The sequence below is a fragment of the Luteolibacter arcticus genome (genome assembly GCF_025950235.1).
Classification (GTDB): Bacteria; Verrucomicrobiota; Verrucomicrobiia; order Verrucomicrobiales; family Akkermansiaceae; genus Haloferula; species Haloferula arctica.
The window spans coordinates 114,381-172,051 of sequence record NZ_JAPDDT010000001.1 but is presented as its reverse complement, the minus strand read 5'-3'; the positions used below and the strand labels follow the sequence as shown (position 1 = coordinate 172,051).

47 protein-coding genes and 1 tRNA gene (2 of these 48 cut by a window edge) are annotated in these 57,671 nt (G+C 63.0%); 25 read left to right on the top strand and 23 right to left on the bottom strand.

What is annotated here, in order from left to right:
* Both OKA05_RS00685 and OKA05_RS00680 read right to left on the bottom strand, forming a co-directional pair.
* A protein-coding gene (locus OKA05_RS00685) for a cadherin domain-containing protein (protein WP_264485157.1) crosses the window boundary here: on the bottom strand, positions 1–4,937 show its 5' portion. Its footprint begins 436 nt before the window's first position; only the first 4,937 of its 5,373 coding nucleotides appear in the window; it begins with the start codon at positions 4,935–4,937; its stop codon lies beyond the left edge, outside the window.
* Between the two features lie 232 nt (positions 4,938–5,169).
* Positions 5,170–13,944 (bottom strand): Calx-beta domain-containing protein, encoded by an 8,775-nt coding sequence (locus tag OKA05_RS00680; protein ID WP_264485156.1) that lies wholly within the window; start codon positions 13,942–13,944, stop codon positions 5,170–5,172.
* Between the two features lie 355 nt (positions 13,945–14,299).
* Here OKA05_RS00680 and OKA05_RS00675 point away from each other — a divergent pair, with 355 nt between their 5' ends.
* Both OKA05_RS00675 and OKA05_RS00670 read left to right on the top strand, forming a co-directional pair.
* Positions 14,300–16,264, top strand: coding sequence for a sialate O-acetylesterase (locus OKA05_RS00675; protein WP_264485155.1), 1,965 nt, complete (start codon positions 14,300–14,302; stop codon positions 16,262–16,264).
* A 74-nt stretch (positions 16,265–16,338) separates the two neighbouring features.
* Complete coding sequence (locus OKA05_RS00670) at positions 16,339–16,767, top strand: DUF6678 family protein (RefSeq protein WP_319800633.1); 429 nt, start codon at positions 16,339–16,341, stop codon at positions 16,765–16,767.
* 26 nt (positions 16,768–16,793) lie between these two features.
* Here OKA05_RS00670 and OKA05_RS00665 read toward each other — a convergent pair whose 3' ends face one another.
* The 3 genes from OKA05_RS00665 to OKA05_RS00655 form a co-directional block, all read right to left on the bottom strand.
* Complete coding sequence (locus tag OKA05_RS00665) at positions 16,794–17,180, bottom strand: hypothetical protein (protein ID WP_264485153.1); 387 nt, start codon at positions 17,178–17,180, stop codon at positions 16,794–16,796.
* Between the two features lie 211 nt (positions 17,181–17,391).
* Positions 17,392–18,093 (bottom strand): ice-binding family protein, encoded by a 702-nt coding sequence (locus OKA05_RS00660; protein WP_264485152.1) that lies wholly within the window; start codon positions 18,091–18,093, stop codon positions 17,392–17,394.
* A 208-nt stretch (positions 18,094–18,301) separates the two neighbouring features.
* A complete protein-coding gene (locus OKA05_RS00655; protein WP_264485151.1) occupies positions 18,302–18,700 on the bottom strand; it encodes a hypothetical protein in 399 nt (132 codons plus the stop codon).
* Positions 18,701–18,839: 139 nt separating this feature from the next.
* Here OKA05_RS00655 and OKA05_RS00650 point away from each other — a divergent pair, with 139 nt between their 5' ends.
* From OKA05_RS00650 to OKA05_RS00620, 7 genes are all read left to right on the top strand, one after another.
* Positions 18,840–19,442, top strand: coding sequence for a hypothetical protein (locus OKA05_RS00650; RefSeq protein WP_264485150.1), 603 nt, complete (start codon positions 18,840–18,842; stop codon positions 19,440–19,442).
* Positions 19,443–19,561: 119 nt separating this feature from the next.
* Positions 19,562–19,768: a hypothetical protein gene (locus OKA05_RS00645; protein ID WP_264485149.1), complete on the top strand. Its 207-nt coding sequence runs from the start codon at positions 19,562–19,564 to the stop codon at positions 19,766–19,768.
* Positions 19,765–20,058, top strand: a complete 294-nt coding sequence (locus tag OKA05_RS00640) for a HigA family addiction module antitoxin (RefSeq protein WP_264485148.1) — start codon at positions 19,765–19,767, stop codon at positions 20,056–20,058. Before OKA05_RS00645 ends, OKA05_RS00640 begins: the two co-directional genes overlap by 4 nt.
* A 122-nt stretch (positions 20,059–20,180) precedes the next feature.
* Positions 20,181–20,648, top strand: a complete 468-nt coding sequence (locus OKA05_RS00635; RefSeq protein WP_264485147.1) for a hypothetical protein — start codon at positions 20,181–20,183, stop codon at positions 20,646–20,648.
* 76 nt (positions 20,649–20,724) lie between these two features.
* Positions 20,725–21,174 (top strand): T6SS immunity protein Tdi1 domain-containing protein, encoded by a 450-nt coding sequence (locus tag OKA05_RS00630; RefSeq protein ID WP_264485146.1) that lies wholly within the window; start codon positions 20,725–20,727, stop codon positions 21,172–21,174.
* 27 nt (positions 21,175–21,201) lie between these two features.
* Complete coding sequence (locus OKA05_RS00625) at positions 21,202–21,615, top strand: hypothetical protein (protein WP_264485145.1); 414 nt, start codon at positions 21,202–21,204, stop codon at positions 21,613–21,615.
* A 10-nt stretch (positions 21,616–21,625) separates the two neighbouring features.
* Entirely contained in the window at positions 21,626–22,093 is a 468-nt protein-coding gene (locus OKA05_RS00620) for a hypothetical protein (protein WP_264485144.1), read from the top strand.
* Between the two features lie 4 nt (positions 22,094–22,097).
* Here OKA05_RS00620 and OKA05_RS00615 read toward each other — a convergent pair whose 3' ends face one another.
* The 3 genes from OKA05_RS00615 to OKA05_RS00605 all read right to left on the bottom strand — a co-directional run bounded on the left by OKA05_RS00615 (position 22,098) and on the right by OKA05_RS00605 (position 24,169).
* On the bottom strand, positions 22,098–22,427 hold the full coding sequence (locus OKA05_RS00615) for a hypothetical protein (RefSeq protein ID WP_264485143.1): 330 nt from the start codon (positions 22,425–22,427) through the stop codon (positions 22,098–22,100).
* 78 nt (positions 22,428–22,505) lie between these two features.
* Positions 22,506–23,666: a PQQ-dependent sugar dehydrogenase gene (locus tag OKA05_RS00610; RefSeq protein WP_264485142.1), complete on the bottom strand. Its 1,161-nt coding sequence runs from the start codon at positions 23,664–23,666 to the stop codon at positions 22,506–22,508.
* Positions 23,667–23,788: 122 nt separating this feature from the next.
* A complete protein-coding gene (locus OKA05_RS00605; protein WP_264485141.1) occupies positions 23,789–24,169 on the bottom strand; it encodes a hypothetical protein in 381 nt (126 codons plus the stop codon).
* 227 nt (positions 24,170–24,396) lie between these two features.
* On the opposite strand from OKA05_RS00605, the gene OKA05_RS00600 reads away from it, so the two are divergent.
* Positions 24,397–25,182 carry a tRNA threonylcarbamoyladenosine dehydratase gene (locus OKA05_RS00600; protein ID WP_264485140.1) on the top strand — a complete coding sequence of 262 codons (786 nt, stop codon included), beginning with the start codon at positions 24,397–24,399 and terminating at the stop codon, positions 25,180–25,182.
* Between the two features lie 23 nt (positions 25,183–25,205).
* Here OKA05_RS00600 and OKA05_RS00595 read toward each other — a convergent pair whose 3' ends face one another.
* The 3 genes from OKA05_RS00595 to OKA05_RS00585 all read right to left on the bottom strand — a co-directional run bounded on the left by OKA05_RS00595 (position 25,206) and on the right by OKA05_RS00585 (position 28,036).
* Positions 25,206–25,760 (bottom strand): hypothetical protein, encoded by a 555-nt coding sequence (locus tag OKA05_RS00595; protein WP_264485139.1) that lies wholly within the window; start codon positions 25,758–25,760, stop codon positions 25,206–25,208.
* Between the two features lie 342 nt (positions 25,761–26,102).
* Positions 26,103–27,122, bottom strand: coding sequence for an ABC transporter permease (locus OKA05_RS00590; protein ID WP_264485138.1), 1,020 nt, complete (start codon positions 27,120–27,122; stop codon positions 26,103–26,105).
* Positions 27,119–28,036 (bottom strand): ABC transporter ATP-binding protein, encoded by a 918-nt coding sequence (locus OKA05_RS00585; RefSeq protein ID WP_264485137.1) that lies wholly within the window; start codon positions 28,034–28,036, stop codon positions 27,119–27,121. The genes OKA05_RS00590 and OKA05_RS00585 overlap by 4 nt, the downstream gene beginning before the upstream one ends.
* Positions 28,037–28,085: 49 nt before the next feature.
* Between OKA05_RS00585 and OKA05_RS00580 the strand changes: the two genes are divergently transcribed.
* The 3 genes from OKA05_RS00580 to OKA05_RS00570 all read left to right on the top strand — a co-directional run bounded on the left by OKA05_RS00580 (position 28,086) and on the right by OKA05_RS00570 (position 29,902).
* A complete protein-coding gene (locus OKA05_RS00580) occupies positions 28,086–28,475 on the top strand; it encodes a hypothetical protein (RefSeq protein ID WP_264485136.1) in 390 nt (129 codons plus the stop codon).
* A 119-nt stretch (positions 28,476–28,594) separates the two neighbouring features.
* On the top strand, positions 28,595–29,239 hold the full coding sequence (locus tag OKA05_RS00575; protein ID WP_264485135.1) for a L,D-transpeptidase: 645 nt from the start codon (positions 28,595–28,597) through the stop codon (positions 29,237–29,239).
* A gap of 42 nt (positions 29,240–29,281) precedes the next feature.
* Positions 29,282–29,902: a matrixin family metalloprotease gene (locus OKA05_RS00570; protein ID WP_264485134.1), complete on the top strand. Its 621-nt coding sequence runs from the start codon at positions 29,282–29,284 to the stop codon at positions 29,900–29,902.
* 193 nt (positions 29,903–30,095) lie between these two features.
* Here the strand turns inward: OKA05_RS00570 and OKA05_RS00565 are convergent, their stop codons facing one another.
* The 4 genes from OKA05_RS00565 to OKA05_RS00550 all read right to left on the bottom strand — a co-directional run bounded on the left by OKA05_RS00565 (position 30,096) and on the right by OKA05_RS00550 (position 34,562).
* Positions 30,096–30,866 carry a 3-keto-disaccharide hydrolase gene (locus OKA05_RS00565; RefSeq protein ID WP_264485133.1) on the bottom strand — a complete coding sequence of 257 codons (771 nt, stop codon included), beginning with the start codon at positions 30,864–30,866 and terminating at the stop codon, positions 30,096–30,098.
* 103 nt (positions 30,867–30,969) lie between these two features.
* Positions 30,970–32,538 (bottom strand): aldehyde dehydrogenase (NADP(+)), encoded by a 1,569-nt coding sequence (locus OKA05_RS00560; protein ID WP_264485132.1) that lies wholly within the window; start codon positions 32,536–32,538, stop codon positions 30,970–30,972.
* Positions 32,539–32,676: 138 nt separating this feature from the next.
* Positions 32,677–33,582: a dihydrodipicolinate synthase family protein gene (locus tag OKA05_RS00555; protein WP_264485131.1), complete on the bottom strand. Its 906-nt coding sequence runs from the start codon at positions 33,580–33,582 to the stop codon at positions 32,677–32,679.
* A gap of 23 nt (positions 33,583–33,605) precedes the next feature.
* Complete coding sequence (locus OKA05_RS00550) at positions 33,606–34,562, bottom strand: proline racemase family protein (RefSeq protein WP_264485130.1); 957 nt, start codon at positions 34,560–34,562, stop codon at positions 33,606–33,608.
* 94 nt (positions 34,563–34,656) lie between these two features.
* Between OKA05_RS00550 and OKA05_RS00545 the strand changes: the two genes are divergently transcribed.
* Complete coding sequence (locus OKA05_RS00545; RefSeq protein WP_264485129.1) at positions 34,657–35,406, top strand: AraC family transcriptional regulator; 750 nt, start codon at positions 34,657–34,659, stop codon at positions 35,404–35,406.
* 502 nt (positions 35,407–35,908) lie between these two features.
* Here the strand turns inward: OKA05_RS00545 and OKA05_RS00540 are convergent.
* Positions 35,909–36,325: a secondary thiamine-phosphate synthase enzyme YjbQ gene (locus OKA05_RS00540; protein WP_264485128.1), complete on the bottom strand. Its 417-nt coding sequence runs from the start codon at positions 36,323–36,325 to the stop codon at positions 35,909–35,911.
* 81 nt (positions 36,326–36,406) lie between these two features.
* Between OKA05_RS00540 and OKA05_RS00535 the strand changes: the two genes are divergently transcribed.
* The 3 genes from OKA05_RS00535 (at position 36,407) to OKA05_RS00525 (ending at position 38,534) form a co-directional block, all read left to right on the top strand.
* The gene (locus OKA05_RS00535) at positions 36,407–37,522 is read left to right on the top strand and encodes a lactonase family protein (RefSeq protein ID WP_264485127.1); all 1,116 of its coding nucleotides are present in this window, start codon (positions 36,407–36,409) and stop codon (positions 37,520–37,522) included.
* A 79-nt stretch (positions 37,523–37,601) separates the two neighbouring features.
* Positions 37,602–37,674, top strand: a tRNA-Lys gene (locus tag OKA05_RS00530).
* A 344-nt stretch (positions 37,675–38,018) separates the two neighbouring features.
* Entirely contained in the window at positions 38,019–38,534 is a 516-nt protein-coding gene (locus tag OKA05_RS00525; RefSeq protein ID WP_264485126.1) for a hypothetical protein, read from the top strand.
* A gap of 703 nt (positions 38,535–39,237) precedes the next feature.
* Here OKA05_RS00525 and OKA05_RS00520 read toward each other — a convergent pair.
* Positions 39,238–39,798: a hypothetical protein gene (locus OKA05_RS00520; RefSeq protein WP_264485125.1), complete on the bottom strand. Its 561-nt coding sequence runs from the start codon at positions 39,796–39,798 to the stop codon at positions 39,238–39,240.
* 466 nt (positions 39,799–40,264) lie between these two features.
* On the opposite strand from OKA05_RS00520, the gene OKA05_RS00515 reads away from it, so the two are divergent.
* Complete coding sequence (locus tag OKA05_RS00515) at positions 40,265–40,924, top strand: SOS response-associated peptidase family protein (protein ID WP_264485124.1); 660 nt, start codon at positions 40,265–40,267, stop codon at positions 40,922–40,924.
* A gap of 118 nt (positions 40,925–41,042) precedes the next feature.
* Here the strand turns inward: OKA05_RS00515 and OKA05_RS00510 are convergent, their stop codons facing one another.
* From OKA05_RS00510 to OKA05_RS00495, 4 genes are all read right to left on the bottom strand, one after another.
* Positions 41,043–41,432 carry a hypothetical protein gene (locus OKA05_RS00510; protein WP_264485123.1) on the bottom strand — a complete coding sequence of 130 codons (390 nt, stop codon included), beginning with the start codon at positions 41,430–41,432 and terminating at the stop codon, positions 41,043–41,045.
* Between the two features lie 456 nt (positions 41,433–41,888).
* Positions 41,889–42,746 (bottom strand): helix-turn-helix transcriptional regulator, encoded by an 858-nt coding sequence (locus tag OKA05_RS00505; protein ID WP_264485122.1) that lies wholly within the window; start codon positions 42,744–42,746, stop codon positions 41,889–41,891.
* A gap of 203 nt (positions 42,747–42,949) precedes the next feature.
* Positions 42,950–43,612 (bottom strand): hypothetical protein, encoded by a 663-nt coding sequence (locus OKA05_RS00500; protein ID WP_264485121.1) that lies wholly within the window; start codon positions 43,610–43,612, stop codon positions 42,950–42,952.
* A gap of 229 nt (positions 43,613–43,841) precedes the next feature.
* On the bottom strand, positions 43,842–44,090 hold the full coding sequence (locus OKA05_RS00495; protein WP_264485120.1) for a hypothetical protein: 249 nt from the start codon (positions 44,088–44,090) through the stop codon (positions 43,842–43,844).
* A gap of 340 nt (positions 44,091–44,430) precedes the next feature.
* Between OKA05_RS00495 and OKA05_RS00490 the strand changes: the two genes are divergently transcribed.
* The 7 genes from OKA05_RS00490 (at position 44,431) to OKA05_RS00460 (ending at position 55,265) form a co-directional block, all read left to right on the top strand.
* Positions 44,431–45,036, top strand: a complete 606-nt coding sequence (locus OKA05_RS00490; protein WP_264485119.1) for a hypothetical protein — start codon at positions 44,431–44,433, stop codon at positions 45,034–45,036.
* Between the two features lie 181 nt (positions 45,037–45,217).
* Complete coding sequence (locus OKA05_RS00485) at positions 45,218–46,159, top strand: FkbM family methyltransferase (protein WP_264485118.1); 942 nt, start codon at positions 45,218–45,220, stop codon at positions 46,157–46,159.
* Positions 46,156–47,013 carry a hypothetical protein gene (locus tag OKA05_RS00480; protein WP_264485117.1) on the top strand — a complete coding sequence of 286 codons (858 nt, stop codon included), beginning with the start codon at positions 46,156–46,158 and terminating at the stop codon, positions 47,011–47,013. Before OKA05_RS00485 ends, OKA05_RS00480 begins: the two co-directional genes overlap by 4 nt.
* 166 nt (positions 47,014–47,179) lie before the next feature.
* Positions 47,180–48,808 (top strand): MBOAT family O-acyltransferase, encoded by a 1,629-nt coding sequence (locus tag OKA05_RS00475; RefSeq protein ID WP_264485116.1) that lies wholly within the window; start codon positions 47,180–47,182, stop codon positions 48,806–48,808.
* A gap of 3 nt (positions 48,809–48,811) precedes the next feature.
* Complete coding sequence (locus tag OKA05_RS00470; protein ID WP_264485115.1) at positions 48,812–50,011, top strand: hypothetical protein; 1,200 nt, start codon at positions 48,812–48,814, stop codon at positions 50,009–50,011.
* Complete coding sequence (locus OKA05_RS00465; RefSeq protein WP_264485114.1) at positions 50,008–50,871, top strand: alpha-1,2-fucosyltransferase; 864 nt, start codon at positions 50,008–50,010, stop codon at positions 50,869–50,871. The genes OKA05_RS00470 and OKA05_RS00465 overlap by 4 nt, the downstream gene beginning before the upstream one ends.
* Before the next feature lie 458 nt (positions 50,872–51,329).
* Positions 51,330–55,265 (top strand): CBM96 family carbohydrate-binding protein, encoded by a 3,936-nt coding sequence (locus OKA05_RS00460; RefSeq protein WP_264485113.1) that lies wholly within the window; start codon positions 51,330–51,332, stop codon positions 55,263–55,265.
* Here the strand turns inward: OKA05_RS00460 and OKA05_RS00455 are convergent.
* Together OKA05_RS00455 and OKA05_RS00450 are read right to left on the bottom strand one after the other, a co-directional pair.
* Positions 55,262–55,867, bottom strand: coding sequence for a hypothetical protein (locus tag OKA05_RS00455; protein ID WP_264485112.1), 606 nt, complete (start codon positions 55,865–55,867; stop codon positions 55,262–55,264). The two genes, OKA05_RS00460 and OKA05_RS00455, sit on opposite strands and share 4 nt — an antisense overlap.
* A 164-nt stretch (positions 55,868–56,031) precedes the next feature.
* Positions 56,032–57,671, bottom strand: the 3' portion of a protein-coding gene (locus OKA05_RS00450; RefSeq protein ID WP_264485111.1) for a thrombospondin type 3 repeat-containing protein. Its footprint extends 679 nt past the window's final position; the window shows 1,640 of its 2,319 coding nt (coding positions 680–2,319); its start codon lies off the right edge, out of view; the stop codon is at positions 56,032–56,034.

The following is a 57,671-nucleotide window of genomic DNA, read 5'->3' as shown; positions in this document are numbered from 1 at the left end:
CTCCGCCCCGTCAAAGAACCACTGCCCGAAACCGTCAGCAATTCGCCGGCCGCCCCACTGCTACCGGCGAGGCCATTGCCAATCGTCTGCTCCTCCCACGGCAGAGGCAAAGCCGCAATGATGTCGATGACCAGCGCTGCCTCATCGAACAGCCCGCCGGAATCGGTGGCCCTGACGATGCAGTGATGCGTGCCCGAGCTCCCCTCGGGAGGCGTTCCGGAAACCGACCCATCCGGCGCAACCGCCAGCCACGGCGGCCCATCGACGAGCGAATACGTCGGGGTCTCCCCAACGTCGGGATCAAAGGCATTCCCGAAGATGCTGAATGCGGCGTAGGCGATCTCCTCGGTACCATGGGGTGCCACGATGGGATCGATCGTGAAGACCGGCGCGTCATTCACGTTCTCCACCGTGATGGAAGACGAGGCCTCGGCCACGACTCCCGATCCATCGACCACGCCCACCACAAAGGGATGTGTCCCCACGTCGGCATTGGCCGGCGTGCCTGTGAGACTGCCATCGGCGCCGATGAGAAGCCACTCCGGCCCGGACACCTTGGAGAAGGTGAGGCTATCTCCCGCATCAGGATCGGACGCGAATGCAGCGACGCTGGCGATGTAGGCTTCATCCTGGGTTGCCGGTGGCACCGAGAGTTCCCCGATCACGGGCGGATCGTTGGTGTTCTGGACGAACAACGTCACGGTCGCCTCGGCGGAGGCCTCTTCCAGATCGGTCACGAGGACCACCAGGACGTTCTCCCCCGTGTCACCGTTCGTGGGCGTGCCGGAAAGCGTGCCATCGGGTGCGACCTCGAGCCAAGCCGGGCCGGTGACCATCGAGAAGACGAGCGAATCATCCGCATCCGGGTCGCTTGCGAAAGAGGCCAAGGTGGCGAGATACGGCAGATCCTCGGTGGCAGGATCAGCGGCCAGCATGGGAGCCACGAAAGCCGGAGGGTCGTTGGTATTGGCGACCGTGATCGTCAGCGAGGCATCATCGGACAAGCCCTCGGGATCCGCCACGCGGACGATGAAGTCGTTCACTCCGACATCGTCATTCCCGGGGGTGCCGCCGAGCGAGCCATCGGGCCCCACCACCAGCCACTCCGGACCATCGACGAGCGTGAATGTCAGCGCGTCCCCTACATCGGGATCGGAGGCAGTGAGACTGCCGGAGAAGGCCAGATCCTCGGTGCCCGCCATGAGGATCGAGTCAGCGACGAAGGACGGCGGCTGGTTGTTGCTGATGACGGTGATCTCGACGGCCATGTCGCCTACCTTCAGCGGATAGACACCGCCGATGCCACGGTCCTGGGCCGATACCGTGACGATCTTCACGCCCGGTCCCATCGCGACGGAATCGGCCACCGTGATGACTCCCGAGTCGGCATCGATGGCGAACGCTCCAGGCGCGGTGCTGGCGGTGATGGCGTAGAGCGGCACGTCCCCTTCCGGATCCGTGGCCGCGATGCTTCCGACCACGGTGCCCACCGGTGTCCCTTCCGGCACGCTGAATGAAGGCGGCACGCCTGCGAAAACCGGAGCCTCATTGAGATCGTAGGGCTCCAGCGCCGAGGCCGGAATGATGGAGATGGTAGTCATGCCCGGCCCCGTCCAGCCGACCTGCAAGTGATCCGCGCCGGAGTTCTCCTTGTGGAGCGCCTCGATGTAATATGACTGGCCTTCGATTAGCTCGACGGACTCCGAGCTCTGCGAGGGAAACTTGGTCCATTCGCCAGGGTTGGTGTGGCCGGTGACCGAGGCGATCTCCGTGGCACCCGCTGCCTCCGGCCCGCTGCCCAGGAGCAGCCGCGAGTCATCGTCCGACGAGAGGTAGAAGGTGTAGCTACCCGTAACCGGCGCGGTGACCACGGCGCGAATGCGCGAGCCATAGGCATCGGCGAGATTCGTGCCCGCGTCGAAGCCGGACAAGGTGCGGACGTAGGTAGGCCGGTAGGGGTAGTTGAGATTGCCGGTGAGGAAAGTGAGATTGCCCCCGGCGAGGCCCGTCCACACCTGTTGGAAGAGATTCGTGGAAGCAAACTCGCCCGGCGATAGCACCGCGATCACGATGGTGCCGGTGCCCGTTTGCTGGGGCTCCCCGTCATCGGTCACGGCCACCGTGAGGATGTGAATGGGTTGCTCCCAGGCATCCAGCAGGTTCGCCACGGCCACCCGGAGTGTGCCGGTCACAGGATCAATGGCAAAGATCCCGGCTTCATTTCCCGCCACGATAGTGAAGCCGCCATGGCTGTCCTCTTCATTGACATCGGTCACCGAGACCGTGCCGATCTCCTGCCCTGCGAACGCGTCCTGATGGAGCGGGAACGAGGCGGAGGAAATCTCCGGCTCATAATTCTGCTCATGGGGCGCCACATAGAGCCCGCGAAGAAGTTGCTTCGGAATCCCGGGGCCCGACCACGCTACCGAGACATGGTCTTCTCCCGCGCCATCCTTATGACGGGCCTCGAGGTAGTAGGCCTGACCGGCGATGAGGGTCACAGGCGAAGACCACTGGGTGCCACTGTCCGGCCATGAATACGGATCGGTGGACAAGGAAACGTAGGCGATGGTGCTGGCGTTCGCCGGGTTTGCATTCGTGCTGAGCCGGAGCTGGCTCGCGTCATCGGCGGCAATCCAGAAGCGGTAGCTGCCGCTCACCGGCGGAATCACGTAGCCGCGCAGCGTGCTGCCGAAACTGTCGCCATGAGCGCGACCGTCGAAGTCCTCCAGAAGCTCCTCGCTGTCGGGGCGATTTGGAAACCTCGCATTCGCCGTGAGATTGCTCACCGAGCTGCCACTGATGCCTTCATAGTAGGTGCGCATCACGCCGCCAGGGTTGTAGCCCTCGGCGATATCGATGACAGTCACCATCACCGTGGCCGTGGAGGAAAGCGCGGGTGCGCCTTGGTCGGTCACTTGCACGGTGAGCGGGACGGTGACATCCGCACTCAACTCGATATCGCCCGCCACGCGCAGCTCGCCGGTGCCAGGATCGATCTCGAACCAGCCGTCGTCATTGCCGCCCACGATGCTGAACGACGGGAACTGAAAGTGATCCGGATCGTACGCCGCCAGGATCGACAGCTTCGTGCCGAGCCGGGTGTGTTCCAGCATCGTCAGGGAGGCATCGGGCATCACCGGCGGCTCATTCAAATCGGTCACGGTCACCACCACCCGAATCGTCTCGGTCAGCGCGGCATTGAGCGTGTCGGTGATGGTGATGAAGAGCTCGAGATCCGCGGGATCATCCCAGCGGCTGGACAGCGCTTCGAAATCGGGAACGGAGACGAGGAAGATCTCGCCGGTCAGCGGGTTGACCGTAAAGGCCCCGTCGTGATTGCCACCGCTGGAAATGCTCCACATCAGAGGCGAAAGCCCATGGTCCTCCCGCGGCAGGACGGTGCCCACCGGGATTCCCTCCGCGGCGTTCTCCGCAATCGCAAAGCGCTCCGGCTTCACCCCACCTGCCACGTTGCCGCTGATGAGATAAGTCCCGAGCGAGCCGTAGTCGGTGTAGCCATCGAGCTCGGGATCGCCCCGTCCGGTCCCGCGGATCTTGAGCACGTACTCCCCGGCAGCCAGCGTTTCGGAAATCGACGCGGTGAGCGCCGTGTCCGGATTCGACGTGGCTACGATGGTTCCCGTAATTGCCTCCACCAGCTCCGCGTGGATGTCGAGGTTCGCCCCCGAGGAGGCCGGGGTCAGACCCAGCGTCACCCCCCCGCCGGTGGTGACAAAACGGAAGGCATCCATATCGCCGGTACTCCCGATGATGCCCTCGCCGGACACGCTGTCATTTGCCGCGATCTCCAGGTGACGCGCGGTGGCAAGCGTCTCGCCGGCATCGTCGGCACGGTAGTCCACGTCGTTGTTGGAAACGATGGTGGTCAGGTCATCCTCGAAGTTGTTGGCATTGTGATACTCGCCCTGCGACCACTGGGTGAGGTTCTCGTAGTAGCCCACGCCCATGATCGGAGCCCAGCCGACCATGCCATCGCCATGCCCGGCGTAGTAGCCTTCGTTGGGAGTGGTCCGGCCGTCGTGGCTGAGGCTCAGCGCGTGCCCCACCTCGTGCGAGATCACCTCCGCGGAGGTCTTGCCGGAGCTGTAGAAGGCCCAGCAGACGGTGTCGCCCGGCCAGTTGTAGGATCCGATGTAGGCCACCCCGCCGGCCGTAGGCGCGGCGATGTTGGTCGGTGAGACCACCACGTGCTGGCGGCGGCCCTGCGGTGCGGCATCGAAGACACCCCGGTCGGTGGTGATGTTCAGGTTGAAGCCCTCGAAATCCTCCACCACCCGCTTCCAAACCTCGAAGATCTGGGAGTTGTTCGCGGTTGACGCAGCGGCATCGAAATTCCCCCACCCCGCGAATGGACCCGCCTCGCCATCGAAGTCGAGATAGATGACTCCCGTCGCGCCGGGCATGCTCTGCAACGGAGTGATGGTCTGATAGGGCGGGATCGGAATATTGGTCGGATGCGTCTGCGGCGCTTCCTCCGGCGCGGCTGCCGGGGCAGCCGCGTAGTTCACGCAGACAATCCGGTCCTCATGGGTCTCAACCAGCAATGGCGCCCCCCCAGCCCCGAGCGGCTCGACCTTCCAACCGACCGGCGAGCCATCGAAAAGAATGTGCCCGACGAGTTCGCCGGCCACGCCCTCGAAGGACGCGCGCTGGAAAAAATATCGGCCCGCCCGGGGAGCCGAGAGCGTCCCTTGAATAAGGTAAACACCGTTGGTATCTCGACGGATTAGGGCAATGTCTCCCACCGCTTCATCACTGTCCGGCAGGTCCAGCCTGAAGCGCTCCCCATCCACGGCGCGATCGAGAACGTCAGCAGGAAGCCGGGCCGAGCGCGCTTCGCGGCCGTGCGGCAAAATCGGCGGAGCTGCCTTTCGTCCGGCGGCCCTGACCGGAACCGCAGCGATGGTCGACATAACTGCGGTTTTCGCTCCCGCAGGCCATGCTTCTTCAGGCCGGGGATCTTTCCACAATAGAAAGATCGTCAGCAGACAAAGTAGCAGGGAAGCCGCCAGGGAGGGGCTGCGCATCATGGGTGAGGGGTGAACCGGGTTGTCCCGTGGGCACACTATGAGGGATCCCCCCTTGTCTCGGCAAGGAGGGACTTTTTACTCATCAACGGCTTACACCCCGCAGCCGCGCCCTCTATCACGGAGTCACGCTGACATTGCTAAATTGCGAGGTGTTCAGCCCGCCGCTGGTGCCGCTGGCCACCACCAGGCCGACGTAGCAATTCGCCGGGAGACTCGCACTGACGCTCCCGACTTGGGTCCACGAGCTGCCATTGCTGCTCTTGTAGGCGGTGATGGTGTTGCCCACGCGGACCAGCCGCACCCAGGTACTCGGCACCGTACTCGTGCTGCTGCTGGTGGTCGACGTATTGCCATTGTTGCTGGTGCGGCGGACCCAGCGGTAGTCGTTGTCGTCGGTCATGCCCATGAAGACATGCCGGGAATTCGACGCGAGGGTGTCGCGGATCATCACGCCGACGCGTGACGAGGTTCCGGTGGCCTGCAGCGCATTGATACGGGCGGTGATCTCGCCGTCGCCGCTGAGCGTCTGCCAGACGAAGCGGAAGGCGTCGTTGCGACTGCCGAGGAAGCTATTGCCGAGGGCACCCGCGCCGGAGACGGTATAGATCCCGGCCGAATGGCTGGACGAGCCGGCGGCGATGCCCGAGCCGACATCGCTTTCATCCCATGGCAAGGGCAGCGACGGTCCGACGATGTCGATCGTCAGTGTGGCCTCGTCGTAGGCTCCCAGGACATCCGTGGCGCGCACGATGAAGACATTGCTGCCCGCGGTGCCCGCCGGCGGTGTGCCGGAAAGTGCGCCACTGGCCGCCACCGTGAGCCATCCCGGACCCGAGAACTTCGAGTAGGTGACCGAATCCCCTGCATCCCCATCGACGGCAGCTCCAGCCAAGCTGGTGCCCGCATAGGCGACCTGCTCGGCACCCGCTTCCCGCGTGATCGGGTCGAGGGTGAGGACCGGCGCGTCGTTGACATTCGCCACGCTGATATTGAGCGCCGCTTCGTCATATGCCCCTGCCCCATCGGTCACACGGACGGTGAAGGCATTCGCACCCACCTCCGCATTTGACGGAGTTCCAGACAGCGCGCCATTGGCGGTCACCGTGAGCCAGGACGGACCGGACACCTTCGAGAATGTCAGCGTGTCGCTGGTATCGATGTCATTGGCCGTTGCCGATAGACTGCCGGCATAGGCTTGGTCTTCCGTGGCCGCGGCTCCAGCGATCGGGTCGGCCGTGAAGCCCGGCGCATCGTTCACATTGGCCACGGCGATATTGAGCACGGCATCATCGGTCAGGCCGCCGTCGGTAACGCGGACCGTGAAGCTATTCGCTCCGACGTCGTCGTTGCCAGGAGTGCCTCCGAGCGTTCCGTTAGAAGCGACCGTGAGCCAGGCAGGACCGCTGACCTTGGAGTAGCTCAGCGTGTCACCGGCATCCACGTCGCTCGCGGTACCGGAGAGGCTGCCGGAATAGGCGGCGTCCTCGGTGGCGTTGCTGCCTGCTATCGGATCGGCGGCGAAGACCGGCGCGTCGTTGGTGTTCGTCACGGCGATCGACAAGGCCGCATCGTCTGCAAGCCCCGCACCGTCCTCCACGCGGATGGTGAAGCTGTTCGGACCGACGTCGCCGTTGCCCGGAGTGCCGGAGAGCGTGCCATCGGCGGCAACGCTCAGCCATGCCGGGCCGGTGACCTTTGAAAAGGTGAGCGTCTCGCCGGAATCCGGATTGGCAACATCTCCGGAGAGACTGCCGGCGTAAGCACCGTCCTCGGCAGCGTCGGACTTTACCACGGGATCGGCCGTGAATATCGGGGCGCGATTCGGCGACAGCGTGTCGAGTTCGCCCGGCGAGAGTGCGCGCTCGTAGATGCGCACATCGTCTATCATGCCGGTGAAGCGCTTGTTGCTGTCGCGATGGTCGTAGCCGATGGACACCGAGCGCGAGAGCAGGGCCTGGATCGTGCCGCTACCGGAGGCGGACTCCACGCCATCGATGAAGATCTTCCCGCTCGTTCCGTCGCGCAGGGCAACGACGTGATGCCATTGGCCGTCGTTCACGGCGGCGGTCGTGGTCAGGTTGAACTGATAGACATCGTTGTTATAGACGAAGAAGTTCACCGTGCCGTTGGCGTTCACGTTGACCATGTATTCGCCCAGATGACCGGAGGCACCGGGATCGCGCTGCTGGATCACCGTGCCGACTGGCGAGCCCGGAGTCACTTTCACCCATGCGGCCAGCGAGAAATTGCCGCTGCCAAGCACCGCCGCGGAAGTGCCGACGAACACGCCGTCATCCACGCCGTCGAAGGACAGCGCATTGCCAAATGTGCCGCTGCTCCACGCCGCACCGCTTACGGTGCCGTCTTGCAGGCGTCCGGTTGTGTCGTCGGCATTGGTGCCGCTGCTTTCATCGAGCTTCCACCACGCGCGGAGGTTCGCATAGAGCGACGATGGCTGCGAAGCAGAGGAATTCGGATTGGTGCCCAGCGCCAGCTCGAGCCCGGTGGTGAAGCCATCGCCATCCGGATCACCGGCGGGATCGACATCCGCGACCGCGATCGTCACCCCGGAGGACGTCACACCGCCCCCGGTGTAAGTCGCCTTCGCGGTCAGCACATGATTGCCGGCGACCGCGCTCGACCACGTCACGCTGTACGGCGGGTTGTTGTCGGAGCCGATCAAGGTGGCACCGCGATAGAACTCGACGGTGCTCACGGCCAGCGAACCACCGGCAACCGCGGCATCAAGGGTAACCGCGTCGCCCGAGTCGAACTCCGCGCCATTCGCCGGCGAAGTAAGCGCGATGCTCGGCGGTACCGGCGGGTTCTCGAAGTTCACGCCGGCGACATTCGGGAACATCACGCCCGCCGGAATGGCCTGGCGGCTGATGCCCGGGCCTTGCCACGCGACGGACACATGGTCGCCGCCGCCCCCTTCCTTGTGATGCGCTTCGAGCCAGTAGACCTTGCCCGCCACCAGAGGGATCACCGCTGACTTCTGCACGGCCTGCGAATCCCACGCCTGGAAGTTCGTCCAACCATCGACGCTAGCGATCTCGGTCTTGTTAGAATGCGAGCCGTTGCTGCTGAGATAGAGGCGGCAATCGTCGTCACCGGCGATCCAGAAGGTGTAGTCGCCGGTGGTTGCGGGCTTGAGATAGCCGGTGAGGCGGCGCGAGTAGTTGTCGGCCACGTTCTGACCAGTGGTGAAATTGGCCAGCGTGCCGGTAAAGGCCGGGGTGCCGGTCCAGTCCTCGCTGTCGTAAGCGGAGCCGCCGTTCCAGCGTTGCTCCACCACCTTGTTGGCCGGGGCATTGCAGATCACGTTGACCACGCCATCACCGGACGAACCGGCATTGTCGAAGGCGCGCACCACGAGTTGGACCCCGCCGGGATTCGGCAAGGCGGCGGGAGTGACCAGTGACACCTGGCCGGAGGCATTGATGGCGAAGGCATTTCCCGTGTTGCCCGCGACGATGGCCCAGCCGGTGATGCTGCGGCCGGAAGCCGGGGTCGCAGTGGAAGTGCCGATCACCGTGCCGGAACTCATTGCCGAAGTGGCGGTGGCGAAGAGCGCCTCCACCGTAGGCACATCCGTATCGCGCAAGGTGATGACATGCGTCGAGGGCGAGGTGAGCTGCGCTCCCGAGGGATTTGAGAGCGAAACCACGATCGCTTCTGGCGACTCGCCGATCGCATCGGCCAGGATCGAAAGCGGCAGCGTTTTCACCTGCTCGCCCGCCGCGAAGGTCAGCGTGCCGGGAGCCAGCGTATAGTCGCTTCCCGCGGTAGCGGTCCCGCCGACCGTGTAATTTACGGTGACCGGCGTACTTCCCGCGGGACGATCCAGCAGGACCATCAGCAAGGGCTCGCTGCCGTCGGCTTCACTGCGGGTCGTCGCCGCCGAGGCCAGCCGGACAAACCGCGGAGCAGTGCTCTGCGGAGTCGCCAGCGTGATCGGGGTGCGGGTGAAATTCGGACCCTGCCACGCCACCGAGACGTGGTCGCCTCCCCCACCCTCCTGGTGCTGAACTTCCATGTAATACGATTGGCCGGCGGTCAGAGTGATGTTCGCGGAAGCCTGCGAGGCATTGGCGTCCCATGCCTGGAAGTTGGTGTAGCCGGAAACGCTGGCGATCTGCGCCTTCTGCGCCGCCGATGAGGTGGTGCTCAGGTAGAGCCGCGACGCATCGTCCGACGCGATCCAGAACTTGTAGGTGCCACTCACCGGCGCGACGATCTGGCCGACCAGCCGGCGCGAGTAGCTGTCGGCTACATCTTGGCCCGGCGTGAAGGAGTAGAGCACGCCGGCATAGTTCGGCGTGTTGGTGCTCCACGACTGGTTGGTGTAAACCGTGCCGCCGCTCCAGCGCTCCTCGAGCACGAGGGCCGACGGCGCATCGTCGAAGATCAGCAGCGATTGCTTCGCCGTGCCGGACGAGAGAGAGGCGAAACGCGGCGCGCGCAATTCCAGCGTGGCAGTCTCCACCGGCTCCATCACCCCGTCGTTCTTGATGCGGATGCGGAGGTTCTGCGAGGTCACGCCGGGCGCGAAGGTCAGCGTGCCACCGGGGATCGGGACATTGCCGGGCGTGACGAATGCCCAGTCAACATCATCTCCCTCGGCGCTGCCGCCATTCGCGGTGTAGTCCACGGTCACGGTGTCGGTGGAGGCCGCGGAAAGCGTCACCGGGATGTTGCGGTATTCGCCACCGGCATCAGCCTCACTCACGGTCACCGTGGCGGCTTGGAAACCGACGCTGATCGCGGGGCTTTCGCTATCGGCGATCAGATAGGTTGCGGACGCCGGGCGATCCGGGCCGTAGCCGGTGCCGGGCAGCACGGTCAAGGTCACCGTCTCGGTGCCTTCCACAGCGGCGTCATCGGTCGGCGTGAGCAGCAGGTCCATGCCGGTCGCGCCATCGGGAATGATCACCGTGCCAGGCAGGCTGGCGTAGTCGGTGCCATTGGTCGCGGTGCCGGAGACGGCGTAGTTCACGGTCAGAGCCCCGGTCGTGCCGGTGCGGGAGAAGTAGAACTGGCCGGTGGCCCCGGACTCGGCCGGCGATTGATTCGCGGTCGAGACCATCACCCGATCTCCGCCGCTGTCATTGTCGCGGATGATCGCCTCGGCCGAAGCACTGTTGTAGATCTTGTAGGCCGCATTCGGCGTGATCGTGACGACGACGGTCTCGGTGGATTCCGCCGTCGTGTCGTTGGTCACCGGGATGCTGACAGTGACATCGTTCGTGCCCGTCGCGGGGATCGAAACGCTGCCGGACAGCGCGGTGAAATCGCTGCCGGAAGTCGCGGTGCCGCTGACGGTGTAGTTCACCGTAACATTGCCCCCGCCGCTGCCAACCGCACGGAAGACCACCGTCGGATTCGAGCCGCCCTCGGCACCCACCGTGCCGGCGCGCAGGCTGATCACTGGGACGTCGGCATTGTCGGCAATCGTCACCGTGCCCTGGAAGGCCGAGCCGAGGCTGTAGCCATTGTTAAAGGTCGTCACCGCGAGCACGACGCTTTCCGCCGGTTCGCCAAGGTCATCGTTGTAGGGAGCAATCACCACCGGCGCGCTGGTCGCACCGGCGGGGATGATCACCTCGCCATTCAGCGCGCCGTAGTCAGTGCCGTGCAGCGCAGTACCATGAACCCCGTAGTAAACCTTCAGCGCCGCCGCAGTGCTACCGGTGCGGTGGATGAGGAAGAGACCCGAGTCCGGACCGGCTTCCGACGCCGATGCATCCGGCAGACTGACCGTGACCACCGGCGTGTCGTCATCGCTGAGCGTGACGGTCGCCGTCTGCAATCCGCCGTCGCGAACGTAGGCGGCGCTGGTGTTGACCGTGGCGATCACCGTCTCAGGAATCTCGATCGCGCTGTCATTAAGCGGGCTCACCGCGAGGGTGTAGCTCGCTTGACCCGACGGGATCGTGACCGTCGCGGGCAAGGTGGTGACGTCGGCCCCATTGGTGGCCGTGCCAGTCCAAGCGACGGAAACATTCAACGCCGCAGCCGTGGAGCCGGTGCGGGTGAAGGTGAAGCTGCCAGCATCAGCGGAGGCCTCGGTGGCATAGGGATCGTTCGATACGACGGCGACCTGCGGCAAGGTGGTGTCGTTGTCGCCGACCGTCATCACCATGGAATTCCCGGCGTTCGAGAGATACTCGCCGGTCGATGCAAGCTGGAGCGTGATCGTCTCCGGCCCTTCCTGGGCGGTGTCATTGACCGCCGCCACGGCGACCGCGAGCGATGCCTGACCGGCCGGAATCGTGAAAGTACGATAGCTGCCATCAGTCGCATGATCCGGCGTGAAGGTGTAGTCGGTGGTCTTCGCCGCAGTGCCGCCCGTTGGCGAGACGCGGACGATCAGATCGGCGCTGGTGTCGCCGGTGCGAGTCAGCGTGAAGGTGCCATTTGCCCCGCCTTCGACCGGGTCGGCGGTCTTGGCCAGCGTGACAAAGGTCGAGTTCCCCGCGGTCCAGTTGGCGGTGTTGGTCCCTGCGACAACACCGAGCGGATTGGTGAAGGAAGGCGTGAAGGTGTAGCCATTCAAGGTGGCCGTCAGCGTGTTCGCACCGGTGTTGAGGCCCGACAGCGAGTAGTTCCCGCTCGCATCCGTGAAGGCGTATTTCGTTCCATTGGAGACGCGTACCCCTTGCAGCGCCTGGGCATTCCATGTCACCGCACCGGTCACCGTCTGCTTGCCGTGGCTGCCCACGTTGATCACCATATGACGGCGCGCGGTGCCGCCCTTGAGGTCGGAGACGGTCAGCATCGCGGTCACTTGCGCGGCCGTCGCGAAGGTGCGGGTCACCACCGCGCTGTTAGACGCCGTGGCACCGTCATCGAAGTCCCAGTGATACGCGAGCGCGTCGCCATCCGCATCGGCTGCAGTCGCGGTGAAGGTCACACTGCCACCGGCGGCGATGGTGGTGGCGCTGGCATTGAGAGCAAGCGTCGGGGCATTGTTGCCGGGGAATGGCCCGCGGAAATAGGCGACATCCAGCGAAGGCGGCGAGCTCGCGTTCTTCCCGAGCACCGTGAAGTGCATGTCCGCCTCGAGGTCGGAGTAGGTGCGGCCGATCGCAATCCCGCCATCGCCCTTCCCACCCGCACTGCCCGGCGTGGTATCGAGCAAGTGGCCGGCATTGCTGCCCATGCCGCTGTAGAGAACGAGTGCCGAGTCCGCGAGCAACCCGCCGCGTGCCGGGTGGAACTCGATGTTATACTGGCGGATGCTGTCCTTCGCCACCGTGAGCGCATAGCGCTTCCCTTCCTCAAGCTGCGGCTGATCGTAAGCGTGGATGCGATAGACGCCATTGGTCTTCGGCGTGTGCACATACTCGGCCGGCAGCCAGCCAAGCGCGCGCTTGCTGATGGTATTGTAATGCGCGCTGAAGCCGCCGCCGCCACCCATCACGTCGAAGGAGTTGCCATACTCTTGATTGCTGCCGTTCCCGTAGGCGGTGCCGTCGGTGGTGGTCCAGTAGTTCGCGTGGTTGCGTCCGAGCGAGTGGCCGCACTCGTGGTTGAGCACGTCCATGCCGCCCCAGGTGATCCAGACGCTGGAGCCACCGCCCCATGAGATGCCTTCTAGGCGTGGCCCGCCATTGATGCGGACGATGGTGCAGTCGTATTGGTTCGAGTCGTAGCCCAGCTTACGGGCTTCACTGCGCGACTCGTTATGAATCAGGCCGAGGCCATCCACCTCGCTGTCCTTCGCCTTGTACCACGCCATCGTGTGCGGCAGCGTGACCAGCGAGGTGACCGTGGTGGTCGTGGTCATCTTGCCGTAAGAGTTTTCCAAGAAGTAGCGCGCGGTATTCCGCATGTCGCTGTGGGCCTCTTCCTCGGTATTCGGTGCTGAGATCTGCTCCGGGTAGGTAACGCGGATGTAGAGGCAGCGGAGATTGCCGATCGCCCGTGATGAGGTGCCGGGGAAGTTATCGACGAAGAAGCCCGCGCCGCCGGGGCCACTCGCCTGGATCCACGTGCGAAACTCCTCTTCCAACACCGTGACGTGGGAGCCATTGCACAGCGTGATGACGCGACCGGCGACTTCCACCGTCGGCGTTTCATCGGTCACCGCCTCGCCCGTAGATACCGCCTCGGTGGTCTCGCCGGAAACCGGGCAGGTTTCCTCGACCACGGTGCCGGCCGGAATGCGCTCGCCCAATTCCAGAGGCCGCACGGCATTCTCCGCGATCGCCATCTCGCGATCGACCGCCACGCCTTGCAGCGGGACGTCCTTCCGCGAGGTGACGTGCTCGAGCTGGCCGAAGACCCGCGCCTTGTAGCTCACACCACCGGTCTCGAAATAACGCACCGTGAGCTGGTCGCCCCGCAGTTCCATGCCGTCGGCCGGCCGGCCCTGATAGACATTGAGAGTGCCCGCGGAGGATACCGGGCTTTCCAACTGCGCCACGATCTCCTGCGGCAAATCCTGCCGCACCACGCGCGGCACCGCCTTCTCCAAGGCCAGCCGCGGGTCCGACGCAATGAGCGCCTTGAACTCGGGACGACGCCCGGCCGCGAGTTGCGCGCCTTCCTTCGCCATCGCCGCACGCTCGTCCGGGGTCGCGGTCTTCCAGCGCGCCACCCAGCCGTCGAAGGCCTCGATCTTCGCGAAGTCCGGCTCCGGCGGAGTCTCCCGCGCCCAGGCACCGAAGTCCGGCGAAACCTCGCCCGCCGTTTCCTCGACCGGCGAACCGGCTTCCGGAGTGGCAGCGGCGACGGTGGAGGCGGAAGCGTCCTTGGCCGGACGACTTGGGGCGCTTTGAGAAACCGGCACCGCAATCGGCGGTGCGGAGTTCGGCCACAACGTGATGGCCGTGATGATGCCGAGCGACGCAGCGCTGAGCAGAAGGATCTGACGGGTTTTCATGGGCTGGGTTTTCGAGACGGGACAAATCACGAGTCGTCGCAAGCGACCGTCAGGTGGATGATGGGACGGACGGTTTCGCCATGGGCGGCTCACTAACAGCGGGTAAGCTCACCTTCGGCACCACAAACGCGCAAAATGGAAGCTCTTCGTGTATCAATCACTAAAGAGCGGTCCAAAGTCACAAGGTCAATACATGAGTTCCGAATTCGTCACTTATTGTGCTATAAAACAATTCTTCACTCCACATTCGATTGATTGGGAAAACTTTGCCTTCCGCCCGGCTCAAACCAATCCGCACTGGTAGAATCCCGCTCTGCCCCGCGTAATCGCTCGCATGCCTTCTGCGAGTCGAATCTTGTCCCTGGCCCTCGCCCTTGCCGCACTGCCTGCTGCCGCCGAGGTGCGGCTGCCCCGGATTTTCACCGATGGAGCCGTGTTGCAGCGCGACCGCGCCGTGCCCGTCTGGGGCCGTGCCGAGCCGGGCAAGAAGGTCATCGTGAAATTCGCCGGCCAGGAGAAGTCGGTGCAAGCCGCAGGCGATGGCAAGTGGCGCGTCGATCTGGATGCGATGCCCGCCTCCGCCGAGGGCCGCGTTCTCGAAGCCGCCGAAGAAGGCGGCCACAAGGTGGAATTGAAGGACGTGCTGGTCGGCGAGGTCTGGCTGGCTTCCGGCCAATCGAACATGGAGTGGAGCATCGGTGCCTCCCGCCAGGAGGACCAGGACGCCGCGAAGACAGGCCCGGTTCCCCTGCTCCGCTTGATCACGGTGCCGAAGAAGCTCTCGCCCTATCGCCTCGATGATTTCGAGGGCAGTTGGAAACCAGCCACGCCGGAGACGGCCATGCCCTTCTCCGCGGTCGCCTATTTCTTCGGCCGCAAGCTGACCGAGGAACTCGGCATCCCCGTCGGCATGATCCACTCGTCGTGGGGTGGCTCACGCATCGAACCATGGCTGGCGGACGAGGGATTCGAGGGCATCGAGGACCTGCGCGAGATGCGCGAATTCCGCGACGCCCGCACCCCCGGCTCCCCGAAGTATGATGAGCTCATGCGCCGCCACCTCGCCTCCACCCGCGGCTGGGTGGATGCCGCCGAGCGCGCGCTCCAGGCCCACCAGCCGCTGCCCGGCCAGCCATCCGCCCCCCCCGTGCTGCCGGTCGGCCACGGTCAGGCGATCGGCACCTATCAGGCAATGATTCATCCGCTGGTCCCTTACGGCCTGCGCGGCTTCCTCTGGTATCAGGGCGAGTCGAATGTCGGCGAGGGCATGCTCTACACCCTGAAAATGCAGGCCCTCATCCAAGGCTGGCGGAAGCAATTCGCCGCCCCGGAAGCCCCCTTCCTCTACGTCCAGCTCGCGCCTAACAACTACGGCGACCAACGCGAAGGCGCGCTGCAGGCGATCTGGGCCGCCCAGCGCGATGCCCTCAAGATCCCGCGCACCGGCATGGCCGTCATCATGGACATCGGCAATCCCGCCGACATCCACCCGCGCAACAAGTCCGAGGTCGGCCGCCGCCTCGCGCTGTGGGCCATGGCCGATACCTATGGCAAGGCGGGCGTGGTGAAATCCGGCCCGCTTTACGAAGGCTTCAAGGCGGAGGGTGACGCCGTCCGCATCCGCTTCCAGCACACCGGTGGCGGCCTCGCCACCCGCGATGGCAAGCCACCGAGCCACTTCGAAGTCGCCGGGCCGGATTGGAACTTCCAACCCGCCACCGCCGAGATCGCCGGCAATGAGATCGTGCTGAAGTCCGACAAGATCGCGCAGCCGGTGATGGCCCGCTACGGCTGGTATCAAAAGGCCGAGCCGAACCTGATGAACAAGGAAGGCCTGCCTGCCGCCTCCTTCCACACCCACTGGCCAGATGACCCGGTGCTCGGCCGCAACGTCGCCTTCCAAAAATCCTTCACCTCCAGCGACCCTAACAAAAACGGCTGGAATGCCGGCCTGACCGACGGCAACTGGCAAGGTGCCGCCGGCTCCTGCTTCGCCACCGGCGATGCCCCGGCCTTCCCGAAACACGTCACGCTCGACCTCGGCCGCAGCCGCGACATCCAGGCCGTGCGCTTCGGCGTGCCCGACTACGGCGCCACCAAGACGGTCGTCATTTCTGTCAGCCCCGACGGCAAGGAATTCCAGGAAGTCGGCAAGCATGAGTTCGCCGGCAAGACCCGCTCCGGCACCGAGCTCCGCTTCGACAAGCGCCCCGTCCGCTTCGTCCGCGCCACCTTCCCCGACCACCACGAGAAGCAGGACCAATTCAGCGAGAACCACGGCTTCCTCACCGAGCTGGAAGCATACGGGTCGGCGCAGTGACTTGACCCCGGTGCGGGCTTCTTCCGCAAGAAGCCCCGGCCGGGTCAGGAAGATATTCACCCGCAGCTCGTCAGATGCGACCCGCCGTTCTCCAAGCGCTTGAGGAACGGGGCCTCACCTCCGTCATGAACGCCACCAAGTGGCGTGAACTACGGGATGCCGTCGCCCGCGAACTGCCGTTTGCCCCGGCCTTTCAGAGGAAGGATGTGCTTTCAAGCGATGCCTATCCCCAGACCTTCGATCAGGACGTGAGGTATGGTGGCGACTGGCCCGCAGGCACCGATCTGAGCTCGGAGATCGAATGGATTTGCGTCAGGCCGCGGAGACTCATTCATCGTGGGAACCTAGTCGCCCCTGCCATCGAGGATATCGAAGAGCAGTTCCTCGCGCTCCTGGGTCGCCTGCAGATCCCGTTCGCGCGCGATTCAGAAACGATCACGATCTACGGCTACTCCGCGAATCCCGGCGCTCTAACAACGCATCGCCAGGCTCCCGGGGAATAGTCCAAGGGCAGCATCCCCCGCCCCTGTCATCCATTGGCATTTCCCAGCGTCTCGCCCCACGAATCCACGCCGTCCGGAAGCAAGATCAGCTCCTCGTTCCGCTCGCACCACGCGATGACATCCAGCGCGAGCCGGTCCAGCTCCTCATAGCCGAAGCGGCCTTCGTCCGCTCCCGTCTGCCCTGCCTCGCGGATCGCATCGAGATCCTTCCGGATCCGCTCCGCCTCGCGTCCCGCACTATCGGGAAGGTAGGCCTTCAGGACATCCACCATCTCCTCGTACGCGTCGCTCCAATTCATCCACCCGTCGCGGGTCGCCTGTGATCGCAGGCTGTGATACCCATCGACCACCGCATACTGCAGCGAAGCCGGGCCATCAATCTCATCCGCGAACTTCTCGTAGAGCTCCTTCAATCGCGGCCCGGGTGGGAGTGGAGGTTGCTTTCCGAACATTTGGGCACGCCTAGCACCCGGAGCCTCGAAGGGGAAACTCCAATCCACCAATGGGGACCGCCTGCGGGCGACCACTGGGAGCGCGGAAATCATTCCGCCTCGCAAGACCGGCGATCAATCCCCGCCTCGAAGCATTTCCTCAAAGCGGGCCGCCGCGTCTGGCGTGAAATCCCTACGCCACGCGGCGACGGCGGCGACCGAGGAATGCCGCCATTGCCACGGCGATGAGCGCGCTGGAAGAGGACTCGGGAATGGTCACGATATTCGTGCCAAGGGTCACCGCGCCACCGAGCGCAATCACGCTACCGAGCACACTGGCCCCGGTGGTGAGCGTGACGCTATCTCCGGCAATGATATTCCCCGCGAAGGTGGTGCCGGTGCCCAGCGTCGCCGACTCTTCCATCCGGAAGAACACGCCGAGCAGGGCGTCCGCCCCGTTCGTTGGCAGAATCGAGGACCCACTGGCGGTGGTCAGCGAGGAGCCGACGAGGAAGATGAACTCCGGGGATGCCTGGCCTAGGCCATCCAGGGTCAGGGTGCCGGTGAGTTGGGCGGAAGACGAGAATCGGTAGACGCCGGGAGTCAGGGTTCTATTGCCCAGGTCCTGCCCCGTGAGATCGGTCGCGGTGGCGATCAGGCCCATCTCATCGTAGGCGTCCTGCGCATCCACTATGGCCTCGATCGAGAGGGCGTCATTGGAATGCAGGGTGCCGCCGATTTGCGTGGCGAACTGGAAGCCAGTGATGGAGGTGCCGGGTGCGACGCCGACCTGGCCGGTCACGACGGAAGCTCCCGCGTTGGTCACGGTAGCACTGGCAAGCGCCGCGAAGCTGTGGGCGGAACCCAGCGAGATCGTGGCCGCATCGGCTCGCATCGGGACTGATGCGAGCGGGAGTAGCGCCAGGAGAAGGCGCTTTTCCCAAACATTTCTTTTAGGCATGCTTTCATGAATGATAAATAATCATCAATGGTCAATGATTTATATTATTTATTTTTAAATATAAGTCCAGAAGATCGACCAGAACCCCTCCAGTTAAATGCCCGAGGCAGGGTTCATCCCAGCTGCCAGGTAGCTCCCCGCATCACCCCTTCTTCGCAGGCGCTTCTCCCTTCGGCTTCCTCGTCCGCAATGTCATCAATCCGGACTCGGGATCGAAGGACGCCACCGGAAGCTCGAACACCTTGCGTGTGGACTTGGGACGCCCATCCGTCAGCCAGTAAACCATCTTTGTCACTTTCCGGGTGCGGGAGTCGAAGTGGACGATCATGACCCCGTTATCGACCTCATCGACCGACCAGAAGCGGAAATCTTCACCCGCCACCGGCATCACGGCGAGTTGAGTGGCCTCATAACCGGCCTTCGTCATCGCCTTCTCCACCTCCTCGATCGGCTGCCCTTTTTCAATCACCCCGGCAGTTGCAGGTAATGCCAGCCAGCACAGCGCACAGACGACTACGAGACGCAGGAAGAGGACATTCATGCCTTACTTGAATGCGGAAGTGGCGTGCTGCCAAGCGATTCCCTTCGCCCTCCCCGTTCACCCCGAACCTCCGATCTGTCTTGAGAATGCCCGGCTTCCCAGGTAGAGATGATGGCGCAGATTGCACGTGCGGCATGCCATGAAGACCTCCGCCACCGCAGCACCAGCCCCATATCTCGCGATGTCACTCGTCCTGCTGGTGGCTGTCCCGATGGTCAGCGCGTGGTCGTTCGGGATATCTGCCACGATCTTCAAGGCTTACTCGGCGATCCCGCTATCGTTGGTGGTGGGAGCCGTGGCGACGGGCATCGTGGGGGCTTTCATGCTCATGAGCCGCCTGATCCGGACCGACACGGGGCAGCGGGTCGCGCAGATCTTCACGGCCTGCCTCGTGTTGCCCATGTTTGCCACCGTCTTCGGAGGGATCTACGTGTGGGCGGCGGATCGCCTGTTCCGCGGACGGGATCCCGGGATGACAGCCACCCTCGGCGCGGGTCTCGGTCTTACCGTTTTCGGCTTCGGGCTTGCGACCGGCATGGAGGCGCTCCATATGACTCTGGTTTTCGCAGGGTCCTTGGCCGGCTTGATCGCGGTCAGGCTCGCCATGCGCCAGCAGCCCATCGGCTTCATAGGCTTCGGAGCGCTTCATTTCCTGTGCTTCTTCGCAGCCATGGCCGTTGCCTCGATCGAAGACGAGCAGCGACATCGCCCCTTCGCTCCCAACATCGCATCAGGAAAATGACGAGGTTCTTCCGAACGTTCCTATTGCTGGTTCCACTACTAGCCGGGTGTCACAAACGGACTGCGGCCCATTGGCACTTCAAGTTCAATGGAGTCGAAGTCGAACTGCCAGACAGAGGAATGGGCGAGTACAATGCCACCCCTGCCCAGCTCGACTACAAGTGGGAGGGCAAGGCGCTGAGAATCCGGGATCTCGGCGACGGAACCCTTTCGGTCACCACTCCGGCTGTGAGCGATCGGGTTGTTAGCAAATCACTCGTTCTAGCAATTGATTCAGATGGAAACCTTTCGACCCGGCCCATCACTGCTACCAAGGAACAGCCATGAAACCCTTGCCGCCCACTCACCCTGGCGAAGTCCTACGCGAGGATTTCCTCATCCCGCTCGGGATCTCTGAATACCGGGTTGCCAAGGACATCGGCGTGCCCCCGCGACGGATCAATGAGATTGTGAAGGGCAAGCGGGCGATCACGGTCGATACGGCGCTGCGCCTGGAACGCTACTTCCGGTGGCCGGCCGAGGTCTGGCTGAACCTTCAAGCTCACCACGACCAGCAGCTTGCCAAGGAGGCCCTGAAGTCCGAACTCGCCGGCATCCAGCCTTGCCCGGGCTTGTGAGGTATCCGTATCCACGTCTGCTGGCAGCACGGGTTCCGTCTTGAAATGCCATGGCCGCATCGTCACGGTGGGCAGGCTAGATTCAGGCTAGCCCCGGAGAGGATCCGAGCCGCCAAGCGCCCATGAACGAGTCAACCGATCGAGTCTACACCATGCCGAGTTTCTACGATGGCCCGCGGGAGGGCATCGCCGACTTCCTTGGCCGTCCTCATTTGTATCGCTCGCTCTGGACGGATATCGATCGCTCGCAGCCCGGAATCTTCGAGTTGATTCCCATCGACGAGCAGACCTTGGCGCTGGCTTTGGAGGACTGGGAGATCTGGCTGCGTTGGGAGCGAGCGTATCTTGCCGGAGAGACTTCACAGGACACGCATCCGGCACTGCCGGCGGACAAGGCCCGGGACGAGGAACTTAAGTTACTGTTAGAGCCACGATTCGCGGTGGAATCCCTGACTGCCACCACCGCTACCGCTGACTTCGACTGGCCATCAGCCGACAGCCCCGATCCGGGTACGCCTTGCGGGGTGCGATGGACGGTCGTGAACCGGCCCGCGGAACGCATCACCGTGGAATACAAAACTCCCGGATGAAACCCCGCCTGCGCAACGCTTTGGCTCGACGCCTTGCCCCACCGATCCCTACCCTTCGAAACGTTCTCCGGCTAAAATGCAATTCGACGAGCCAAAGGTGATCGAGGCGCTCAGCCAGGAGTGGGGATGGATTCTCCCCGAGATCCGCACGGTGATGGCCGTGAGCACGATGGGAAATGTTTTCCTGGCTGACAGCCAACAGAGCTACTGGCGGATTTGCCCGGAAGAACTGTCCGCCGCGATTGTTGCCCGCACACCTTCCGAGTTGGAATCGGTGTTCGCCGATCCAGAGTCCAAGGCGGATTGGCAGATGTGGGGACTGGTATCCGAGTTGCTCGCGCTCTACGGCGAACCGGAGGTCGGGGAATGCTTTGGCCTGGTGATCCCCGCCTTGCTGGGAGGTGATTATGCTGCCGGCAATATCCGCCGACGCTGCCTCTACGAGTATCTCGGCTTCACCGGTGATCTTGCGCAGCAGACGAAAGACCTGAAGGATGGCGAAACGATCAAGTTAGAGATCGTCTAGCCTGCGACCACCATCACAGAGATGAACATGAAACACCGAGCGCTGTACCTGAGCCTGATGCTTGCCGCGATGAGCAGCAGCGTCTTCGCCCAAGCGTGGTTACCAAAGGAGGCGGAAGTCTGCTACCGCTCGCAGTATGCAGATGGGTTCCTCCCTGACGCGGCGTATTGCCTGAAGCTCAAGGTCACGGAGAAGCAGTTCAAGGAGATCGTGGCCAAGGTGGGAGCGACCCTGCACACGGAGAAGCGCCCCTACACCGACGACAAGGTTTGGTTGAGCTGGGGGCCAGAGACCGGCCCGGATCTCAAGCCCGTGAAAGGCAAGGAACGCTGGAACCCATCGCGGGATCTCGCGGCCACCTACGTCCGGCAGGAGAAGCACACCTGGGAATTTCTCAAGTATGAGGGCGGGTTTCTTTACTACAAGTCACTGACTCATTAAGCCGTCAGAAATGAAGGGTTTCCCGCTACTACTGGCTGCATGCCTTGGCACGCTCTGCTGCAGCGAGCGCGCTCCCATTACCGCAGGGGACGCACCTGCCCAAGCCCTCGCGAGGAGGATTGGAGAGAAGGAAGTGGTCGCGTTCCAGTCCTGGAATGGGAAGCGCCAGGGTGGAGACTCCGACTCCATCCTGCATTTCCGCAAGGACTCGAAGGTCGAGCTGGAGGACCAAGGATTCGATCTCCAAACTTTCGAGGGCACCTACGCCGTGGGACCGGGAGGAAAAGTCACGCTCCAACTCAAGGGCTATCACTCAAGCTGGCCTCCGATGCTCCTTCGGGGTGATGGCGGCGATCTCTTGCTCTACCGCGAAGATGGAATGACCACGTGGCCAATCGAAACCTCGAACCCGCACCCGGAAGCCTCGGTCGATGGCTTCTGGCCATTCCGCGCACCCCGGAAAGAAGCGGCCGAATAGACGCCTACTCCCACTCCGCCTCGAGGCCGCTCCCCATCGCTTGGATGTCCTTATGCATCTCTCGATCTGTGTCGTGGTTCGACTTCTCCAGCTCCTCCCTGAGCTTGGGATTCGAGCGGAGGAGCTTGTGCATCCTCCCGATGAACATCGACCGGGAAGAGCCGTCCGAGCGGGAGTAGAGGTCCCTTGATTCAAGGAGGATCACTTCCTCGTCCTTCGATCCCAGCTCGGAAAAGAAGCTGCGGACATCCTGCTCGCTGGCGATCCCGGGCAGCTTCTTGCAGGCGCTGCCAAGGCACAACAGGACCAGCAAGTAGGAAAGATGGAGCCTCATGTGAGCGCCCACCTTACCCGCGGGAAGCCCGCTTCGGGAAGCACTTCTCGAAGCGATTCAGCTCCTGACGCAGCCCGGTCACTTACGAGATGCCGAGGAATCCGGCACCACGCGGCTGAGCTTGTGGTTGTTGCCCTTGGACTCGGAGTAGTAGGACTGCGTGAAGTAGAGCGCGCCATCCGGGCCGAAGGCGGTATGGACCGTGGCGTGGTCGGCAAGGAAGGGGCGCGCTTCATCGGCCGGGATGGCGGCCATCGCGGCGAGGTCCTTGCCGGCGAGCTTCCAGCGCATCAGGTCCTTCGTGAACCAGTTCTGCGCATAGAGCACCGGGCCATCCGGCGCGAAGGGACCTTTCGGCGCGACGGCTATGGAGGTGAGGCAGGGCCTACTGGTGAAGAGGACGCTGGTGTGCGAGTCCTCCGGCTTGATCAGGCCCTTGTCGCCGTGCTTGCCCCAGCCGGCATCGGCACCGCGCTCGACACGGGCGATGCGGTCGGTGCCATCGCCATTCTCTGAGACATAGACCGCCTCGGGCGGGCGGCCGGGGACGAAGGCGAAGCGGAAGGGATTGCGGAAACCCTTCGCCCAAACCCGCGAGCGGATCGAGTTCACATCGCCATCGTAAAAGGGGTTGTCGCGTAAGCCCTTGCCGGTCGAGCTGTCCAGGCGCAGCAGCTTGCCATTGTAGTAACCCAGGTCGGGGGCGAGCTCGCGCTTGGCATCGTCGCCAAGCACCAGGTAGATCGCCTTCGGGTCGGCCGGGTGGAAGTGGATGTCGCCCGCCTTGTGATTCGTGAACAGCCGCGGCAGCCCGTCTAACAGCACCAGCTCCTGACCGGACACCGCGGCCTTGAAATCCTTGTCCGCAGTGAGCCGGACGAGCCGTTGCTCCGCCGCGGCGGTGTAGAAGACGTAGAGGTAGCGGTTCTTCGCGAAGCCGGGGTCGAGGGCGATGCCGAGCAGGCCGCTCTCGCCTTCCGGATTCACCTGGTCGCGGAAGTCGGCGAAGACCTCGGGCTTGCCGAACTCCCCCTTGCCCTTCGGCGGGAAGACCAGCACGCGGCCCCACTTCTCGCAGACGAACATCCGGCCCTCGCTGTCGAAATCGAGCGCCGTCATCCCGTTGCCGGAATGGAGCTCCTCATACTTGAAGCCCGGGAGCGTAGGCTTCTTGGCATCCCCCGCGCGGGCGGGCAGGGGCAAGGCGAGCAGGGCAAGCAGGAGCAGAGGGCTTTTCATCGGGCGCTGGATTTCCCGGAGAGAACGATGGCCCGGGAGCCAATTTTGCATTAATTTGCACTAATGGATTTCCGCCCTGCCGGCAATCCTTTCCAAAGTTCCCCCACTCTGATGGAGAGCCGCTACTTTATCACCACCTCGCCGCGCTCCTCACTGAAGATATAGATCACGTCCACGCCGCGCTCCTCGCGTTTCTCCCAGCAGTGCCAGCCGTATTCGTCATTCCAGTGGAAGTCGTAGGTGCGGACGCGGCGGACCCGCTTGCCGTCTTCCGCCACCGGGTGGATCGCCATCACGCGGCGGACGTGCTTTTCCTCCAGCCCGCCGGTGACCTTCGAGCCCTCGGTGATGAGCACTACCTCGATCCGCTCCTGGTAGTCCTCGATCAAAAGATTGATCAGCTTGAGGGCGGCTTGCTTGGACAGGTCATGGGTCGGTTCACCCGCCCAGCACACTCCGGCTACCAGCACGGCAGCCCCGACAATCGAACGCAGGGAGTTCATCGCGGGTGGGACTTGCGGACCGCGCGGTCTATTCACGGGATTTTGATTCAGTCCCCACAATTTGTGTGATTACCGCCTTCTCTTCGCTCTGCGTCCCTCCGCGACCTCTGCGCCTCCGCGGTGAACTCCATCCACGGCCATGATCAAACCGTGGCCGTGCGCCGCATTGTCGTCCCCTCCCGCACTCGGCATTTGCACGCTCGATTCCCTGCGGCTAGGACGCGGTGGTGAGCGACGCGTATCTCGACCGCTTCTCCGGCATCGGCCGGCTCTACGGGCTGGCCGGCTTGGAGAAATTCCGCCGCGCCCATGTGGCGGTGGTCGGCATCGGCGGCGTCGGCTGCTGGGCCGCGGAGTGCCTCGCGCGGTCGGGCATCGGCAAGCTCACCTTGATCGATGCCGATGACCTGTGCGTGACCAATACCAACCGCCAGATCCACGCGCTGGACGGCACCTACGGAAAGCCGAAGGTCGGCGTGATGGCGCAGCGGCTGCGGGCAATCCAGCCGGAGATCCAGGTGACCGAGCGGCAGGAGTTTCTTTCCGACCGAAATGTGGATGACTTCCTCGACGCCGGCTTCGACGCGGTGATCGATGCGATCGATGCGGTGCGCGCGAAGTGCGTGCTGCTCGCCAAGTGCCGCGAGCGCCAAGTGCCGGTCATCGCCTGCGGGGGCGCCGGCGGCCGCCGCGATCCCTCGCTGATCCGCGTGGCCGACCTCGCCCGCACTCGCGATGATTCGCTGATGATGGCCGTGCGCAAGCGTCTGCGCGATGAGCATGGCTTCCCGAAAGCCAAGGCCGGCGAAAAGATCCGCAAGTTCCACATCGAGGCTGTCTATTCCGAGGAGCCACCGCTCTTCCCCACCTGCGACGGCGGCGTGAGCCATGAGCGGCCGGAGGACCTGCCCGGCGGCCTGCGCTGCGATGCGGGCTATGGCACCGCCACCCAGGTCACCGCCGTCTTCGGCATGATCGCCGCGGGCCGGGTGCTGGAGAAGCTGGCCGAGTGACCGTCGACGAATTGGCAGCCGGTTCAGCGCGGCCGCACGAAGAAGAAGGCGTAGGCAACCACGCCCGCGAAGATCAGCACTACCGCGAGAAGCAGATACCAGAACCAGCGGGACGTGCGGTAGCGGATGTCCGGTGTCAGGATCACGATGTCGCGGTATTCCGCCGACAGCACCATGGAGCCCTTCGGGGTGAAGAGCAGGTAGAGGATGTAGACGCCGACGAGGGTGCCGACTGGGATGGAGACCATCGCCACGGCCGCCACGATCGCCGCAGGAATCCGCGCCCATCCCTGCAGCCGCCGCAGACCGATGCCCGAGATCACCTGGAGAGTGCCAAGCCCCACCGAAAACAGCAGGTTCGTGGCGGGCGATGTCCCCAGCGAGCGAGCCGCGACGACTTCCAGCCCGAGGAAGGCGAATGCCCCCAGAAGCATGACCCCACCCAGGATGCTGAGAAAGCCCACCGCCTTCAGCGAGGCCTCGTGCTTGATGTGCCGCTCGCGGATCTCCCGGATGTCGGACGGCAGCGGAGCCGCCACCTCGCTCACCGCGGGGGTTTGATAGGGGTTGTCGGACATTAGCGAAGCTGAATGAAGCCGTCGCGCTTCACGGCGAGTCGATCACATGGGATTCTTCTCCTCAAGCCTCGCCCCACCGAGCCCTATCGATGGGTCCCGGGCTCCTTCAAACTCCGTCCGCTTCGCTCATTTCGTTGCTCCCCATCCGTTCATGCCCTGTGGCGACGACAAATGCACCCCGATGCTTCCTCGCCGCAGGGCTGCTGGCATCGGGCGGCAGCAGGGCTGCGCGCCGTCCGGTTCTCCGACCACCGGTGCGGAGGTGAATGAGAGGCGGAGCCTTCAGATGCGTTCCATGGCTTTTCTTGGCACTTGGAACTTCCTCACTTGGAACTTCTCCTCTCAATAGTCCCTCCTCACGAAGATCCACCCCGCGAGGCTGAGGAAGACGAGCTCGAAGGCCGCCGAGGTGCCGAAGACGTACCAGGCGGAGTGGCGGTCTTCCATGCGGCGCATCGCACCCGTCATCGTCGGGTCCGGCATCTGGCCGGTGAGCAGCATGTCGAAGGTCACGCCGGAGAGCAGCGAGTCGCGCTCGGGGAAGCGGATCAGGCGCTTGAGATAGAGCGTGCAGTCGCGCGTCTTCGGCAGGAAGGAGGCGAAGGACTTGGCCGTCCGGTGGGCGGTAATCATGCCCGGACTTGCTTCGACTTTCTCGCCGGAGGTGACCTCGCCGGTCTGGTAGTCCACCTTCATCCCGACCTCGGGAATCAGGTAAGCGCTTTTGTAAAGGAAGCTCTCCGTCCACTGCCCGAGCAGGCTGATGCCCCATACCACGCCCGCGGCAAGCAATGCGGCGAGCGTGGACTTCGACCACACGCCGATCCACACCGCCACGACATAGACCAGACTGAAGACAAAGGTGACCACCGGCACCGCCCAGAAGAGCGTGAAATTCCACTCGCCGAGCCGCAGGCCGAGCGAGAGGAACACGATCAGGGTGAACAGCCCCACCTGCATCGCCACGAACAACAGCCCGCCGAGGTACTTCAGCAGGAACAAGCGGATGCGTCCGACCGGCTTCGACACCGAGAGGCCGATCGATCCCTCCGCGAGGAACTCGGGGAAGATATTCGCCGTGGAAAGCAGCGCGAGGGCGACCGCGAACCACGCCAGCCAGAAGCGCGCGATGATGTCGGTGAAGAGCATCGTGTAAAAGGCCGCCGCCTCGGGCTTGCCTGCCTTCAGTATCTCGTTGTCGATCTGCTTCCAGCCGAAGCCCACCGACATGCCCTTGTCATTGAATCCGATCGAGGCGTAGAGCAGCGCCACCAGCATCGAGATTCCGAGCGCCACCCAGAAGAGCCGGCGGGCGCGCAGCAATCGGAACGAATCCCACAGAATCGCAAGTGCCGCTCTCATGCCGCCCCCTTTCCAGCCTGGACGGCCTGCAAGAAGATATCTTCCAGCGAGAACTTCGCCTCGCGGATTTCGCGGATCGCCACCCCCGCCCCGCGCAGCAGATCGATGATCGGCTGCACCGGCACGGCGTCATCCGACTGGATGGCGATCAGGTCGCCCTTCACCTCGAAGCCTTCGCGTTCGAGCCCCTCGCGGATCTGGGGCGGCACGGGACCGACCGTGCGGACTTCATAGCGTCGGCCGCGGCGGGTCAGTTGTGCCACGGTGCCGGTCTCGATCACACGGCCCTTGGACAGGATCGCGACCTGGTCGGCAACTTGCTCGACCTCGGCGAGCAGGTGGCTATTGACGAAAACCGTGCGGCCTTCGTCGCGCATGCCTTCGATCATCTTGCGGATCTCGATGCGGCCTTCGGGATCGACGCCATCGGTCGGCTCGTCGAGGAAGACGATGTCGGGCTCATTGACCAGGGCCTGGGCGAGGCCGACGCGCTGGCGCATGCCCTTCGAGTAGGTGCCGAGCTTCTTGTCGCCCCACTCCGCCATGCCAACTCGTTCTAACAATCGAGTGGTGCGCTCCCGGGTCGTGCTCTTCGGCACCCCGGCGAGTCCGGCGGAGTAGCCGATGACCTCGCGGCCGGTGAGGTATTCGGGAAAGCGTGCGTGCTCCGGCAGGTAGCCGATGCGGCGGAGGGTCTTGCGATGGCCGATCGGCTCGCCGAGCATGCGCCCGCGGCACTCGCTGGGGCGGACGATGGTGAGCAGCGACTTCACCAGCGTGCTCTTGCCCGCGCCATTCGGGCCGAGCAGTCCGAAGACGCTGCCCCGCGGCACTTCCAGCGACACGCCGCCGAGGGCCTCAAAGCCCCCGTAGCGCTTCCGCAGGTATTCGATCTCCACCGCAGGTCCATCCATGGTGCCGGGAGTTGATCGACGGCACGGATCTTTGCCAAGTGGGAAACCCGTGCCGCTTTTCAACGCCAAAATAGGAGATTCCCCTTCGCGGCTCGGAGAGTTAAGACCTTCGCCGGGAATGAATGTAATCGGCACCTTCCTTCAGGTTGGAATATTGTGGTTTCTCATCACCCTGTTCACTCGCTCGGAAAACTCGTCGCACAGCCTCAATGAGACCTGGATCGTCGTGATCGGGATGCTGATCGTGAGCTTTCTTTCCGGCCTCCTGCTAGGCGGCATTTTGGGTCCGTTCACGGCAATCATCGACATTGCGGCCCTGTATCTCCTGGTGGACAAGGTCTGTGGAACCAGCCGAAAGGTGACCATCAAGATCTGCGCGTGGTATTTGGGCATCTCGTTGCTGTTCAGCCTCTTTTTCATGATGCTTTCACGCGGGTGAGCTCGGCGTGGCGCACAAACCAGTGGGAAACCCGCCCATCGCACGGTGCAGCGCCGCCGGCTGAAAAGTCTCGCCCCGCCGCAAGACATCGGATGATCTCCCGCCAGCGTTCATCCGCCATGCGACACCTCGTCCTTTTGCTCGCCCTCCTCTGCCTCCCCTCCTGTTCCCTCTTCCACAGCGCCCCGCCACCGAAGGCGACGCATGTGATGTATGAGTGGGACGACGACAAGGGCCCCGGTGAGATCTCGGTGGAAATCGACCTTTCCTCGCAGATCGCCACCTACCAGCGCGGCAGCCGGACCATCGGCTGGTCCTTCGTCTCGACCGGCAAGGAAGGACACTCGACCTCACCGGGAAACTACAAGGTGAGCGAGATGATGGAAGTGAAGCTCTCCAATCTCTACGGCTGGATCACCGATCCTGCGGGCAATGTCAGCAATGGCGACGCCCAACCGACGACGCCAATCCCGGAGGGGCACACCTATCATCCCGCGCCCATGCATCACTGGATGCGGCTGACATGGTCCGGCGTCGGCATGCATGCGGGCGAAATCCCCCGCCCCGGCGATGCGGCGTCGCACGGTTGCATCCGTCTTCCCAGGGACTTCGTGCCGAAGCTCTATGAGGTGGCCAAGGTCGGCACGCCGGTGAAGATCCTTAAAACGGGTGCGCCCAAGGCCAAGCTGCCCAAGGCCCCGGACGCCGATCCGGATACGATTTCAGTCCCGGGCTCGCCAGCAATCGGCATCGGGCGAGACTAGGCGGGGACTTGCGGTGAGCAGTGGAGAGGGCATGGTGGGCTCATGATGATCCTCCGCCGGGCGCTGCTGCTGCTTCTCGCTTTCGCCAAGCTGGCTGTCGCCGAGGAGGAGAAGCCCGCGATGATCGCCCTGCAACCGCTGGGTCCCGTGAAGGCGGAGCGGATCGCCGTCGTGAAGCGCGGGCTGGAAGAGGCCTTCGGGGTGAAGGTGGCTCTGTTAGAGAACCGTCCCCTTCCCAAGTCAGCCTGGTATGCCCCGCGCAGCCGCTACCGCGCGGATGACCTGTTGGAGCACTTGAAGGAGATCGTGCCCGCAAAGCATCCGGTGGTGATCGGCATCACCGAAAAGGACATCTCCACCACCAAGGACGAGCACGTGGACTGGGGCATCTTCGGTCTAGGCGAATTGGACGGGCGCTCGTGCATCGTCTCCACCTTCCGCCTCGGTGCCCGCGGCGCGGATGAAGCGAAGCTCCGCGACCGCTTGCGGAAAGTAGCCATCCACGAGATCGGCCACGTCACCGGCCTGCCGCATTGCCCGCAGGCCACCTGCGTGATGCAAGACGCCGAGGCCAGCATCGAGACCGTGGACCGCGAAACCGGCATCTTCTGCGAGCCCTGCAAGGCCGCGAGCCTGAAGTGGCTGCAAGACAAGTCGAAGTAAGGGGATGGATGGCGATGGCGAATGGAAGATGGTGGTCTGCTGGGAGCGCCGGTCTTCAGACCGGCTCGAATGGTCCTTCGCTGCGCGCTCAATCTCCGCCACCTATACCCGGAGGCACTTTGATATCTGTCTGCTCTTGGAGCCCATTCGGCCGGTCCGAAGACCGGCGCTCCCGGCCCACCCAACTCCACCATCACTCCTCCAGCGACTTCAGCTCAATATTCCGGAACCACACGCCCTGCCCCTCCGCCTGAAGCGCGAGGTGGCCATAGGAAAGCATCATCGGAGCACCCGCCTTCAAGAGCGGCTCGGCGGGCGAAATCCGGCAGGCGGGGTCGAGCTGCGGCTTCTGGTAGCGCAGCACTTCCTTGCCATTCACGCGGTGGATGACCTCGTCGTTGCCGTGGACCTCGACCTCGATCTTCACCCACTCGTCCGCGGGGAAGGTCGGCGAAGTGGACTCGACGATGTGCTGCACCACCTTCTTGCCCTCGAGTTCGAGGTGGGTGCCGGGCGTGCAAACGTTGCCGGTCGGGCGCTTGCCCTTGCCCTCGTCGGCCAGGAATTGGAACTCCATGCTGACCGGGAAGCTCTGCTTGAGCCCCATGCTCTGCGGCGGCTGGGAATGGATCATCACGCCACTGTTGAGGTTCACGTAGCCCGGAGCGTCGGCCATCATCTTGCCCTCGAAGCGGTATTCCATCCGCAGGATGTAGCGTGAGTAGGCGAGGTTCGAGTACAGGTGGCCATACTGGTTGTCGAACTTGCCGTACTTGTCATAGCTCACCTTGAGGATGCCATCCTCGACGCGAAAGGTATCGTGCGGGTTTGCGCCAAGCGCATGGCCGGAAACCTTCGGCGTCCAGCCATCGAGATCCTTGCCATTGAACAACGAAACCCAGGGATGCTCGGCGGCGCGGAGCGACGGGAGCAGGGCGAGAACGGCAAGGACGAGTGCTTTCATCGTGGACACGATGGTGCCTGCTCATCCTGAGCTGGCAATACCGCGCGCGTGAAATCACCTCCCCCATGTGGGTGAGCATCCCCGGCTACCGGCGTCTTACCCGTCAAACAAACTGCCCGTCGACAAGGCGACGGATCCCCCGCGGGTTCACCTCCTGCAGCTCGGCAGGCAGGCAGGCATCGGGAAATCCTTGCCACGCGACAGCCCGTGTGAAGCGGTGGATGGCCATGGTGCCCACCGAAGTACTACGCCCATCGGAGGTCGCCGGGAAGGGACCGCCGTGGACCATGCTGTGGCACACTTCCACACCGGTGGGAAAGCTGTTGAAGATCAGGCGACCGGCCCGCGATTCCAAGGCCGCCACCAGCGAGGCATTTGCGGCGAGTTCCTCGCTCGTGCCGTGGACGGTGGCCGTAAGCTGGCCCTCCAGCTCCGGAATGGCTGCCTCGATTTCCTCCAGCGAACCGCGGACGATCAAGGTCCCCGGGCCGAACATTTCGCTTCGCAAGACATCCGCCTCCAGGAAGCGGCGCAGCGAAACGCTGAAGACCGCTGCCGCACCCTGACCGTCACCGGCGGTCGCACGGGCAATCGTCTGGACGCCCTCGGTTGACGAGATCGCTTCGACGGTGTCGGCGTAGGCCTGGCAGATCGCAGGGCTAAGCATCGTGCCCGGCGTGGCCGCGGTGACCAGTTCGCGGAGACGTTCGATGAAGCCGAACCCCTTGCCCTCTGGCAAGAAGACCAGCCCCGGATTCGTGCAAAACTGGCCGACGCCGAGCGTGAGCGACCCGAAGAAAGCCTCGGCGAGTGCCACTTCACTACGCTCAAGCGCGCCCGGCAGAATGACCACCGGATTGACCGAGCTCATTTCCGCATACACGGGAATCGGTTGCTCGCGATTGGCCGCGGCAGCCATGAGGGAGGTGCCTCCACTACGCGAACCGGTGAAGCCGACCGCTTGGATAACGGGATGCTGCACCACGCTGATTCCCACGGTGCGACCTCCGCCGTAGAGCAGCGAGAACACACCCTCGGGCATGTTCGTCGCGAGGGCGGCTCGCATCACGGCACTACCGACCAGCTCTGCCACACCGGGATGCGATTGATGAGCGATCACCACCGCCGGGCAACCGGCAGCGAGGGCAGCGGCGGTGTCGCCACCGGCCACCGAGAAGGCGAGCGGGAAATTGCTGGCACAGAAGACCGCCACGGGACCGAGCGCGCGGTGCATCGAGCGGAGGTCAGGCTTCGGCACCGGCTGTCGTTCGGGCTGGGCGTGCTCGATGCGGGCATCGACCCACGAGCCTTCTTCCACCAGCGCCGCGAACATCCGGAGCTGGCCGGTGGTGCGGGCCGTCTCGCCACGCAGCCGGGCCTCCGGCAGGCCGGTCTCCTGCGGCCCGCGCACGGCGATGTCTTCGGCGATCTTTTCGATCTCCTCCGCGATCGCACGCAGGAAGGCCCCGCGCTGCGCCCCGGGCAGCGTCGAGTAGGCGGGAAACGCCAGCCCGGCGAGCTCCACGGCACGGTTCACTTCATCGGCCGTCGCCGCGAGATACGCAGGCTCCAGCTTTCCGCCGCTGGCGGGATGGATGGCTTGGCCGCAGACGTCGCTGCCGCTGCCGCGGGAAAAACCGATGATGGAGGTGCCGAGAAGCTGGGTGGTCATGGTAGAGACAAACAAGATGAGGAGGGTTGACCTGAGGTCAACCCAGTGTGGACGAAACGTCTGCATGCCCGCTGACGGCGGGAAAATAAGGAGTGTCGACATTCTGTCGACACGGCGTGGACAGAATGTCCAAGCTCCTTATACCACCGGCGCAGTCGCAAGGGCCTTTTCGATGATCGCGGTGGCCTCGGCGAGCTCCTTGCCCTCGAGTTCCAGACGCGGTGCGCGGACGCGGTTGTTGCCGAACTTCCCGCCGCTGGCGAGGGTCTGCTGGAGCTTGATGAGCTGCACGAACTTCACAACCGTGTCCATGCGCAGCATCGGCAGCATCCACGTGTAGATCGGCATGGCCTCCTCGATGCGGCCGGTGGTGGCGAAATCCCACAGCTTCACATTGTGCTTCGGGAAAGCGCCGCCCACGCCGGTGATCCAAAAGGTCGCGCCCATCGCGGCACCTTCCACCGCGCAATCATCCACGCCCACGCCGAGCGCGAGGCGGTCGCCGCAGACTTCGCGGATGCCCGCGATGCGGCGGGCATCGGTGGAGGACTCCTTCACCGACTCCACGTTCGGCAGCTCATCGGCGAGCTCCTTGATGTGCAGCGGGGTGAAGTCGGTCTTGTACGCGACCGGGTTGTTATAGATGATGCAGGGCAGTTCGGTGGCGGAGATGACCGCCTTCATGTGCGCCTTCATCTCGCGCCAATCCGAGGCGTACAGATAAGGCGGCAGCACCATCAGGCCGCGGCAGCCATTGTCCTTTGCAGCCTTGGCGATATCGACGGCTTCCTTGGTCGAGAGCGAGGCGACGCCCGGGATGATCGGCGTGCCCGGCAGCGCATCCACGTAGGTCTTCTGCAGCGCCAACTTCTCCTCAAAGGACAGCGTGGCACCCTCGCCCAGCGAGCCGTGGACGACGATGGCGGTGCAGCCTCCCTCGACGAGCCACTTGCCATGGTCCGCCATGAGCGCGTGGTCGATGCTGTAGTCTGCGTTGAATTGCGTGAGGGTGGCGGGCATGACGCCCTTCCAAGTGATGCTCATGTCGGTGCGGTGGTAGTAGTTTGTTAGAGGGATGTCGGGATGCCGTTGCGGAAAGGATCGGCGGGATCGAAGTGATAGACGGACTCGCCGGTGATCCAGGCGCGCCCCGTCACACGCGGCAACACCTTGCCATCGGGGAGTTCTTCCACGGTGCCGGTGAATACGGTATCGAGAATGCCGGCCTGCCGCCAGATCACGCCGGGCTGGAGCTTCCCCGCCGCATGCAGGCAGGCGAGCTTCGCGCTGGTGCCGGTGCCGCAGGGCGAGCGGTCATACGCCTTGCCCGGGCATAGGACGAAATTGCGGCTGTCCGAACTCGCCGGATCGGTCGGCGGCCCGAAGCTCTCGATGTGGTCGATCTCCATGCCGTCGTCGCCGGTGATGCCATGCTTCCCCAGCGCCTGGCGGACGGCCCACGTGAAATTTGTTAGGGCATCGAGGTTCGCGAACTCCACCGCCGGGCCCTGCCCATCGATCAGGAAGAACCAATTCCCGCCCCACGCGATGTCGCCGCGCACGGTTCCCCACCCCGGCACTTCCACCGGGACCTCGGCGGCCATCCGGTAGCTCGGGACATTCGCCACGGTCACCGAGCCATCCTCATGCACCCGCGCGACCACGACCCCAACAGGCGTATCGATGCGATGGTCTCCCGCGCCGATCTTCCCCATGTGCACCAGCGTCGCAGCGAGTCCCACGGTGCCGTGGATGCACATGTTCAGGGTCGAGACGTTGTTGAAAAAGATCACGCCGCAGCAGCAATCCGGCTCGGAGGGCTCGCACAGCAGCGCGCCGACCATCGCATCGTGGCCGCGCGGCTCATTGCACACCGCAGAGCGCAGCCAATCGTGCTCCGTGGAAAAACGGGTCGCCTTCTCCCGCATCGTGCCGGGCCCGAGATCGGGCACACCTTCCACGACCACACGTGTGGGTTCGCCTTCGGTGTGGGAATCGATGACTCGGACTCGGGGATCGCTCATGGGTTGATGGATTTTTAGCATCAGGGTCTAGGCGAAAGGGCTAGCGACTGCCTCCGAATCCGTATAGCAACACCAGCGTATTCTTCTATCCAAGATGACGCCGGCCGCCCGACTCCGCAGGACCTTTTTCGACTCTCTCGACGGGATGCCGCCGGTGGACAGTCTTTTCGACGCTGTCCCGGACATCGTGTTCTTCGTGAAGGACGCCTTCGGCCGCTACATGGCGGTGAACCAGACTCTGGCCACCCGCTGCGGCCTGCCGGACAAGGAATCGGCCATCGGTCTAACGGCCGAGGAGCTTTTCCCGCCGCCGCTCGGCGAGGGCTTCGTCCTCCAGGACCGCGAGATCCTCAAGACCGGCCTCGGCATCCGCGATCACCTGGAGCTGCACCTCTACCCCGGCGGCCGCCGCGGCTGGTGCCTCACTTTCAAGGAAGCGGTGAAGGCGAAGGACGGCCGCATCATTGGCGTCTGCGGGATCTCCCGCGACATGCACGGCCCGCAGGACCGGCAGGAGGACTTCGCCGCCATGTCGAAGGCGATCGACCACATCCACAAGCACTTCGATGAGCCGCTGCGCCTGCCCCAGCTTTCCGAGATGGCGGGTCTGTCCATCTATCAGTTCGACCAACGCATCCGCGCGCTCTTCCACGTCACCGCCGGCCAGTATCTCGTGAAGGTCCGCATCGATGCCGCCTGTGAACGGCTCTCGACCACGAATGAGGTCATCGCCCAGATCGCCCTCTCCTGCGGCTACTCGGACCAGTCCGCATTTTCCCGGCAGTTCAAGCAGGCGGTGGGCATCAGCCCGCTGGCATACCGGAAGAAGATGCAGGGGCAGTAGTTGTGGGAATCTGGCATTGGGGAGCGGCGGTGTGAGCGGGCGGACTTGCTCCCCGGGAGCGCCGGTCTTCAGACCGGCCCGAATGGTCCTTCGCTGCGGCTCTAAAAACCGCGCCCGCGAACCACTCGACCTCGCGGGCCGTATGCCACCCTACGCCAAGGCTTCGGAGGCCAGGAAATCCCGCGCTCCCCAGCAAGCCGTCGCGACGCCTCCGCGGCTCTTCATTCGTTATCGGGCCCGCCGCAGTGGTCGGAGACCCGGACTGCGCGCAGCCCTGCTGCCGCCCGATGCCAGCAGCCCTGCTGCGGGGAAGCACCCGGCTGCATCCGTCGTCACCCACAAGGCGTAGGAGGAGAACAACGAAACAAGCGAAACAGACGAAACCACAACCATCACCCAACAACTCAACAACCCAACAACCCAATCACCCAAATCACCTCAATTACCCCAATTACCCCAATCACCCCAATTACCCCAATTACCCCAATTACCCCAATTTCAATCACCCCACCACCCCCACCACGATCTCCCTCCGATGCGCCGCCCGCCGGTGCTCGAAGAGAAAAATCCCCTGCCACGTCCCAAGCACCATCCGCCCGCCCATGATCGGGATCACTTCACTCGTCCGGGTCAGCGCCATGCGAATGTGGCTCGGCATATCATCCGGCCCCTCATCCGTGTGCACGAACCACGGCGTATCCTCCGGCACCAGCCGCTCGAAGAATTCCTCCAAGTCCCGCCGCGCACTCGGGTCGGTATTCTCCATGATCACCAGGCTCGCCGAGGTATGCCGCACGAAGACCGTCACCGTGCCCGTCTCGATCCCGCTGCGTTGGACGATGCCCGCGACCTCCGCCGTGATCTGATACGTCCCCTTGCCGCGGGTGCGGATTTCGAAGGCTTCGGCGTGCGCGGGCATGGCCGGGATATGCCGCGATGACCCGCTTCGCGCAACGATTGTGATCGAATTCCCGCCTCTGCCGGGTAGGAGAACGCGATGATGAAATCCAGCTTCGCCCTCCTCGCCGTCAGCGCGCTCGCCCATGCCGCCCCCTTGCCCATCGCCATCGGCACGAATACCGGCGGCAGCGGGAAAAGCGAGGGCATCTACCTGTCCTCCTTCGACCCCGCGACCGGCGAATTCGGCGAGGTGAAGCTCGGCGCGAAATACCAAGGCCCCGGCTTCCTCACCCTGCACCCCACTCTGCCGCTGCTCTACTCGGTCGGCCGCGCCGAGGCCATGCCGAAGGGCAGCCTGGCCGTCTTCACGCTGGGCGCCGGGCCCTCGCTGGAATTCGTCACCGAGACCTCGTCGCAGGGCAACAATCCCTGCCACCTCGCCGTCGATCCCTCGGGTAAAATGCTCGCCACCGCGAATTACAGCGATGGCACGACCACCGTGGTGCAGCTCGATGCGAAGGGCCTGCCCGCCGGCCTCGGCTTCGCCCACAAGGTCGAGGGCAAGGGCCCGCACCCCAGCCGCCAGGACGGCCCGCACGCCCATGGCGTCTATTTCCGCGGCAAGCACCTGCTCGTCCCCGACCTCGGCCTCGACAAAGTGCTCACCTACACCCTGGACCCCGCGACCGCGAAGCCCGCGGAGGCCGAACCCGCCTCATCCGCAAGCACTCCGGGCGCCGGCCCGCGCCATCTGGATTTCTCGCCGGATGGCAAGCACGCCTACGTCGTCAATGAGCTGACCAATACCGTGACCGCCTGCAGCTTCAATGCCGCCAAGGGCACCCTCGAGTCCATCGGCGAACTCCCCACCCTGCCGGCCGACTGGAAAGGAGGCAGCTCCACCGCCGAGATCCAGGTCCACCCCAGCGGCAAGTTCGTCTATGCCTCGAATCGCGGGCACGACAGCATCGCCGTCTTCGCGCGCGACGCCGCCACCGGCAAGCTGACCTCCGTCCAGGTCGCCCCCTGCGGCGGCAAGGTCCCCCGCCATTTCACCATTTCCCCCGACGGCAAATGGCTCCTCTGCGCCCACCAGGACTCAAATACCCTCGCCTCCCTCCCGCTCGATCCCGCCACCGGCAAGCTCGGCGAACCCAAGGCCACCACCCCCGCCCCGAACCCCATCTGCATCCTCTTCTTGCCGGTCGCCAAGTGACCGAAAAAGTGCCAAAATTCCTCTTGCGCCGCCCGGATCGAAATGCATCCTTCCGGCCCCGCCGCAAGGCGGTCACAACGCCTCGATAGCTCAGTTGGTAGAGCAGAAGACTCTTAATCTTTTGGTCCTTGGTTCGAGTCCAAGTCGGGGTACCTTCACTTTCAAAGAGTTACAAAGCAAACGGGCGGGGAGCGAAAGCTCCCCGCCTTATTTTTGCCTTAGAATCGGCCTTTGAAAATCAACGGGTTTAGACTCGCGAGCATTACTTTCTTTGTTCCTTTTGGCTACTAGGTGGGGTCGTTAGGACCCGGCCCGTGAAGGCCCTTCCTCCGGGCTCTTCAACGCAAGGCGACAATCACCCACGCACTTCCTTGGAAAGCGGGGCGGATTTAAGGAAGAAAGTCACCCGCAGAATCCAGTTCAAAGCCGGTCACTTGCTGGGTTGCCACGGCCCTATTATCCTTGCTCCCAAGGCCAAACTCAGAAACCTCCGCATATGCAAAAATATGCCCATCTCGGTCGGCTCGCCCTAGTGACAGTCGCGTTAACGGAAACAGCTCTGGCAGGAAAATTCGACAACGAACTTGAGAAGCTACAGAAGGCGAGAGACGAAGCAGTAGCCAAGGCCACCCTCCCAATCGACCGCAAGTTCAAAGCCGAGCTTGAAGCGCTTCAGCGCAAAGTAACATCGGCGGGCGACCTCGAAACCGCACTCGCAATCAAGAAAAAGATTGAAGTTCTTGAGGCTGCCGAGAAGGGCTTCCCTCTGGACGATAGCGTGTGGAAGGAACGTCACCGAACCTCAACCATCCACTTCAAAAAGGGTGGCAGCTACCTTGAGGAATGGGAGAGAGGTCCGACTAAAGGAACGTGGGAAAGAATTTCGACCGCTGAGATTCGCGTGATGACGGGCGGCAGGCCGACGATTTTTGTTCTCGGCGAAAAGGGGGACACATTGACCCGTCCGAGTGACGGCTTGGTCTGGGATATAGTTAAGAACAAGGACAAGTGACTCGGCTAACACGACGTCTCCCCCGCCGCGCCACGTCGGGGACTTCGGCCACAAGCTACACGTTGAAACCATGGACAAAATCCTCAGGCGGAACCGTTAGCCCCTCGCGTTTTTCGACGCCAGTCGGAACGCGCAAGCCACCCAGCCCAAAGCCCAACAAAGGAAAAGAAAACGAGGGAGTCGGGGACTGTCAGCCGGTGCGTCGTCTCCCCCTTCGAACGTTCGCGAGCCGTCGCAAGAAAAAGCACGTGCGAGCGAAGCGAGGGCGACGTTGACCGTGGTGTGTAGTAAAATTTAAAGGGAGTCCCCCTCCTCTCGCGAGATAAAGTAAAAGTCTGACCGTCTTGTCTCGTAATCAGCAGTTCTTCCCCAGCCACCGGCAGCCTATCCACGTTTTCCACTCGCGTGCCGCTTCCTCAGTAATTTCTTCATGTCGCGCCACGAAGTTCCGGCTATCTGGCCATCCCTCGGAATTCCGACATACATAGATTTCTCCTCCAAGTTGACCCAATCCCCAAGGGCGCGCACCGGTGAAACCCACCCACGATTCGTATTGGGTCCAAAGCCGCCACCCCCAAAGCAAGAAAACCAATCCCGGCAGACCAAGCCAGAAGAGGCGAGAACGGAGGATGGGGCGCGGCGTCACTAGTGGAGCGAGAAAGGCAACCAAAAGGAATTGGAGCGGATGAGGGGGCGGGGGCATTCATTCCTCGAATTTGTCGAACGGTTCCGCGTCCTTGATCCTCTTTACCCGCTCTTCTTTCTCAAGGTCCCAATCTTCCCATGAACGCAGAATCTTGGTGGGCGGCGTTCGATTTTCCGCTTGAGCCAACCTGAGCGTCACCACGCCCTTGTTCGTTACGGCATGTAAATCCTCAACGTGAGTTCTGCGGTCAAACCGAAGATTAAGCTCGTCGGAAAAAAGGGAATAGTAGACCGACCAATTTGCCTCAGCTGTAGTATCCGAGCGTCGGCAGACTAAACAGCCGTATCCGTCCGCCCCAGCACCGTCCGACCGATACCGAAAGAGAAGAAGAACCAACAGTTTGAGGTCAGGCGATACGACAGCTTGGGTGATGAACACCCCAGAAGAAAACTGAATGGGTTCCTTCCGCCCCGGAAGGTAAAAATACTTCGCCCCATTGACGTGGCCGTAGTGCGCTTCGAGATCATTTCCCAATGGAACCGAATTGATCTCCTCGATTGCTTGGGCGGCTACGATGGCCGCGAGAAAAACAAGACCGCCAAAAGTTCTTCCTTTCATGCGGCCCTTCTATTTGGCCCCTCAGCCGAAAGCAATCCCGCCGCGTGAAGCTCCTTCCCTGGCCGGATTTTCGGGTCCGCCTCAAAGCGCCGTCAACAGTGCCGATTTGCCCGCTTCGTTCTTGCCAACAAGGCACGTTAGGTCCTCAAGGGTGAACTCTCTGCTGTCTTCAATTGATGGGGTACCGGCGCCCGCATCGTAACATTCTCCAGACGCTTCTGCGGCGGACCAGCCGGCTCGGTGCATCGGCCGCACCGTCCCAAAAGCGGCTTCCGCAGCCTTGAATCCCTCAAACTCTCAAGCTCCGCTCCTCCGGTCTGGTAGAGCTACCGGAGGAGCGGAGTTCCAGAACGCACATCAAAGACCGCGTCCACCCCCAGACAAGGAACCCAAGCACGAGGATTCCAAACCAAAAGGATTTCCCGCGGATGAGGCGGGCGGTTGACCCGGCTGCTACCTTCCTAGCGTGTGCACCTACCACAAGGTCCAGCTAAAGAAGGCCGCACGGCACGGGAAGATCGACCCGGCATTGTGGAACAAGCTGAACGCCGACTTTGAGGAATTCAGCGATCAAGGCATCGAGCCCTCCATGCCCCTGGCAGTGATCACGGGAGAGCGTGAGGTCGTGGTAATGACGTGGGGATTCCGCCGCCGGTTCAAGCGGAAGGACGGCAAGCCGGGACCCGATGGCACGGGCCTCACGGCAGCGAAGCCCGTCGTGAATGCCCAGTCCGAGAAAATGGGCTCCTACATGTGGAAGGACGCTTACCAGCACCGCCGCTGCATCGTGCCTGTCACCGAGTTTTACGAATGGACCGGCCCCACGGGAGCCAAGGTCGCCCACCGCTTCCACATGGGCGGCGATTGCTTCTTTGTCGCGGGACTTTGGGAGGAATCCCCGGAATTCGGTCTCTGCCACACCATGCTCACCACCGAGCCCAACCGCGAGGTAGCCGCAACGGGGCATGATCGCTGTTTGGTCGCGCTACTGGACCACGAGATCGACCCTTGGTTAGACGGCATGGCGCTCGCAGACTTCCACCGGCCAGACGGCATGTTCCAAGTGGAAAGCAACGTGCCGAATCCACGAGGCGGCAAAAGGCCGGAACAGGGAGAGCTATTTTAGTTCCGCGGAAGGTGCTTCCTCTCCCCCCGCGCCCGCCACGCCAAGAAACAGGCGACGAAAAGCCCGAGCCAAAACGACGGGCGGCGGCGCGTGCGGTGCCAGATGCCGGGGCCGGGCGTCATGGGCATTTCTTTTGTTCCCGCTTCCAGTGGTAGAAAAGCCAGGTGGACCATAGGAAGACGAAGCCTGAAATAATCCAGCTATCGGGGAGCTTCACGCGCGGCCAATCCGGCAGGAGCGTATCTTCATAGCCAGTGGCCCAAGGTCCAGCCCATACCTTATAACCAAATATCAGCGGAGGCATGGGCGTGATTCTATGCCCCCAACGGCCATTCACCAGGAAAGTAGCGCAATCCTCTCGGGCAAGCTCGTAGAAGCCGGATGTAGCCTTTTGGAAGACTACCCTTGTTGTCGTGCCGCGCGATTCAAAAGAAGCCCACCCCAAGAACACCAAAACACACAGCCCGAGCCAAAAGTTCTTCCAGCGGTAGAACGGGCGCGGCTTCATGCGAAAGGTTTCCGCTGCCTTCTAACACGCCGGAAAAGGAACGCGAGCCACGGAACGAGGAAGAGGAGGATGAGGAACCAGTGGGCAACAGAAACCTGACTTCCCTGCAGGTGAACATAGGCGGGGAATGCTTCCTCCTCGTTCCCGTGCACGCGGTGAAGGGTCCACCCCGAAGGCATGAATGGGTCATACCACGCGAACTCTACAAATACGCACCCGGAACGCTGTCCAACGCTGCGGCATGGTGTCGAGGCGTTCTGCTTGAACGTCAAAAGACTTGGATGGGGTGCGACCGACAAATTCCACGCCCACCCCAGGAACCCGAGGACCAGAATCCCGAGCCAAAAGGATTTCCACTTGATGAGCGCGCGCGGCTTCATGGGTTTGGCTTCCCTTGCCTCCTAACATGCCAGAAAAGGAACCCAAGCCACGAGATGAGCAAGGCCACTCCACCCTCTACAGAGACCCGGCCCGCCAATCGGACGGGCGCATGCCCTTCTCTGCAACGAAGGCCTTGGTGAAGTGGCTGAGGCTGCTGTAGCCCACTTCAAAGGCAGCTTGGCTCACATTGCGATTCCCCTCCCGCAACAGACCCGCCGCGATGTCGACACGGATCTGACGTAGGGTCTGCGAGATGGTATTTCCCGTGTGCTGCTTGAAGAGCCGGCTCAGGTAGCTCGGGTCGGAACCCACATGCTCGGCCAAAGCCCCCAGGTTCAGCTCGTCGCGGAAATGTTCCCGCAGCCACATCACGGCCGCATCGATACGCTCCCGCAGCGGGTCACGGTCAGGTCCGGTGGCAGCGTCGATCCCTCCGAAGAGACTGAAGCACTCGACGATCTTGCCATTGAACCACGTCGGCTGAAGCGCCCGGGGAACCGGCGGGCTGAGAAGGGATTCGCAGAGCATCCGCTCGGTCAGATTGATGGGACACAACTGCCCGGCATCCTCCGGGCCACTCATCCCGCGAAGAAGGGGGTGCAGCCCTTCGAGCGATTCGCAGAAGGTTGCCGCCAGCCAATCGGACGTCGCGGACATCACCACGAAACGTTGCACCTCATCGCCCTCCGAGCCGTTGGCGTGCACCGCATCCGCCGCAGGTGTTCTCAAGATGGCCGCCGTGCCGGGGCCAAGTTCCAGCCGCTCCCGTCGACCGGGAACTGACAGGCTCCCTTCGAGGTTTAGGACCAAGTGCACCATCTCCGGCTTGAGCAGCTCGCTCCAGTTCACCGCTTGGGCTCTCTCGGCATGCACTCCCCACAATGCCACGCCATCGCCAGAGTAGAGGAGCGCCGGTGCGTGCTGAGGGAGCATGGTGCGTGCTGTCGGGGATGCGATTTTCAGAGGCTGGATAGGGAGATAGCTCTCCTAGAACGCGCGACGGGCCGTTCCCTTAGGCCTCTTTTAGCGAAAAGAAGCAGGCCCGAAGTGTGGGGCCTCAGGGAAAATACCTTCTGGCTTTAAAGCATTCGGGAGAACGGTGGTCGTCCAACCCGGGGATGCAGGTGAGGACTCAGTTAGACCGCGAGTGCCTGCAATCTCTGATACACGCTCTCGCCGGGCGACTCTACCAGGCCAAGGGTGGCATGGTAGCGGAAGCCCGATTGCCGGGCCGCAGCTTCATCGAGCGCAGCTCGTGCGTGGCTACGCGCCTGCTCTCGCTGGCCGCGAGCGTCGAGGATGAGCGCGTGAATCGCATTCACCCGATAGCGCTGGACGGGGAACATCCCGTGCGCGAACTCGCCAAGCACTGCCAGCGCTTCGTCGTAAAGCTCCGGCAATGGTGTCGTCGCGATGAGCCAACCGAAATCGATGTGAGCATCCGTCTGATGCCCCTTGAAGACCCTCTGCGCCTGGAAGACCTGGCGGTAGGCATCCATGGCACGCTCCGTGTCTCCCAGACCGAGATAGCAGTCGGCGCGGTGATGATACACCGGGGCAAGTTGTGCGTCTTCCCGCCACTCGGCCAAGATCATGTCAAGCAACTCGAGCGCGGCGGAGTAGGCCTCGCGGGTCCCGGTGGTGAGTAGTTCGTAGGCTTGGATGCGTGCATACTGTGCCTTGTTGAAGGCACCACGGCTGCGTCGAAGCCGCTCGAAGAACTCCTCGCGGTCGATCGGCGTCCAAGTCTTCCGGCGATACCAGTCGTCAGCCATGTGCGTGGGGGTGCGGGCTTTCACGTGCAGTGATCCAGCCCTTGCCAAGGGAGCCGCGATCCCTCGGCAAGGCGAGACCAAACGCTTGCCACGGCCCGCGCTTCGTTCGCAGGCCCTACGGGGCGGGCGCCGTGTCGAGCTTGGAAAGCCGCCGCTCTCGCCGCCAGCGCCACGCCATCCAGCAGCCCCAGAGTCCTAGGAAGGAAAAGAATAAGAGGGAGTCGGAAACCCTAAAGTAGCGGAGCCCCGCCTCCTACCAGTCCACCAGCATCCACCGCACGTCGAACTCGTAGCGCGAAAACCACCACCCCGGCGAACGGATTTCACCTGAGGCAATGTAGAATGATCCATCCGCCTGAACGACCCAGAGCGATCCCGTTTTCCACGAACATGCCAAGCTTGTTCCATTCCGGTAGCTGTCCCACCAAGCCCACGCCAGAAAGCACGCGACGAACAGCCCGAGCCAGAATGAAACGCGGCGGTAGAGCGGGCGCGAAGTCATGCTGTTAGTTTCTTTTGTTCCCGCTTCCAGTGCCTGACGAGCCAAGCGGACCACAAGATTAGGAAAAGCAGAATGAGGAGCCAGTGAGGTAGGGATCACGTGGCATCCAAGAAATTACCATATCCGTCCTGCGTGCTTAAACCACCGGCACGGGCTGACATCATGCGATCCTTGCGCAGCCCTGACCGCCGGCCCGACGAAGGCTGGCTAGCCGAGCGGCGCCTGCGCTGCGGAGAAAGCGATCACAGACCGGGAGGAAGTTTCCCTAATGGCAACCCGATCTGGATCGTTGAATCTACAAGCGCTCCGCCACCCGAATCCCCCTTCGCCATCTCCACCCATGAATCTCCCTCGCTGCCTGCTTGCGATCCTCCTGCTGATGGTGACCAATTCTCGGTCTGAGCCACCCGCTTTCCTCCCGCCCGACCAATCAAGCACCGAAGGAACGCACACGATCAGCATCAAGCGCACGTTCGCCAACGATGAGCTGGGAAAGCTCATCCTCGCGGCAGAGTCCTTGGCTCCACCACGGGCAGAAGTGGTCAGCGTGTTGGAAGATCGGGGAAACGAGGCAATGCAACGCCTTCAGCCGAAGGATCTCTGGTGGTATAGTTCATTCGACAGCACCCTCATTCCCTATGCCCTCACCAGCGGATGCCTCACGCACCTTACCGAGCGCAGCAATGCCTTCGTGAAAAGCGTGGCAGAGGGAAAGCCCATCATCGGTTCGAAGCACTCGAAACTGAACTACACTGCCACGGCCGCCCGCCATGAGCAAATCGAGCTGGAGGGGCAGAAGTTCAGGAATGTCACCGTGGTCACAATGAACTTGGAGTGGAGCCAGCAGTCGATGTGGTTCAGCAAGAAGCGGGTTGTCGTTTTTGACGGGAATGGGAAGACCGTGAGGGTCTTTCACGACGGCACCACGGACGTAGGGGTGATCTGATCGCCTGATGGCACTCATTTTCCGACCGGCTGCGATCCGGCCGGGCTCGATAGGCCCGCTGGCCCACCAAAGATGGGGGGATGGGGATTTGATCCCCCGGGGCTTCCGCCCGCTCCAAGGCATTCTTTCCCCGTGCTTGCCCCCCACCCCGCCGCCGCCCACACTCCCGGCGCGCCGCTTCATGAAAGTCAGCCCCTACAAGCGTTTGGAGAAAGCCGTCAAACGCGCCTACCTCAAGCCCCTCACCCTGCTCCGCTACGGCACCCTCCGTCCGGAACGGGCCAAGCTGCACGGCAGCGAACACTGGATCTACATCGATCCGGGCGACCCCTGCGCCCAAAAAAAGGTGATCGAGGAGCCCCTCCGCGGAAAAGTTTCCGACAACCTGATTTTCTGGCGCGATTTCAATACCCACCTCAATCCCGACCTGATCGTGGACGTGGGGCTGAACTACGGCGAATGCATGTTCGGCACCGATTACGAGACGAATGCGACGCTTTTCGGCTTCGAGGCGAATCCGCGGCTGATCCCGCACCTGGAGAAAAGCCGCGAGGGCCACCCGGCCGGGACGCGCATGACGATCACCAATTGCCTGGTCTCCGACGCCCCGGCGGAGGACATCCCGTTTTTCGTGAATCCGGACTGGAGCGGCAGCTCCTCCGCCGTCCGGGAGATGAATGACCGGCCACAGACGCTGGAATTCAAGCTGCCCGCCAAGACCATCGACTCCGTGGTGCCGCTTTCGGTGGCCCGGGGGAAGACGCTGCTCTTCAAGATGGACATCGAGGGCTACGAGAGCAAGGCACTGCGCGGCTTCGTGGAGACGCTGGCCTCGGTGAGCCGCTCGGTCGGCTTCATCGAGTTCGATGCCCAATACATCACTTGGGCCGGCCAATCGCCGATGGAGTATCTCGGCTGGCTGCAGCAGCGCTTCCACACCTACCGCCTGGCGAACATCAAGTCGAAGACGCTCAAGCGGGTGGACGGCTTCGCCGACTTGCCGAAGCTGCATGGCGACCCGAACCGCGTCCACGTGGACCTGGTGCTGGTCGGCAAGCAGTCGCCCGACAACTGGCTCGCGCCGCAGTGGTCGATCGTGGAATCCAGCGCAGGGGCGGCATGATTCCCGAGCTCCCCGCTGACACGCTGGCGGAAGTGCTTTCGCTGGCCGATGACCTTGACTCGCTGCTGACGCGCAAGCCCCGCACCACGGCCACGCCCTTCGACGCGCGGCGCCGTGCTTTGTTAGAGAAACACCTCGGCCGGGACTTGAAAGGCCCGATCGAGCCGCTGACCTGCATCGGCGATAGCAATACGATGTTCTTCGCCGGGGCGGAGCGGCTGCGCTTCATCCGCTACCGGCGGAGCGCGTTTTGGAAGCCGCATTGGATCAATCGCGGGCTGAATGTGCTGCCGTGCTTCCGCGTTTTTCACGTCGGCCCGGCGACCGCTTGGAAGGCCGGCGATCTGGGTTCCTCGACGCGCTCGCGGGAGAAGATCGAGATCGTCTTGAAGAAAGACGTGAAGCCGGGGAGCAAGGTGCTGCTGTCCTTCGGCGAGATCGACTGCCGCATCCACATGGCCAAGGCGGTGATCGCCGGCGGCCGGATCGACGAGGTGGTCGAGAAGACCGCAGCCAAGTTCGTGAAGCTGCCGCAGGCAATCGCGGCGAAAGGTTTCCGGCCGATCGTGTGGGGGCCGCCGCAGATCATCCCGAAGGACGAGAATCTCTCGAGCCCCACCTTCCCCTTCATCGGTTCATGGGAGCTGCGGAGGGACATCACCTATGCCTACATCGCGCGGCTGCGGGAGCATTGCGAGAAAGCGGGCATCCCGATGGTCGCGCTTGCAGGGAAATACCACGATCCCTCGGTGAAGGCGGACATCGCACTTTTCCATGATAGCACCCACCTCTCGCAGCGGCTGATGCCGTTGGCGCTGGCGGAACTGCAAAAGGCGGAGGTGCTGGCGCTGTAATGAAAACGCGAGGAAGACATCTCCCGCTTCATGGTAGGCGCATTGGTAACAAAGCGGAAGCACCGGGGCTGCCCGCTTCACCGGACCGTTCAGCGCTGTCACCAGCGCGCCTACGCGGAAGGCCGACGCGCCTACGGTTTGCCTTCTCCGGTCCCTTCCCCAGCCCGTGCCCGACGACAAGAGTGTCGTCGCTTCTCAACCGGTCGTCCGGCGACAGGAATGTCGCCGCTCCTTAATGCTCTTCAACTCCTACACCTTCCTCCTCGTCTTCCTGCCGATCGCGCTGATCGGCTGGCAGGCGCTGAAGCGCGCGCCCTTCCGGGTGGTGCTCGGCTGGCTGGTCCTGGTGTCGCTGGTGTACTACGGCGTCTGGAATCCCGATCCGGAGAAACCGTGGAGCCCGAAGTATATCCTGCTAATCCTCGGCTCGTGCACGGCGAACTACTACCTGGGCCGTACCTTGTCGCGGCGTCCCAAGGAGGACAGCGATGAATCTCCGCAAGCCGGGCCCGGCCAGAGGAATGCGCCCGCTCCCCACGCCAAGCTGCTGCTGATCGCCGGCGTCGCCGCGAATCTCGCGCTACTCGGCTACTACAAGTATGCCGGCTTCCTCGGTGGCATCCTGAACTCGGCCACCGGCTGGCCGGCGAGTGTTCCCGATATCGTCCTGCCGCTCGCCATCTCCTTCTTCACCTTCCTCCAGATCGCTTACCTGGTGGACGCCTATCGCGGTGAGACGGAGGAATACCACTTCACCGACTACCTGCTGTTCGTCACCTTCTTCCCGCACCTCATCGCGGGCCCGCTGATCCATCACCGGGAGATGATGCCGCAGTTCCGCCAAACGCGTCAGGGCTGGCATCGCGACTTCCCGGTGGCGCTGGGGATGTTCCTCATGGGCCTCTTCAAGAAGGTGGTCATCGCCGACAATCTCGCCCGCATCGCCACGCCGATCTTCGGGCTGGCCGCGGAAGACGGACGCGACCCGACCATGGTCGAGGCATGGGTCGGCGCGGTGGCCTTCGCGCTGCAGCTCTACTTCGACTTCTCCGGCTACTCGGACATGGCGCTCGGCTCGGCACGGTTGTTCGGCATCCGTTTCCCGCTGAATTTCCACTCGCCCTACAAGGCGGACTCGATCGTCGAGTTCTGGCGCCGCTGGCACATGACGCTGTCGCGCTTCCTGCGCGACTACCTCTACATCCCGCTAGGCGGCAACCGGAAGGGCCCCTCGCGCCGCTACGTGAATCTCTTCCTCACCATGCTGCTCGGCGGCATATGGCACGGCGCGGGCTGGACCTTTATCATATGGGGTGCGCTGCACGGCATCTTCCTGTGCGTGAATCACGCGTGGTTCGGCCTGCGGAAGAAGCTGGCGTGGCGAGCGATGCCGAAGCCGCTCGCGATCGCGCTGACCTTCATCGCCGTGCTGGTCGGCTGGGTCTTCTTCCGCGCTCACGACTTCGAGAGTGCCGGGCGCCTGCTCGCCTCGATGTTCGGCCTGCATGGCTTCGGCGGTTGGCCGGACAAGGCCGCCCGCGTGGTCGCCAGTGCCGAGCCGCTGAAACTGATCCCGGTGCTGATCGGCGTGTGGCTCCTGCCGAATACCCAGGAAATCTTCGCCCGCTACCGCCCGGCCCTGAGGGTCGCCGGTGCGCCCTACCCTGCCGGCGGCACCCGCCGCTGGTGGCAGTGGCGTCCCACGAAGGCCTTCGCCGCGGCGACCGTGCTGCTGGCGATCGCGACCGGCCTGCAATTCGACAAGGTCAGCGAGTTCATCTACTTCCAGTTCTGATCCGTGCGCGCTCTCAAACGCTACCAGAAGTTCTTCCTGCTGCTGCTCGCCGGCATGCTGGTGGCGGGCTTCGTGCTCAATACCACCGTCAATCCATGGCGGGTCACGCCGACGCCGTGGAGCTCGGCGAAGTTCGAACCCTACCGCCCGATCGACAACACATGGAACCGCACCGCCAAGGCCGGGCTCGTTCGCTCGGGGACCTGGGATGCTGCGATGTTCGGCTCATCCCGCGTGGACATCGGGCTCGATCCGCAGCATCCCGCCTTTAGTGGCCTGCACTGCGCGAACCTCGGTCTCAATGCCGGCCTGCTGGTGGAAAACCACGCGATGTTCCGCTACTACATCGAGCGCGAGAATCCGCGGCTGGTGGTGCTGGCCATCGATGCCTGCGACCTCAGCACCCCGCCGCCGAAGATCAATGTCACCGACTTTGCGCTCTCGCCGCTCGATCCCGAGGCGAGTCCGCTTGAACGCGAGCTGCGTTACCATACCGGGATTTCCACGCTCGCCGCCTCCTTCGCCACCCTCGGCCGAACGATCCGCGGCGAGGTGTCCGACCACACGCCACAGGGCTTCCGCCGTAGCGCCCCCTTCCCTCAGAACCAGCGGCTGCTGATTTCCTCGCTGTATCTTTCCACCACGCATCGCATGGCGCAGTCGCACATCGCTCATGGCGGCCTGTCGGAGGAGAAGATGCGCTTGCTCCAGGAAATCGTCACCGGATGTCGCGAGAAGGACGCACGGCTTGTGATTTTCTTCACGCCGAATCACGCCCTGTTCCAGCTCGCCTTCCGCGAACTCGGCGATCCCGACTGCTACTTTGAAAAGGACCGCCGCGCCCTGGCGGAACTCGCAGCAAGCGCCAATGCCGCCGACTCGTCCGCCCCGCCGGTGGAAGTATGGGACTTCCTTGATGGCCATCCGCTCAATACCCCGCCGCTGCCGCCAGCCGGTGACAAAAGCGGGCATCTGGCCAACTGGATCGACCTTTTCCACGCGACGCCCTTAATCGGAAAGGAAATGCTGGACCGCCTGAACGGCGCGGGCACTTATGGCGACCGCCTGACGCCCGAGGGCATTCCCGCCCGGGTAGAACGGGTCCGCGCCCAGCTCGACGACTACGCCACCCGCCATCCCGACGACGTGGCTTTCCTCCGCCAGTCCCTCGCCAAATTCCAATCCCGACCTATCGAGAAGTGACTCGCGCTGTTGTCGCCATGATCAAAGGCGGGTTGGGTAACCAGCTCTTCGCCTACGCTGCTGCCCGCGCCTACTCGATCCGAACTCGCCGCGAGCTGTGGATCGATGAGGTCTCCGGCTATAAGCGCGATGGCTACGATCGCGACTACAAGCTCGATCAGTTTCCCATCGCCGGCACCCCGGCGACAGCGCGCTGGCGCTTTGGCGACCCCAAGGGGCTGCGCCACAAGTCCATCCGCACCTTCAACAAGCTGCTGCCGTCGCCGCTGAGATTCTACCTCGCAGAGGACAACGAGCAATCGGAAGCCCAGCTCACGAGCTACATCAGCAATCGCCAGGTGGTCCGCCTCAATGGCTACTGGCAGAGCGAAAAGTATTTCGTCGAGCGCGCCGCGATCATTCGCAAGGAACTCGAGCCGCCGCCCTTTCCCGAAGGCCCCGATGCCGACCTCGAAGCCCTGCTTTCCTCGACGAACTCGGTCTTCCTGCACATCCGCCGCGACCGCTATTCGCCGCGGCTGGGCTCGGGCTACTACGACTCCAGTATCGGCGCGGCAATCTCCACGCTGGGAAATTGCCACTTCTACATCTTCGGCGATGACCTGGAGTGGGCGCAGCAGTATCTCGACTTCCACGGCGCTCCTGCGACCTACGTGTCGGACGGGCACAGCGACGAGCTTCGCGACTTCCGCCTGATGGCTGCTTGCCGCCACGCGATCATTGCGAACAGCTCGTTCAGTTGGTGGGCCGCTTGGCTCCGCCGCCATGCGGACAAGCGCGTGTGGACCCCGAATGACCCGGGTTGGCCGCTCAAACCGGCGTCCGAATGGACGAAGGTTCCGAACCGGCTGGAGCACTGAGGGTAGTCTTCCGAAGGCGCGGTGGTAACACCGCGGAAGCGACCTTGTGGAGCCGCTCCAAGGCAATGCCAAATGGGACCCGTTGCCTTCGCCTTCTTCGGGAAATGGCAACCAGGCGCCATCGGAGGCGGCAACGGAGGACGTGAATCGCGATCGGGCACGCTGCACTTGCAATTCGCGTTGCGATAAAAGCGATAGTTGCAAATTGCTGTGTTAGAGCCGCTCTGATGGCTGTGGTTCCAGCGAATCTTCAGCACGTCACTGATTGTCTTTCAGTCGGTCACGCATTTCCAAGTCGGCACGGGCACGTCGTGTGCAAAGGCGGAAGACGTTCTCCCGCTCACCCGCGACTGCCAAAACCAGACCTTCAGACTCCCTCGCGTCATGACTGCCATCCCCCCCAGGGTGTTCCGGATTCATGAAGCGTTACCCCCCATCACATAAGCGACATGAACCTCATGAGAACAACGTTCCTTCTCTCTCTCCTGCTCGGAATCTGGCTGCCTCTCCAAGCGGCCTCTGTATCGGGGGAACTCCGCAAGTGGCACAAGGTCACCCTCTCGTTCAATGGTCCCTCGACCAGTGAAACAGCCACACCGAATCCCTTTACGAACTACCGCCTCGACGTGACCTTCCGGCATGCTGGAAGCGGCAAGTCCTATGTGGTGCCGGGCTACTACGCAGCGGACGGCGATTCCGCCGATACCTGCGCGGATTCCGGCAATGTCTGGCTGGCGCACTTCGCGCCTGATGAGACCGGCACGTGGACGTATGAAGCATCGTTCCGCAGTGGCGCGAATGTCTACGCGGGCAGCGTCGGCTCCGGAGGTAGCGCGGGTTTCTTCGATGGTGACAGCGGCAATTTCTCGGTAGCGGACACCAACAAGAACGGCCGCGACTTCCGCGGCAAGGGGCGCTTGCAGTATGTGGGCAAGCATCACCTTCGCTTCGCTGGCACCGGTGACTACTTCATGAAGGCCGGTGTCGATTCGCCCGAGAACCTGCTCTCGTATGCGGACTTCGACGGTGACTTCAAGACCGACGGCGAAGACGACGATCTGGTCAAGGACTACCAGCCGCATGTGGGCGACTGGCGCTCGGGGGATCCCGTGTGGCAAGGCAGCAAGGGCAAGGGACTGATCGGCGCGATCAACTATCTGGCGTCCGAGGGACTCAATTCCATCTCGTTCCTCACCCTGAATATCGAGGGCGATGACAAGAACGTCTTCATGTATACCGACTACGATTCTCGCGACCGGCTCGACGTTTCGCGGCTAGGGCAATGGGAGATCGTATTTGAGCACGGCACGAAGAACGGGATGTATCTCCATTTCAAGACGCAGGAGACCGAGAACGAGCTGCTTCTCGACGGCGGCAACGTCGGCAACCAGCGCAAGCTCTACTACCGCGAGTTAGTCGCGCGCTTCGGCCATCACCTCGCGCTCAACTGGAACCTAGGCGAGGAGATCAACGATGCATCGACTTCGCAGAAGAAGGCCTGGGCTCAGTATTTCCACGACATCGATCCCTATGACCACCACATCGTCATCCACAATGGTGACGGTCACTTCGATCTGATGGGTCCGGATTTCGAACTTACGGGCATGTCGTGGCAAGCGAACGCCTCCAACTTCAGCGACACCTTCACGAATGTCCTTCGTTACATCGACAACTCGGTCGATGAAGGCAAGCCATGGGTCGTGGCATGCGACGAGCCGGGCGACGCGCGCTTGAGCCTGCGGCCCGACAACGACGCCGGCAATAGCCACACCGACGCACGGCGTGATGCGCTGTGGGCGACCATCATGGCTGGGGGTGCAGGGATTGAATTCTACTTCGGCTACGACAAGCCGAATTCCGACCTCACCTGCGAGGACTTCCGAAGCCGCGATTCCTTTTGGGACTACTGCCGCTACGCCCTGCAGCTCTTCGAGTCGGGAGCTGTGCCTTTCCAAGACATGAGCAATGCAAATTCGCTCGTCAGTAGCAGCGGCACCAATGGCAACCGCTGCCTTGCCAAGCCGGGGCAATACTATCTCGTCCAGCTTCGCTCCGGCGGCACGCACACGCTGAATCTTTCCGGCGTGAGCGGAAGCTTCCGCGTTCGCTGGCTTGATCCGAGAAACGGCGGCACCTTGGTCAACGGAAATGTTGTGAATGGGGGCGGAACCGTTAGCCTGGGCTCGCCGCCGAACTCGACCACCCAGGACTGGATCGCATTGGTCGAAAGCACCACCGGTGGCACCCCCGACAATCAAGCGCCAGTCGTCAGCGCCGGCCCGGATCGTACCGGCGTGCTCGAGACTTCTTCAGTGACATTGACGCTGAGCGGTAGCGCGAGCGACGACGGCTTGCCGGAAAGCGGATCGCTCACGACGGGTTGGACCCGCGTCAGCGGACCTGCCGGCGTTTCGTTTTCCACGCCGACATCGTCATCCACCCAAGCGACCTTCTCCGCCACGGGAACGTATGTGTTGCGCCTGACCGCCGGCGACGGCGAGTTCACTCGCACCGACGACGTCACGGTGACCATCACTCCTCCGGCGGGAGGAGGCGGTGAGACGTTGACCTTTGACGCCATTCACGACGCCTACACCGAGAATGGAACCAACCGGAATCTCCCTTCGATCCGGATTGAGAGTTCATCGCGCAAACGCATCGCCTACCTCCAGTTCGACGTGCAAGGCATTGCTTCCGCTTCAAGCGCCATCCTCAAGCTCACCGAAAGCGACGATGATTCCGGCGGGACGATGACTCTCCGCCTCTACGCCGCTGCTTCTAACAACTGGACCGAAACCACGATCACAGGCTCGAATGCTCCTGCCAAGGGTCCTCCCGTCGCCGTCTTCACGGGCACCATCGGCAATGGCCAAGAGGCATCATTCGATGTCTCGTCGTTGGTCACTGGATCGGGAATCTACAGCGTCATCATTGAGGCCGACTCTTCGAGCCGCGACATCGCCTTCGGATCCGCGGAGTATGCAACTGTTGCCGCGCGGCCCAAGCTTGTGATCACATCAGGAGGCTCGGGCCCCGTCAATGCGGCACCTGTCGTCAATGCAGGCAACGACCAGTCCGCGACCTTGGCGGGTTCCTCCGCACAGGTCTCGCTCAATGGCACCGCCAGCGATGACGGTTTGCCTTCCGGTTCTTCGCTGGCCGTCACTTGGACACGGGTCAGCGGGCCGGCAGCAGTTTCCTTCTCAGCGCCCAACTCCCCCGCGACCCAGGCGACCTTCACCCAGGCGGGAAGCTATGTCTTGCGGCTGACTGCCACCGATGGAGCCTTGACCCGAACGGACGACGTAGCCGTGACGATCAACTCGCAGACTCCGACCAACCAGCCGCCAGTGGTCAGTGCCGGTGCCGACCGCACCGCGACCTTGAGTGGCGGGCAGGTCAGTCTGGCAATCGACGGATCCGCCAACGATGACGGTTTGCCCTCGGGATCATCCCTCACGGTCGCCTGGACACGGGTCAGCGGCCCAGGATCGGTCGCGTTCTCCACTCCCTCGTCTCAGGACACCAATGCTACCTTCACCGTGGCCGGCACCTACGTCCTCCGTCTCAGCAGTTCCGATGGCACCTTGACCGCCTCCGACACTGCGACGGTCGTGATCAACAGTGCGCCGATTGGGGGTGGAACGCCGACCGCATTCCAAGCCACCCACGACGCCTTCACGGAAAACGGCAGCACCCGCAACTCCACCAACCTCCGTCTCGAGAACACCTCGCGGAAGCGCATCGCGTATCTGCAATTCGACCTGACGACGGCGGCCGAGCCGATCAGCACGGCGACCTTGACGCTGACCGAAGACGATGACGTTTCCTCCGGCCCGATGACGTTGCGCTTGTTCGCCGCCACGTCGAATTCCTGGACCGAAAGCACGATCACGGGAAGCAACGCACCGGCCAAGGGAGCGCAACTCGCTGTCGTCACCGGTGAGATCGAGAACAACGAGAAGGTGAGCTTCGATGTCTCGGCGCTGGTTACCGCGCCTGGCATTTACAGCTTCATCCTCGAGTCGGATCCCTCGTCCTATGATGTGGCGCTCGCATCGTCCGAAAACTCCACCGTCTCAGCGCGGCCGGTCCTGCGGATCACCAGCGGATCGGCTGCGGCCGCCACGCTGGCAGCGCCAGGCGACGAAGCTGGCACATCGGATGCAGTCGAGCCAGCGCCCGCGATTGGCATGCAACGCATGGCGGGCGGTAGCCTCCGCATCGGAATCGTTGGCGTGCCCGGGCGGACTTACCGGGTGCAGCGCACGACCGATCTCGTTCGCTGGGAGACCATGAAGACCACGGTCGCCACCGAGGAAGGAATCGTCGACTTTATCGATGACGCCCCGCCCGAACCGAGTGCGTTCTACCGGCTGGAGTGGGATGACTAAGCCTTCGCTGGTGCGATGCGAATGCAATCCATCGCTACTTCAATGCCGAGATCCGGCCGCCGTTCCTTCACCCACGTCTCGATGTCGGACACCGCAGGATACTCCTCTGACCCGACATTGCGGAAGCACCGGGCATCGTCGATGAGCACCACGAAGGGCTTCGTCATCGCGGGGGAAAAGATCGCCTCCAATTCACCCCACACCGGGCAGTTCAGGTCGCCCTGCGCCGTGTCGCCGCCGGAATAGTGGCCATCGAGCCAGAACAAGGTCGGGGCATCGAGTTTGGCGACGATCTGCGGCATCACCTTGCCGCTGTCGCCCTGATGCAGCTCGACATTCGCCACCCCGGCGAAGCGCTGTTTGGCCTCCGTGTAGAATTTCTCCGCGAGTTCGATCGAGTAGACCTTCTGGAACTCGCCGCGCATGGCCTCGACGGTGTCGCCCTTGAAAGTGCCGGTCTCGACGAGGATCTGCAGGCCATGGCGCTGCTTGTAGTCGAGCAGCATCTCGCGCTTGGCCAGCGGCGGCGGCGGATCGGGGCGGCCGTCCTCGATCCACTTGCTGTATTTGCGCTTCTCCTTGAGATTCTTGAACCAAGCCATGGGCGGGACGAGGCTAGGCCGGAGCTGCGCGAGGTCCAAGCGCATTTTCCGGCGGAGCCCCGGACCGGCATCATGCCATTTCCCGCCATAAAGCAATCCGGCGCGACATGGATCATCCACGTCGCGCCGGTTGGTAGTCTTGCCAAATCGCAAATGCCCAATCCTTAGTTCTGGATCCGGTAGAATTCCTTGCTCTCAGAGGCCTCCGTGGCAGGAATCACCGTTTGGCCCACACCACCGGCATCGGTCGTTGCCGACAGCGGAATGGTGAGGGGCACAAAAGGCGAGGTGAGGTCCGGTGACCTTGTGACCTGGTACAGCGTGTTTCCAGCACCTTGGAAGTTGATCGTCACCTCGCCGGATGGAGCGCGGCTCACGCCTACTATCTTTAGTTCAGTGGTCGACACGAGCTCATTGGTCAGGCCGTAGAAGTGGGGTCCGCCACCGCCAGCGAGCACGGCAGGGTGATTCTGCGCCACTACGTTCATCGTGGTATCTTGCGCCACATAGGTGTAGCTCAGGTAGTAGGCCGAATTGCTGTTGCTGCCATTATTAAGCACGGTCTGGGGCCGATCATAGAGCAGCGCTCCAAAAGGCTGCTGCACATCGGTTCCATTCGTGAAGATGAGGTCGACGGGTCGGGGGGTGCCGTCGTCCCATTTGCGGAGAAAGAGGTTGAACTGATACGTCTGTCCCGGAGTCAGGCCGCTCAACTGGTAAGTATGGATCGCACCGCTGTTGAGCGAACCGTAAACGAAGGAGCCATAGAGCGATTGGAGACCGGTGCCCGTGACGCCGCCACTGGCAGGCACCCAACCTCCTAGGCCCTGCAAGGCGTTCTTCCCGCCATTCACCGTCCACGAGAAGTTCGCGGGCGCAGAGGTGGTAGTAAGCACGTCGAAGACGACATCATTCACCGTGGCCGCAGCCCCCCCGCTCACGCGGTGGGTGTAGGTCTTACTGGTGCTGATGCCGCTGCTGGCGTCATCGGTCACCTGCACCAAGGCGAAAGCAGCGGGAATCGGCGGACGGGAGGAGTCGAGAAGCGGGTTGCTGCCGCGCTCAATCTCGAAGCCATCGCGTGCCCCGTCACCATCCGTGTCAGCCTGCGTGGGAATCGTCCCGCCTGCGTATTCCGCATCGTCCCGCACACCGTCGCGATCGGAATCGGCCAGGACGGGATTGGTCACGACATGGCCCGGCGCGGTTGGCACCTGTTCTTCGGTGTCGAAGATGGTGTCACCATCGCTATCCAGCGAGACGGGAGAGAAGCCCGGAGTGCTGAGCCAAGTATTGTACTCCTCCAGATCCGAGAATGCGTCGCCATCAAAGTTACCCGAACCCGCACCCGGGCCAGCGTCGGACACCAAGCCGGTCAGGTTGGCCAGGCTGGTATTGCCGGCGAAGCTCAGTTCCCAATCATCCGGCAGCAGGTCCTTGTCATCATCCTTGATCGGGATGACCGTGAAGACTTTCTGAGTGGTCGAACCGGGGTCAGTGCCGGTGCCCTGCACCCGGATGGTATAGGCGGTGCCCGCTGGACCCTGCTTGAAATCGTAAGAACCTGTGACCAGCTCGCCGAAAGCGTTGATGCTGAACTTGCTGTTGTCGGTATCCCCCGGGCCCGCAGCGAGCGTGTAGTTGATGTCTTGGAATCCGGTCTCCCACGCCAACTCCGTCCGGCTGAAGCTCGCCGCCAGAGAGCCGGCGGCACCGCCCGTGCGGAAGTCCTCCGTCACGATATCGATCAGGTGAGCCGTCGACATCTTGATGTTGTCAAAATAGGTATCGCCGCCCCGGTTCT

Excerpts from the sequence above, each read along its gene's own strand:
- OKA05_RS00460 (WP_264485113.1), top strand. The coding sequence starts at position 51,330 with ATGAGAACAACGTTCCTTCTCTCTCTCCTGCTCGGAATCTGGCTGCCT.
- OKA05_RS00640 (WP_264485148.1), top strand. The coding sequence starts at position 19,765 with ATGAAACCCTTGCCGCCCACTCACCCTGGCGAAGTCCTACGCGAGGAT.
- OKA05_RS00660 (WP_264485152.1), bottom strand. The coding sequence starts at position 18,093 with ATGCGAGCCGATGCGGCCACGATCTCGCTGGGTTCCGCCCACAGCTTC.
- OKA05_RS00605 (WP_264485141.1), bottom strand. The coding sequence starts at position 24,169 with ATGAACTCCCTGCGTTCGATTGTCGGGGCTGCCGTGCTGGTAGCCGGA.
- OKA05_RS00645 (WP_264485149.1), top strand. The coding sequence starts at position 19,562 with ATGGGCGAGTACAATGCCACCCCTGCCCAGCTCGACTACAAGTGGGAG.
- OKA05_RS00595 (WP_264485139.1), bottom strand. The coding sequence starts at position 25,760 with ATGTCCGACAACCCCTATCAAACCCCCGCGGTGAGCGAGGTGGCGGCT.
- OKA05_RS00550 (WP_264485130.1), bottom strand. The coding sequence starts at position 34,562 with ATGAGCGATCCCCGAGTCCGAGTCATCGATTCCCACACCGAAGGCGAA.
- OKA05_RS00655 (WP_264485151.1), bottom strand. The coding sequence starts at position 18,700 with ATGAATGTCCTCTTCCTGCGTCTCGTAGTCGTCTGTGCGCTGTGCTGG.
- OKA05_RS00535 (WP_264485127.1), top strand. The coding sequence starts at position 36,407 with ATGAAATCCAGCTTCGCCCTCCTCGCCGTCAGCGCGCTCGCCCATGCC.
- OKA05_RS00495 (WP_264485120.1), bottom strand. The coding sequence starts at position 44,090 with ATGACTTCGCGCCCGCTCTACCGCCGCGTTTCATTCTGGCTCGGGCTG.
- OKA05_RS00505 (WP_264485122.1), bottom strand. The coding sequence starts at position 42,746 with ATGCTCCCTCAGCACGCACCGGCGCTCCTCTACTCTGGCGATGGCGTG.
- OKA05_RS00610 (WP_264485142.1), bottom strand. The coding sequence starts at position 23,666 with ATGAAAAGCCCTCTGCTCCTGCTTGCCCTGCTCGCCTTGCCCCTGCCC.
- OKA05_RS00480 (WP_264485117.1), top strand. The coding sequence starts at position 46,156 with ATGATTCCCGAGCTCCCCGCTGACACGCTGGCGGAAGTGCTTTCGCTG.
- OKA05_RS00545 (WP_264485129.1), top strand. The coding sequence starts at position 34,657 with ATGACGCCGGCCGCCCGACTCCGCAGGACCTTTTTCGACTCTCTCGAC.
- OKA05_RS00635 (WP_264485147.1), top strand. The coding sequence starts at position 20,181 with ATGAACGAGTCAACCGATCGAGTCTACACCATGCCGAGTTTCTACGAT.
- OKA05_RS00650 (WP_264485150.1), top strand. The coding sequence starts at position 18,840 with ATGAAGACCTCCGCCACCGCAGCACCAGCCCCATATCTCGCGATGTCA.
- OKA05_RS00455 (WP_264485112.1), bottom strand. The coding sequence starts at position 55,867 with ATGGCTTGGTTCAAGAATCTCAAGGAGAAGCGCAAATACAGCAAGTGG.
- OKA05_RS00510 (WP_264485123.1), bottom strand. The coding sequence starts at position 41,432 with ATGAAGCCGCGCCCGTTCTACCGCTGGAAGAACTTTTGGCTCGGGCTG.
- OKA05_RS00590 (WP_264485138.1), bottom strand. The coding sequence starts at position 27,122 with ATGAGAGCGGCACTTGCGATTCTGTGGGATTCGTTCCGATTGCTGCGC.
- OKA05_RS00680 (WP_264485156.1), bottom strand. The coding sequence starts at position 13,944 with ATGAAAACCCGTCAGATCCTTCTGCTCAGCGCTGCGTCGCTCGGCATC.
- OKA05_RS00560 (WP_264485132.1), bottom strand. The coding sequence starts at position 32,538 with ATGACCACCCAGCTTCTCGGCACCTCCATCATCGGTTTTTCCCGCGGC.
- OKA05_RS00625 (WP_264485145.1), top strand. The coding sequence starts at position 21,202 with ATGAAACACCGAGCGCTGTACCTGAGCCTGATGCTTGCCGCGATGAGC.
- OKA05_RS00485 (WP_264485118.1), top strand. The coding sequence starts at position 45,218 with ATGAAAGTCAGCCCCTACAAGCGTTTGGAGAAAGCCGTCAAACGCGCC.
- OKA05_RS00490 (WP_264485119.1), top strand. The coding sequence starts at position 44,431 with ATGAATCTCCCTCGCTGCCTGCTTGCGATCCTCCTGCTGATGGTGACC.
- OKA05_RS00670 (WP_319800633.1), top strand. The coding sequence starts at position 16,339 with ATGCGACCCGCCGTTCTCCAAGCGCTTGAGGAACGGGGCCTCACCTCC.
- OKA05_RS00520 (WP_264485125.1), bottom strand. The coding sequence starts at position 39,798 with ATGAAAGGAAGAACTTTTGGCGGTCTTGTTTTTCTCGCGGCCATCGTA.
- OKA05_RS00565 (WP_264485133.1), bottom strand. The coding sequence starts at position 30,866 with ATGAAAGCACTCGTCCTTGCCGTTCTCGCCCTGCTCCCGTCGCTCCGC.
- OKA05_RS00525 (WP_264485126.1), top strand. The coding sequence starts at position 38,019 with ATGCAAAAATATGCCCATCTCGGTCGGCTCGCCCTAGTGACAGTCGCG.
- OKA05_RS00630 (WP_264485146.1), top strand. The coding sequence starts at position 20,725 with ATGCAATTCGACGAGCCAAAGGTGATCGAGGCGCTCAGCCAGGAGTGG.
- OKA05_RS00620 (WP_264485144.1), top strand. The coding sequence starts at position 21,626 with ATGAAGGGTTTCCCGCTACTACTGGCTGCATGCCTTGGCACGCTCTGC.
- OKA05_RS00615 (WP_264485143.1), bottom strand. The coding sequence starts at position 22,427 with ATGAGGCTCCATCTTTCCTACTTGCTGGTCCTGTTGTGCCTTGGCAGC.
- OKA05_RS00555 (WP_264485131.1), bottom strand. The coding sequence starts at position 33,582 with ATGAGCATCACTTGGAAGGGCGTCATGCCCGCCACCCTCACGCAATTC.
- OKA05_RS00585 (WP_264485137.1), bottom strand. The coding sequence starts at position 28,036 with ATGGATGGACCTGCGGTGGAGATCGAATACCTGCGGAAGCGCTACGGG.
- OKA05_RS00575 (WP_264485135.1), top strand. The coding sequence starts at position 28,595 with ATGCGACACCTCGTCCTTTTGCTCGCCCTCCTCTGCCTCCCCTCCTGT.
- OKA05_RS00540 (WP_264485128.1), bottom strand. The coding sequence starts at position 36,325 with ATGCCCGCGCACGCCGAAGCCTTCGAAATCCGCACCCGCGGCAAGGGG.
- OKA05_RS00570 (WP_264485134.1), top strand. The coding sequence starts at position 29,282 with ATGATGATCCTCCGCCGGGCGCTGCTGCTGCTTCTCGCTTTCGCCAAG.